We start from the raw sequence: 57,079 nt of genomic DNA on the forward strand, positions 1-57,079 counted from the left end.
GTGCGGGTGGAAGAGGCCACGAACCAGGGCCGCCTTGACATGGCGGTGCTTTTTGAGGGCAGGTGTTATCTTTTCGAATTCAAGGTAGTGGATGATAAACCTGAGGGCAACGCGCTTAAACAACTAAAAGAGAAGCGCTACTTTGAGAAGTATCAGGGGAAGTGCGAGAAGATCTGGCTCATCGGGGTTGAGTTCAGCAAGCGCGAGCGGAACATTGTTTCTTTTGAGGTGGAAGAGATTTCCTGAGATCGCCACGGCGACTACGTCGCCTAGCGATAGGTAAAAGGCAAAAGGCCAAGGGCTATAGGAAAAAGGCTATAGGCTAAGAGCTAAGGGCTAAAGGGGCTTCCAGTTTTGTCTTTCTGAGTCACCCTTCTTTGTCATTCTGAGCCAAGGCCCTGAGCAACAGGCGAAGGGCCGGTGAAGAATCCACCAACCGATTTGTGGATGCTTCGGTCGCTTCGCTCCCTCAGCATGACAGGGTAGAGGGAGGATGCTTTGTGTTCCTTCAAAGTGATGGTGGAAGATAGATACTCTGAGCACTTGGTGCCTTCAAACGATAGCTTAAAAAGCTTCTCGCGAAACGGGTAAAAAGGCGCTGACCATGGGCCAGCTCCTGAGATCTACTTCTTTACCCCCAGAATGATTTTAGACCCCCCGGTGGGAGTTAGTTCTTTGGTTACGTCGCTAAAAAAACGCCTGAAAAAAGGCACTTCATCCCGGGCAAAGGAGCGGTTTTCCGGGGAGCCCATGCTGGCCAGCCGGATATAATAAAGCATCTTGATAAAGGGGTGTTTGGGTTCACAGTGTTCCATCATAACGAAGACGCCTCCTGGCTTAAGCACCCTTTTTATCTCGGCAAAACAGGCCTCTCTTGTTTGGGGTTGGAGTTCATACATAGCGTGTGAGCACGTTACGGCGTCGAAACTTGCGGCGACAAAGGGAAGCCTTGCCACATCAGCCAGGACAAAATGCACGTTTGAAAGCTTCTTTCTCTGGGCTTTTTCTCGGGCCTTGTTAAGCATGCCCTGAGAAAAATCTACCCCCACCACCAGGCTCTCTGGCCCAAGCATTTCTCCAGCACAAAGGGCCACGGCGCCGGTGCCCGTACACAGGTCAAGGAGTCTTCCGCCTCTGGGGGCCTTTGACCTTTCTACGATAAGACGTCTTAAAAAGGCCCTTTTGTCCTGGCTGTGAAGGGCAATGATACGATCGTAAAAGTGAGAGAAAATATCGTAATACTTGCGCCTGAAGCGTCTCATGCTGTCCTCCCAAATAGGTTCCTTTGTTTTAGATAACCCTGTGCCGGCCTTGAAGTAACTTCCCACGGGGCACAATACTCAAAGGGAAGGTCTGGATTCTTGCACCCACAAACCCGCACGCTTATGCCATAGGCCTTGCCTATTTCACGAAAGAGCTTATATCCCTTTTTCCTTATTTCAAGGCGGGCAAGTCTGGTGCGTGCCGAGGTAATACAATTGGTGTAGGGCTCCCCCTTAAAGGCCAGGTGGATTGGTCGCCAGATATCTGGCGGAAGCCTTTTGGGCATCTGTCGGGCAAGACCTGGACGCAGGACAAGATAACTCACCGAGACTTCAGCTACCCCGGCCCCAGCCAGATGCCGCATAAGGGACTCTATGGTCTCAGGGCTATCCGTTATCCCAGGAATCACCGGATCAACCCGCACCTGAGGGGATAGCCCCAGGCGAGCGGCCTTTTCTACCTGGCGCAGGCGCAAGAAAGGAGAGGCGGTGTGTGGCTCAAACAACTTGTGGTAGGAAAGATCAAGGCTTACCAGGCCAAAACGCGCTTTAACCAGTCCCTGATACTCGGCAAACAAGCTCCAGCACTCTTTGGGGATACGCCCCTTGGTGAGAAAAGAGACCATCACGCCGTATTTCAACAAAAGCTCCATGGCCTTGAGGGTGGTTTTTAAGATTGCACCATGGGGCTGAAAGGCATCGCTTGCTGTCGAGAAGGCAGCGGCTTTGGGTAAACGAGCCCTAAGCTTGCCCCTTGCAAGCTCCTGCCGTAAAAGCTCAGGCAGATTGGCATAAAGGTGTACTTCTTTTTGTGGGGTCTCTGGAAAGGTGCGTGCGTAGCAATAAACACACTGGTGCAGGCAGTTTCTGGTTACGTTGACCGCAGGGATCCCCTTTAGGCAACCAAAGGCCGGGGCTTTAAGCACTGCTGACTTTCGGTTAACTGCCACCACCTGCACCAAAACAAATTTACCGCTCAAGAAGTAAAACACAAAATTATGGTTGGGATCCGTTCCCATTTTTCAATCCGAAAAATGGGAACGGATCATGTTGATTAAAAAATGCTCCCTGTCATAGAAATCAGCAGACAAAGTATCCTGCTGCCTTTTTAGTTTAGCTCACAGGGCCGCGGTTGGTGTAATTGGTGTGCAGTAATTCGTGGGCCAATTCACTGCCTGGTTCTCCTAAAAAATCCTCATAAAGAAGCTTCACTTCTTCGTTTAAGTATGAACAGCGTTTTTGGGCGGCTTCGTCACTAGTATATAGGCTGGCAATACGAGCTTTAAGGAGCTCTTCTGTGGGAGGGACTTCTGTTCTTGGTTGCCCGCCACCTCCAATACAACCACCATAGCAGGCCATAAATTCCACAAAATGCCAGTTACGAGGATTTCCTTCTAAAATCAGTTCACACACAATACGACAATTTTTAAGGCCGTTGGCAACGGCAACGTTAAGAGTTTTGCCATCTATCTCCAAAGTTGCTTCTTTAATTCCCTCAAGGCCCCGAACAGGAGCAAATTCTAAAAGGGTTTCTGGTGGGTCTTCATTGGTGATCAAATAATAAGCGGTGCGCACCGCAGATTCCATGACACCCCCGCTTGCTCCGAAGATACGGGCAGCTCCAGTATCTTCTCCCATGAAAGAATCATAGTCTTCTTCGGGTAGGCTGACAAAATCAATGTTTTTTGTTCTCAACATCTTTGCCAACTCACGAGTGGTCAAAACTAAATCTACATCAGGGCCAATAGCTATATTTTGCCAGTATTCTGCAGCCGCACGCATTTCAGATCGTTGGGCTTCGAACTTTTTGGCAGTGCAAGGCATCACGGCTACCGAAATAACTTTAGCAGGATCTAGCCCCCGTTTTTCTGCATAGTAAGTTTTCACCATGGCTCCTACCATCTGTTGAGGTGATTTACATGAAGAAAGATGAGGAATTAGATCTGGATAAAAATATTCAACAAACTTAACCCATCCAGGGCAGCAAGAAGTGAACATTGGCAAAGGATGTTTTCCATAAAGGAGCCTATCGAGAAATTCTGTCGCTTCTTCCATAATCGTAAGGTCTGCTCCGAAATTGGTATCAAAAATCGTATCAAAATTAAGCCGACGCAATGCCGCCACGAGCTGGCCTTCGGTCCACTCTCCAGGTGTTAAGCCGAATTCTTCTCCTAGAGAAACCCTTACTGCAGGAGCTGTTTGAACTACTACGTGATATTCGTCACTATCAAGATATGAAAAAGCTTTATCTGTTTCGTCCTTTTCTTGTTTGGCAGGGGTTCCGTCTTTACCCGGGCAATAAAGGGTACACTGCCCACAATTCACGCACACTATTTCTCGGGCTATTCGTGGATCCCAATATCCCCATACTGCTTGCTTTTCAAGACACACGTCGCGACAGATACCGCATTGTCCATGTTTGCAATAAGAATCAATATGTACAATAGAGGGATTGTCTTCTGCCACAGGGACGATTGATCCCAGGTATCCTAAAAGTTGGCCGTTTCTTTTAGCATAAGCCTTATTTGCTCCATTTAGTCCGAAAATAGAAGTTCCAGCAATAGTTGCTAAGGTGATACCACTTGCGCCTTTTAAAAAACTTCTACGAGAAAATCCTTTCTTTTTTGCCATAATTACCTCCTCATGTTTTTTCTAAGTTAGGGAATGGCACCTCTGCAGAAATTGTGCCAGAGAGTATTAATAGGAGCATTTTTTAGTGAACATTTCTTTCGGGATCCGCTCCTATTTTTCGTTTCGAAAAAGAGGAACGGATCCATAGCGACATCTGGCATTAAATGCCTTCATTAATAGAAGACTTTTCAAGTTAGAAATGTAAACGACTGATATATTAAGAGAGAGATTTGGAAGCCTTATACGGTTGTTCATTCCCACTGATCGCGGAAATTTTCCAAAGGCTTTATGAGTTGAAGAATATGATAAAAAATGTCGAGGACAACAACTTTGTCGAAAGTTTAAGATTATTAGCCAGGGCATTAAACACCTGGCATCGATGAGCCGTTCCCGTTTTTTGATCGAAAATAGGAACGGATCCTTAACGACGTTGGGCTTTTAAAGTCTTAATTAATAGGAACGGATCCCTGCGTTTGGGCTTACGATATTGATCGCGGCAACTTTGCTAAGATTCTAATAGTCTGGGAAATTGTAAAGCAAAGGTGGAACGATTTTTTGGCTCTCATGAATAAGAGAAGGACGACCTAAAAGAAATCCTTGAAGATAGTGTACCCCCAACTTTTTTAATAGTTCAGCTTGTTCGTTTGTTTCAATATGTTCTGCTACTATTTTGAAGTTTTTCATTTCAGCAATTTCTATTAAAAAATGAAGTAGTTTTTTGTTAAAATTATTAGTTGTGATATGTTTAATGAATGTGCCATCTACTTTGACTATGTCCCAAGGAAATTCTTTTAAGAGACTAAAGTTAGAGTGATATAGTCCAAAATCATCTAAAGCAATTTTGAATCCTTGGCTTTTTAGTTTATCTAGAAATTTATATAATTTTTTTCTGCTAAATTTTTGTTGAGATGGGTGTTCGATTAGTTCAAAGATAACTTTATTTTTGTCAATTGAAAATTCTTTAAGGTATTGTTTTAGATCCAACAATAAGCGTTCGAAGAGATAATCAATCGATATGTTTATAGAGGTTGCTGATAGTTCTTTATGTTCTGATAAATAATAAAGAGCTTTGTATAAGATTACTCTATCAAGATCTGTTCTAAAGCCAAGGCGTTCAATTATTTTCATAAAATGGCTGGGGGTTAGTATACCTTTTTTGCTTGCTAATCTTGCTAATACTTCATAAAAAATTGGAAAAAGCCGCTTTGAATAATAAATAGGCTGTAAAGCGAAGCTGATTTCTCCTATTGTTATTTTTCTTGAGATTTTTAAGTATGTAGCTAAAATTTGTTTTGTTTCATTTTCTTTACGGAGTTCTTCTGTTAAGTATTTTTCTTCGATATTGTTATTTTCAATATTATAAATTGATGTGTCTAAAACCTCTTCTATATCGGTATTGTGAAATATTCTACTGACAAATATTGAAACTTTAACTGGTAAGCAGCTCCCTTTTATGGGAAGTGGTCCGTGTAGTGTGTTATATATTTTTTCGGCGAGTTTTTTGCAGGTCACTTTCGTTATTTAATATAGCTACAAATAAATCTGGACATAAAAATGAAATAAATCGAGCATTTTTTAAAATAAGATCTATCTTTTTTGCAACTCTCTGAAGATAAAAATCTGATATTTTTAGGCCATAGTTTTTGCGAATGTCTAAGTAGTTTTTTATTTTAATGACAATTATAACTACAGGTAATTCTTGTGAGGTAATTATCTTTTTTAAGTTCTTTTTGATTTTTAAAGAAGAATTTATGTAAAGACGGTTGCCCATCTTAGCCATATTCGCTGATATTTTCGTTGGAAAACTCCTCTCTTTATCCTTCCTTTTCGGCAAAAAGAGAAAGTTACTCTATTTGCACTCCTTTCCTGAATGTCACGTTCATGTTAATTTTGCTACCATGAGTTTTTATCCGTTTTCAGCCATAGTGGGCCAGGAAGAGGTAAAGCTTGCCCTCAAGCTTGCTGCGGTCTCCAAGGATGTCCGCGGGGTCTTACTTTGTGGCGAAAAGGGCACAGGCAAGACCACCGCGGCCAGGGCCCTGGCGGCCCTTCTTCCGCCTTTATCTTCTGGAAAAAAGGCGCCCTTTGTGAATTTGCCGTTAAACGCCACCGAAGAATCCCTTTTTGGTACGATTGATCTCGAAAAGACCTTGGCGCAGGGGAGGCCCTTTTTTCAGCCTGGGCTTATTTCTCGGGCCCAAGGTGGGGTGGTTTATATCGATGAGGTAAATCTCCTTGCTGATCACCTGGTAGCCGCGCTCCTTGACGTGGCTGAGTCTGGAGAAATAATCGTGGAAAGAGAGGGGTTTTCTTTGCGCGAGAGCGCATCATTTGTCCTCATTGGTTCCATGAACCCGGAAGAGGGCTCCCTGCGCCCGCAGTTTCTCGACCGCTTTGGTCTTTGTGTCCTGGTTACCCACGAAGAAGACCCTCTTCTGCGGGCCGAAATAATCAAACGGCGCCTGGCTTATGAAAAAGACCCCAAGGCCTTTTGCGCCTCCTACGAAGACCAGGAAAAGGCCGTCAGGGAAGAAATAATTCAGGCCAAAGAACTCTATCCCCAGGTAGCCCTCCCAGGGAAAATTAAGGTACTGATTGCCGAACTGGTAAAAGAGGCCAATGTAGCGGGCCACCGGGCAGAGCTTGTGCTTGCCGCGGCAGCGCGCGCCCATGCCGCGCTCTCAAATCGCAGAGAGGTAGCTGTGGAAGACCTTGAGGTCGTGGCCGAGATGGTGTTACGCCATCGCCGGCGGGAAGTCCCTAAAAAGGCCAAGCCCAAGGAAAAAGAACCTAAGGACCAACCTCAGACCCAACCAAAAAAGCAAAATAAGCCTGAAAGGCAAGGAAATCACAAGCATTCTGAACCGCCCAGGCCGCAAAAAGAGCCAGAAGACCTACGCGGAGACCAGACGAAAGAAGAAAAAGGCCCTCCGCAGGAGCTAACCCCTCAGGACGGAAAAGATGAGGTCCACGAGATCGGGGAGATCTTTGCCGTAAGACCCCTTGAAGAGAAAATACGTACTCGGTCAAAAAACATTGTTTCAGGCAAGAGAACAAAGGGTTTGGGTCAGCGGGGGCGTTTTGTGCGGGCGGTTGTCCCCAAAGGCCCGGTAAAGGACATAGCCCTTTTGGCCACCCTTAAGGCCGCAGCACCTTTTCAGGCCCTGCGAGGGGTAGGGGCTGGCGAGCGGCTTGTGATCAAGACCGATGATCTGCGTGAAAAACTGCGCAAGGCCCCCAGGGGGCGGCTCCTTGTCTTTTGTGTTGATGCCTCGGGTTCTATGGCTGCTGAGGCCCGCATGCGGGAGACCAAAGGCGCTATCATGAGTCTTCTTCTTAACGCCTACCAGAAACGAGACCGGGTGGCCATGATTGTCTTTCGCGGAAAAGAGGCAAGGCTTGTGCTTCCGCCCACAGGCTCTGTGGAGCTTGCGGGAAAGCTTTTGCGGGATCTCCCTGTCGGGGGTTCAACCCCCTTGCCTCATGCCCTGTACTTTACCGCTAACTTTTTGCAGAACACCCTGCGCAGGGATCCTGCGCTTGCGGTGAGCGTTCTTTTCATCACAGATGGGCGCGGAAACGTCTCTTTTGGGCACGGAAAGCCTCAGGAAGAGATAAACGCTTTCGCCCGGAGGCTTAAGGAGTTGTTCCCTGAAGTTAATTTTATCATGGTGGATACAGAGACAGGCCTTGTGCGCCTCGAGATGGCCAAGGAACTTGCCCGAATTTTGGGGGCGAGATACTTCACTCCAGAGGCCTTAAGGGCTGAACGCTTAGTCGAAATTGCCCGTAGCCACACTATTGCTGGAGCACAAGACAGGTGACCTTTATCTTTAATTTGTTGTGATCTATAAGTTGGAGAGGTTGTAGAGGGGCCGAAAGGTAAAAGGCGAAGGGCTAAGGCTAAAGGTGAAAGGCTAAAGGTGAAAGCGAAGGGCTAAGGGTGGTCAGCTATCAGTGAGCAGTGATCGGTGATCGGTAAGAGGTAGAGGTTCTAGAGGTTGTAGAAGTTCTAGAGGGTTCCTGAGATCGCCACGGCGACTACGCCACCTCATGATGACGGGTGTGGGGCGAGATCGCGCGGGCATACAACGCCAGACATCGTTGGGGATCCGTTCCTATTTTTCGTTTCGAAAAAATAGGAACGAATCCCAGAAAGCATTATCGACTAAAACATGCTCCCATTAATAATCAAGGAGGTTTTAGATGAAACGCTTTGTATATCCCTTTGCCGCTATTGTGGGGCAGGATGAGATGAAACTTGCCCTCATCTTGAATATCATCGATCCCTCGCTTGGGGGAGTACTTATTCGTGGTGAAAAGGGGACAGGCAAATCAACCATCGTGCGCTCCCTGGCGGACATCCTCCCTGAAATAGAAGTGGTTGAGGGGTGTCCTTTTTCCTGCGATCCTTCCCAACCTGAGGAATGGTGTCCTGAGTGCCAGAGACGCTTTAAAGAAGAAGGCAGCCTTCCCAAAATTCGTCGCAAGGTGCGGGTGGTGGACCTTCCCCTTTCCGCTACCGAAGACCGCTTGGTAGGCACCATCGACATTGAACGAGCCTTGAAAACCGGGGAAAAACACTTTGAGCCCGGCATCCTGGCGGCTGCCCACCGCGGTATCCTTTACGTGGACGAAGTAAATCTCCTTGAGGACCACCTGGTGGACCTCCTGTTAGACGTTGCCGCCATGGGGGTAAACTATGTGGAGCGCGAGGGCATAAGCTTTACGCACCCGGCTCGCTTTGTGCTGGTGGGTACTATGAACCCTGAAGAGGGCGAACTTCGCCCTCAGCTCCTTGACCGCTTTGGCCTTTGCGTACAGGTAGAGGGTTTGAAAGACCCGAAAGAGCGCGTGCGCATTATAGAGCGTCGCATGGCCTTTGAAAATGATCCCGAGGCCTTTCAGCGTGAATTTGCCGCGGAAAACCAGGCCCTTGCCGAGCGTATAGTTAAGGCCAAAGAGCGCTTAAAAGACATATCCCTTCCCGATGAAATGCTTTATGAAGTGGCCAAACGCCTCATTACGCTAGGTATTGATGGCCATCGCGGGGACCTGACCGTTATCAAAGCAGCCCGGGCCCACGCTGCCTTTTGTGGGCGCGATGAGGTAACCGAAGAAGACCTGAAAGTGGCTGAGGCTATTGCGCTTCCTCACCGCCTGCGCCGTCGTCCCTTTGAAGACGTGGGGTTTTAAACAGGATATTTTTTTAGAAATAATTACGGGGCAGGCAAGGAAGTGTCAGACAGGGGTAAGTTGTCATCCTGAGCCTAAGGCGAAGGATCCGTATCATCGACCTGTGGATGCTCCGGTACGCTGTCTTCTTGATAGAGCTATACTGAGACCAAGGGATCCGTTCCCTTTTTTCGAAACGAAAAATAGGAACGGATCCAAGCGTTTGTGTTTTGCAATACTGATTTCGGCAATTTGGCAAAGGTTTATACTGGTGGGATGGGATAGAACATTTTAATTGGGAGTTCCATAGCCACCGTGGTCCCCCTTCCAGGAGAACTGAAAAGATGTAATTGGCCTCCGTGGGCTTCGACTACTTTTTGGGCATAAAAAAGCCCGAACCCAGTTCCTCCTGGTTTGGTAGTAAAGAAAGGAAGAGTGGCTTTTTCAAGGATATCCTTTGGCATTCCAACGCCTTCATCTCTAATTACCACGGCAATAGTGTCATAACATAGCTTTGTCTCTAAATAAATTTTTCCTTCTTTTTCTTTCATTGCTTCTTTTGCATTTTCAAGGACTTCTTTAATCGCTTGCTTGAGTAATTCTTCATCAAGAAACATTTCCGGTATATCAGGTTCTAAGTTGACTACTAACGAAATGTTATCAGGGAGATGTCTTTCAAATTCTTCAGCTATTTCTTTAATCAATTTATTGATATTACATAATTTTAGTTTTAATTGTAATGGTTTGCAAACAAATGTAAGCCTTGCCATGAATTTTTCCAGTCTTTCTACTTCATGGATAATGGCATTTAAATATGTATGTACTTTAGGTGGTAAGTTTTCAATTTTTCCAATTTTGCGGCATAGTCCTCCAATAACAAGAAGAGGATTTCTGATTTCGTGGGCTAAATGTGCGATAATATCAATGTTTAGTTTTATTCCTTCTAGTTGTTGTAATCTTCTTTCATATAAGTTTTTTTCTCTAAGTATTGTTATAACTTCCCAGAATAGTTTAGCGCCTAAATGATCTATTACTTTGGTGTTTTTAGGTTTGGTGCGGTATATTTCTTCTAAAACTTCATCAGAGCCCGTAAGTTCAATTATGAGATCAATGTGGGGAAATTTTTTAAAAAATTCTTTGTAATCAGTGGTTACAAAATAGCCTTTTCTTTTAGCGTATAAAAATCCAGGAGCTTTGGGATTTATATCGGCAACTCCCAATATGTTGAGGTGCAAGTGCTTGGGTTCATATTCTTCCAACAAGGATAATAGTTCTCGGCAACCCTTCCCACCGCCAACTATAACTACATCTACTTCGTAAGGTTCATGCAAAGGGGTTACCCCTCAAAGCAATTTATTAACAGGAGCATTTTTTAGTCAACATTCCTTCCTGCATCCGTTCCCATTTGTTAGTTTCGAAAAAAAGGGAACAGGGATCGGTCGGGCTTTTAATGCCCGTTAATAAATATCTTTTATCATAAAATGAAAATTTGGTGGAAGATTTTTTAAGGTCAAGGGGCTCCGTTCCTATTTTTCGTTCTAAAAAATAGGAACGGAGCCTGTAACGAGTTTTTGCAAAGCTCTCGAAATATGTACGAATCTGCTTAAAGTTTGAATTTTTTAAGAGATGCCTCAAGTGTAGCTGCCACTTTTTTCAAAGAATGTGATGTCTGCTGGACTTCATGGGCGTTATTGGCAGTTTTTTCTGAGATTTTATGCATTTTTTCTGCTAAGTTAGCAATTTCGTCTGTTTCTTCTCTGGTGCGCTGGGCTTGATCACTTATTTCCGCAACTGTTGCGGTTTGCTCTTCAATACTTGCGGCCACTGAGGCTGCCGCTTCTACTATCTGGTCCATGGTTTCTCTGGTGTTTTCAATGGCCTCAGAGACCATTTTGACGTGGTTTTGTAATTCATATACAATGCGGTCTATTTCTTCTACTGAATCTCCTGTCTGTTTGGCCAATTCTTTGACCTCATTTGCTACTACGGCGAAGCCTTTGCCTGCTTCTCCTGCTCTAGCAGCCTCTATAGATGCGTTTAATGCTAGTAGATTCGTCTGATCTGCAATAGTGCCTATCAATTTGCTAACTTCTCCAATTTTTTCTGAGGCCTCTACTAAATGTTTTGAAATACTAGAGGCATGTTCTAGTTTTTCTCGTGCTTCTTGAGCTATTTGGGTGGAATTTGATGTGTTTTTAGAAATTTCATTTATAGCTGTAGTAATTTCTTCTATAGAAATAGCCATTTGCTTGACAAATTCTTTAGCCTGTTCGGCAAGCTTGTATATTTTTGTCGAGCTTGTTTCTGCTTCACCTGCAGAAGATGCCATTTCGTCTGCTACCTTTTCCATTTTACTGGCGTTTTTCATGAGTTTTTCTGATGCTTCTTTTGTCTTTAAAATCATGTCATTTACTTTGGTAATGGCTTCTCTAAGTAGGTTTTGAATTTGACTTATTTCGTCTTTATCATTGGTTTGTGAGATGTTGTCAATAGATAAGTTTCCTTTAGCAATGTTTTCAATACTTTTGTTTAGTGTAAGAAATTTCTCTTTTATGAAGTGGTTGAGGAATCGGCAGGTTGATAAGCTAAAAACAAAGCATATGGCTATTATGCTTATTATAATATTTAGGTAGGAATTCATTTTTTCTTCTAAGGATTTTGCCTGATGGTTGATTTTTTTGTTCATCTGGCTTAATATGTTCTGTATTTCAGATTCCAATAGTTTTTCTGACGTTTTTAGGTTTTTTGAGGCTAAATTTTTTGCCTTTTTAAGCTCAATAATTTTTCTTTTTGTTTCTATTGTTTTCTTGGTTTCTCTTACCAGTTTTTTGCTGTTTTCTTTGATTTGATTTATTGTTGCGATGTCTTCCCTGGATAGTTTTATAAGTATCTTGTTTATTTTTTGTTCTAAGGCATTTACCTGGCTTATCCTTGGTGTCAGGTAGTCTTTATCTTCTATTGTGGTAATTTGGGGGATGATTGTCATCAGCGTTGCACAGGCGTTTTGTAATTCTTTTAAATTGGAAATAGTCGGATAGTCTTCGTTTAGTATTTTTTGTATGGCTATTGTTGTTTGGTTTTGGTTTCTGTTGTTTATCACTTTTTGGTTTTCTATTAACATTTTTGTTTCGATGTCATCTATTGTTTCTAGGAGGGCTTTCCTTAATTTTGCAAAAATAAGAGTTGTTTTTCTGTTTTGATCTTTCCAGTTGTTTTGTTCTTTTATGAGTTCTGTTTTAAGACGGGCTAGATTAATAAGTCTTTGTTTTGTTGCTTGTATAGCTTCCTTTGGTAATAAGTTTTCTAAGTCTTTTAATAATTTTTCGGCTTTTTGTAAATTGATATTTATTTGTTGTTCGCTTTTAGCATTTGCTATTTGTTCAGAGATTGCTTTTAATGCTTGAATCTTTTGAGCAGTATAGATTGGCGATGTTTTTTCGTCTTCATCGCTAATTAGTGTCGCAACAGAATGAAATCCTGTTATGCCTAGCTTCATTCCTTTGTAAGATACTAGACCAACTATGGTAAATGATAAAATTGTAATTAAGAAAAATATGCAAAGAGTTTTTAAAATTCCTAATTTACCTATAATGCTTTTCATTTTTACTACCTCCTATAAACTAACAGGTTTGAATTTTCCGTTTTTGATTTCTGTAATATAGACCTTTTCAAATCCCTGATGATCAGTAGGCGAAAATGTTATTTTGTCATTAAGCCCTGGATCAAAACCTTTTAAGCTTTCTGCGGCGCGAATTATACTTTCACGAGTAAGAGGGCCTTCTTCGCTTGCTTTTTTGAGTATTGCTACCAAGGTCTTTGCTGCTAAAAATCCTTCAAGACTTACGAAGCCCGGTTCAAAGTCTGGATGATAACGTTCCATGATGCGTTGATATTCCGCTACCGCGGGGATAGAAGCATCCCATGGGAAAGGAACAACCTGCGTAATCAGGACACCATCTCCTTCCTTTCCTAGTTCTCTGGCAAGGGCTTTACTTCCTACAAAGGAAATATTGATGAATTTAGCATTTTTTAATCCGAATTTTTTGGCAGCCTTTATAAAAGCAGCACACGGTTTGTAAGCTCCAATCAAAACAATGGCTTCTGGTTTTAGGAGACTCATTTGGTATGCTGCTTTTTTAACAGCGAGAGTGTTGCGGGGGTAGGTAGCCTCTCCGAAAATGGAAAGGCCCCGTTTTTCCATAGCAATCTTTAGGCCTGCAAGGCCAGCCCTTCCAAAGGAGTCGTCCTGGTAAAAAATGGCTATTTTTTTGAGCCCAAGTTTGTCAACTAAATAATGGACCATGGCTTCTGTTTCCATGTAGTAAGAGGCACGAAGGTTAAATACATGGCGCTTTACGGGATTTCTTAAAAATTCAGCGCCTGTAAAAGGGAAAAAGAAGGGAATTTTTTCCCTTTCGATAATAGGGACTACTGCCTTTGAGGTGGGAGTGCCTACGTATCCAGCAAGAAATAAAACCTTGTCCTGGTTTATTAAAAGTTTGGTATTGGTTATGGCGGCGTCTGGCTCATAGCCGTCGTCACGCACCAAAAATTTTATTTTTTGGCCGCCTATTCCTCCGTTTTCGTTTACATACTGAAAATAAGTTTGGAATCCTTTGCTGTATTCCTTTCCCAAGAACTTGGCCGGCCCGCTTTGGGCGTTTGACGCCCCGATCAAGATTTCACCCCAGGCATTTCCGGAAAAACACACTAAAAGCCCCAGCCATAACCAAACAAGCTTTCTCATAAAAATCCTCCTGAATTACTATTCTTTATTTCTTTTCGTCTCAGAGGGATTAAATGTTAAAAAGGCCAGGAAAAGTTCCTTGGAGTCTCAGCGCAAGGCATTATAATGAGCAGAAGAATTTTCAGGAGGTTTTTTTATGCCTATAGCCACCATCGAAGAGGCATTAGAAGATATCCGTGCCGGAAAAATGATAATTGTTACCGATGACGAGGATCGCGAAAACGAAGGTGATCTCGTCATGGCTGCGGAAAAAATTACTCCTGAGGCCATAAACTTTATGGCCAAGTATGGCCGCGGGCTAATTTGCTTAACCCTTACCCAAGAAGATGCCGAAAGGCTTAAGTTGCAACTTCAGCCGCGTCGTCATGGCACAAAATTCGATACCGCTTTTACAGTGTCTATCGAAGCCCGTTACGGCGTAACCACAGGGATTTCGGCTTATGATCGCGCTCATACCATAAAAGTCGCAATTGATCCTAAAAGTGGCCCAGAAGACATCGTAACCCCCGGGCACATTTTTCCCATTATTGCCCGGGAAGGGGGCGTTCTAGTAAGGGCAGGGCATACCGAGGCTTCGGTGGATTTAGCACGCCTTGCGGGCCTGCGCCCTGCAGGGGTGATTTGCGAGATCATGAATGACGACGGAAGCATGGCCCGTATGCCTGACCTTGAAAAGTTTTCCGAAGAGCATGGTTTAAAAATCGTCACGATCAAAGATTTAATTGCCTATCGCTTGCGTAACGAGTGCCTAGTCAAGCGGGAGGTAGAAACAAGGCTTCCTACCCCGTGGGGCGAGTTCAGGCTCATTGCTTATACGAATCTTATTGACCCCTTTACCCACGTGGCGCTGGTGATGGGAGAGGTTACAGATGAGCCTTTGCTAGTGCGGGTTCACTCAGAGTGTCTTACAGGAGACGTTTTTGGTTCCTTGCGTTGTGATTGTGGCCCCCAGTTAGTACGGGCACTTGAAATGATTTCAGAAGAAGGGAAGGGCGTTTTGCTTTACCTTCGTCAGGAAGGAAGAGGCATAGGGCTTCTTAACAAACTCAAGGCGTATGTGCTCCAGGACCAAGGAAAAGACACTGTTGAGGCTAATGAGGCCTTGGGATTTAAACCAGATTTAAGGGATTATGGCATTGGGGCTCAGATTTTGAGGGATCTTGGGGTGAAAAAAATGCGCCTCATGACTAATAACCCCAAAAAAATAGTCGGTCTTGCAGGCTATGGCCTTGAAATCGTGGAAAGAGTGCCTATAGAAATAAAACCCCATGATGAAAACTATCGTTACCTTAAGTGTAAATGTGAAAAAATGGGACATCTATTGACGATCTTTCAAACTAACAAAGCATAACGGAGGCAATATGGAATATCGCGTTCTAGAGGGTGAATTCAAAGGGGAAGGCTTAAAATTTGGGATTATCGTAGGACGTTTCAATAGTCTTATCAGTAAAAAGTTGCTTGAAGGGGCTTTAGATGCCCTTTCTCGTCATGGAGTTTCTAAAGAAGGTGTTGATGTGGTCTGGGTGCCAGGTTCTTTTGAAATTCCGTTAGTGGCCAAAAAGCTTGCTTCTTCGCGCAAGTATGACGCCATCATTTGTTTGGGAGTTATTATTCGGGGGGCAACGCCTCATTTTGATTATGTGGCAGCAGAAGCCAGCAAAGGTATAGCCCAGGTTATGCTTGAAACCGAGACTCCTATTGCCTTTGGTGTGTTAACCACGGACAATATCGAACAGGCCATTGAGAGAGCCGGGACCAAAGCCGGAAACAAGGGCTTTGATGCCGCTATGGTGGCTCTTGAGATGGCTAATCTTTTGCGCAAACTCTAATGGGTGTACGAAGAAAAGCACGCGAAATAGCGGTTCAGATTCTTTATCAGGCCGATGTAGCCGGAGTGCCCTTTAAAGAGGCTTTTGCAACCTATGAAGGCTATTTTAATCCTTCGCGCAAAGTCCTTGAGTTTGCAAGAGAATTAGTCGATGGGGTAGCCCAGCATCAAAAACAAATAGACCAAACCATCGAAGAATTTTCCAAACACTGGAAGCTATCACGTATGTCCGCTATTGATAGGAATATTCTCCGTTTGGCCACCTATGAATTACTCTTCAGAGAGGATATCCCGCCTAAAGTGTCAATAAACGAAGCCATCGAACTTGCAAAGGCCTTTGGCACAGACGAATCCGCAGCTTTTGTAAATGGTATCTTAGATGCTATTTATAAGAAAAAACTTAAAGAAAGCTAGCTTTATTGGCAAAATCCTTTTTGAAACTCTTGCCAATTTTTATTGTGTGGATTTTTCTGTATCATATGAGAGATAATGCTACAGGCTTTTCTATAGTTTTTGAGGTTTAAATAGCACACAACTAAATTTTTAGCGATAATATCATCGTTTTTAATTCTAGATGCTTCTTCTAAAACTTTGCAAGCTTTTTTATAGTTGCTATTGATTAAATATATAGCCCCTACGTTATTCAATATGTCAGCCTTTATTTCATGAGGTAGGTTTGGTTCTGATAAAGCTTTTTGGTAGAAATATAAGGCTTCTTTAAATTGTTTATCTTTCCTTTTTTCTTCTGCTAAAGCTAATAAAGTCTTATAGTTTTCCGTATGAACTTCTTTTGCCGGTTTAATATAATGCAGATTGTCTTGATTGTGATGATCATATACTTCCTCTCTGTAGTCCTTCATTAGTGGTGCTTGTGCTGTATTATGGTTTGAATTTTGTAATAATGTTTTATTAGTTTTGTTTTTTGTGGTTAATTTCTTGTTGTTTTTAATGGTATCCTTTTTCTTTCTTGTTTTAGTTTCTTTGACTTTACTTGTATTTATGTTGTTTTTTGAGGCTGTCTTTTTCTTTTTTGCCGTACTAGCGATATCTTTCTTTATTATTTTTTTATGGCTTTCTGTCTTTGATTTTTCTTTTGCTAATAGGTTTGTTTTTTCTGTGGTTCTCTGGTGTTGAGTTCTGGTTATGGTTGAGTTTTTCTGATTATATGCTTTGTTTGCTAATAAAATACTTATAATTCCAAGCATTATAGATATGCATGTTATTACTGGATAAATTTTTTTTCTTCTTTGTTCTTTTCTTTTATTTATATTGCTTTCTATTTTTTTATTATTGTTCTCCAATTTTTTGATGGCTTCAAATAATTTGCTCATTTTACTATTTTATTATTGACGCTTTCATCAAGATAACAAGTTCTACTTTTGATCTGGACTCTTCTTTTGCTTTAAATAGATCCCCGATAAGTGGTATTTTTGATATGCCAGGCACGTATGTTTTTTGATCGCTGTTCTTGTCCATTATGAGTCCACTTATAACGATCATGTCATTATCTTTTGCATTTATGACCGTACTTGTTTCTCTTAAGTTAACGTCTGGTAATGTTATTTCATAATTATCGATTTTTGATGTTTTTAGTTTTATGACGTCACTTTTTATTGGGACAATGTTTAATGTTATTTCGTTATTATCACTAATATGTGGAGTTACTTTAAATAGTAATCCATCAAATACTGCGCTTGTATCCACTGTTGTTTCTACTGTAGTTACACCGTCATAAGCTGTTGTTTGTCTATCTATTTCCTTAATATATGAAATTGATTTTCCTATTCCAATTATTGCTGGTTGTCCATTTAAGATTCTGATTCGAGGATTAGAAACAATTTTAATTGTTCCGTATTGGGCAATAGCTTGGATTATAGAATCAAAATAAGGTGTTCCTCTTAAATTTAAGACTAAACTTTTGCTGTCTTGCCACAAAAAGCTTGTGCTACTTGTTAGATGTAGAGTGTCTTTTAAATTATTGTTTAAAATGACTTGCCAGTTAATGCCATATTGAAATGTCTTTTCAAGATTTACCTCAATAATTTTAGCTTCTATCAGAACTTGTTTGTTATATTTTTGTTTTATTTTGTTTATTAACTTTGTAATTCGGCGAATATTTTGTACTTTATCTCTTACATATATTGTTCCAGTATACCTATTTATAGTAAAAATTCCTTTGTCTGATAATAGTTTTTTGATATTTTCTTCTATTGTTGTGTAAATATCTGTATTTTTCGCATTTAAATCACCTTTTATTTCTATTTTGCCTTTTAGTGGACTTATTATATTATTTTCTTTCCCTTGATTGTTTCCTCCGGTATTGCCAAGTACGTCTCCTCCCAATTCAAAGCTTGCTCCCCTCAAACCTGTCAAAAAATTTAAATCAAATATTTTTTCTTCATATAGTGAAATGAAGATTATTCCGTTTTTTATATAATATGCTACTCCTAGTAAGTCGGTTATTATGTTTAGTGCTTGTCTTAGTGTTATATTTTGAAGTTCTACTGTTATATTTTTTCTTTCAGGTGGTAGTTCTTTTACAACATCATCTGTTATTATTAAGTTTAATCCTGCAATTTTGGCTATCGCTAATAAAAGTTTTTTGTAATTTTCGTTTTCTACTGATATATTAATTTTTTCTGTATCTAAAGGAGAAAGATTCTTGAAGGAAATTTGTGGAATTTCTGTTTTATTATTCCTTTTTGTTGTCTTTTGTTTATTAATTTTCCTGTCAGGAATTAAGATGTAATTGTTGTGAATTTTTTCTTCCACTTTAGGCTGGTGGGTTGATCCGCATGAAGTGATAAAGCCTATAATTATGATTAAAAGGATTATTTTGCTAAATTTTAATTGTTTCACCGAGTTTTACCTCTATATATTTATTTTTTACTTTTAAGATTACACTTTTGTTTTTTATTTTAAAAATTTTTATGTTGTTTGTTAATTTGTATCCTTCATAGTAAATTTTTCCGTTTATTATGCATGCTTTCTGTTTTTTTACTGATATTATAGTAGTTAGAGTAAATGTTTTTTCTAATTGTGGTCCCTTTTTTTCTTCTATTTCTTTCTTTAGAAAAGAGATATTACCCGCTTTCTGGTATTTTTTCTGTCTACTTTCTTTTTTCCATTTAAGGTAGATGAATTCTTCGTTACGAATTTTTGGAATAAAAGGGCTTTTTTGTAAAATTTTTATCAAGTATGAGCTTATTAGTATCGTTGTAATTATATATGGTAGCCATATGATAATTATTTCTTTTCTATCTTTAAAAAACAATTTTTCTGCCCTTTATATTTATTTTTTTATTTTTTTTAAGTTCAAAGCTTTTTACAAACGTAAATGTTTTTTCATTGTATAGGTAAGATAGTTGTTCATTTAAATCTTGTGTCGTTATGTTTATTTTAAAATCGATTTCTTTTGGTCTTTTTATATTCATCTCTTTTATTTTTTTAAGCGATTTTAATTCTTTTGTTAAGTGTTTCTCTTCTTCTATTAATGTTGAATGGTATTGTGTTGTATTAAAATTTTTATAAATATTATTGATAACTAAGTATGTACTCAATAGTAATACCAGGCAACTAATAACTATTCCTGCTATTTCTCTTTTATGGATTATTATTTTTTTCATACTACCTATTTATTTCCGCTTTGTTCTCGATATTGTTCCTTGTGTCCTTCTTTATGGTGTCCATGTTGTTTATACTGTCTTTGCTTCTACAGTGTTCCGCACACAGCACCTTTCAGAGTTTCTAATTTCCAATATTCTACAATGTCGTCGTATTCTTCTTGTCTTTGTGGATCTTTATATGCATAATCTGGATTGTTGCATTCATAATTGTCTACTTGACATTGCTGATATTGGGGATAAATTTTGACTATATTTGCATCTAACCCTGTCTGAATATTGTAGTTTGGTCCCCCACTTACTAACAAAAAAGCAATATTTGCTTTTTCTTCATAATTTAAGCATTGGCAGTCTTTGCAAAAATATATTTTTAGATTAGTAGTTGTAGAGTTGCATATTTCATTTCCGTCTAAAGTTGCTTTTAGATACCTTATTTCTTTTCTCCATGAATCTTTTGTTTTTCCAAATATATTTTTGGGCATAATTGATGCATCACAAATCGTAACAGGACTAGGTAAAGTTCCCGTGGTTAAAGCATAGCCCCTTATGGTATAGACTATTTCTTCCATAATTTTTTTCGTTTCACGTATTTTGCTCGTTTTAATTAACGGCCCTATTAGAGTTACCCCTATGCCTAGTAATAAGCCAAGCACTACTAGTACGATCGCTAATTCCACCATGGTGAAACCATTTTTACTAAGGTTTAAATTCTCCATAGATTTTTAGAATCCCTTTTTTATTTTTATCATCGTAAGAGAATAAATTTTTTTTAATTGAAATTTTCTCTTGTAGTCCTTCCAAAAAAATATCGAAGCTTTTTTGAACTTTTTTTAAACTTCCTAGACTTTCCACTTCAAGGAAAATAGGAAAGGGGCTTTCTTGAGCGTATTCTTTCGTGGTTTTTTCAGATAATTTTTTGTTTACAGCTTCTCCTCCTGCTAGGTCTCTGATAATGAGATCAGGAGGTGTTATTTCATTTAGCCAATACAAAAAAACATCTAAACGAAATGTCTTGTCAAACTTGGATTTAGTCTCAATGTAAGTTTTTACAATTTGTTTTTCTTCTGGAGTCAATATATTATTTAATTGCGTTGTCAATTCTTCTGATTTTTTCTGTAAATAGGATATTTCTCTTTCTAATTCTTTATTTTTAGGGGAAAGAAAAAACCATATTCCATAATTTATTAATGAAATAAACAAAAAAATAAAACCTAATTTCCTTGCTGCATTTAAATGCCATAAAAATTTTCGATAATCTCTTGGTAGAAGACTAAAATCTTCAGGAACAAATAAAGCTCCAAATAATTCTGGTTCATCGAGAATTTGGTCTTTTTCTATGCCTTTTATAAAAGAAAAAGAAGGAACTATTGCTGTTAAACTTGTATTTGGTAACAGTTCACGTTTGGGACCATAAGAAATAATTCCTTTTATATTTATATTGAGAAGTCGTTCCCCAAAGTCGATAGCTGCTAATAATGCTTCTTCTATTTGGGAGGAAGTCGGACCAAATAAAGGATTAACTTCTAAGGTACGTAAAAAGTATAACCTGTTTCCCCCTGTTAAGGAAATATAGATCTTATCTTGAGATATGTAAACACTCAATGTATTTTCATCTGTTTCTTTTAGAGTTAAAAAAGCAATAGCGAGTTGCTCAGGATAAAGCCCTTGTAAACGAGCTTCAATATCGCTAACTTCTCTTATTAATTGTTTAATTGAACTATAATTTACCGCGCAAAAACTTACTTCTATCTGTGGGCCAAGTCCTTCTTCTATTCGAAATGAAATAGCTGGTGTAGTTTCAAAAAGTCCAAGTTCTCTAGGTTTCTCTCTTAGCTGTAGTTCAATTATTTCTTCTGGAGACTTAACAATATTTTCGGTAGAGAAGTGAAGCTCTGGAAATTCAGAAACTAATATGAATCTTTTGCTTTTTAGTTCTTGTTTGCGAAAAAATCGTGGTGGCTCTTGCACATTAAAAATAGTTCTTGCCTTTTTAAAAGTTATTCCTTTTATTGTCTCTTTGTCTTTCTTTATGACTAAAATTTTTCTCATCTGAGCCACCAAAATATTCCAAGAATTATTAGTAGTGTAGAAAAAATAAGAGGTAAAAATAAGTGATATTTAGTGTAAAAATCTCCTATTTTTAGACTTTCTAAAGCGTCAACTACAATTTCTTTGTCTATTTTGTTAGTATTTTTTGCGGCAGCGAAAAGTATCGCTCTGTCCATAATTTTATTAATTGAGCGTGGAATTCCTTTACTATGTTGATAAAGAAGTTTTCGTGCGGTATATGAAATCTCAAGGTTTGAGCCTCCGGCCTTTTCCCATCGAAAAAGTATGTAATCTAGAGTCTCTTCCCGCGAAAGAGAGGATAAACATTCGTTAATCGTTATGCGTTGAAGTAGTTGTGACAATTCGGGTCTTTTAAGCTTTTCTTCAAGTAAAGGCTGACCTACTAGTAGTATTTGAACCAATTTTTTCTTTTCAGTTTCCAGGTTGGAAAGCAAACGTAACTCTTCTAGACTTTCTGATGGTAAGTTTTGGGCTTCGTCTATTACTAGTATAAGGGTTTTTCCTTCATGGCTTATATTAATGAGATAATCCCTGAAACGTCTTAATAGCTGTTCCTTACTGTCTACGGTTGAAAAAGGGATTTCTAAGTCTTCAAGAATGGCTCTTAGCAAATCTATAGGAGAAAGCGTCGGGGATAGAATGATTGCGATTTCTTTTTCTTTGGGTAATTCATTTAAAAGAAGACGGAGCAAAAGTGTTTTTCCGGTTCCTGGTTCTCCGGTTAAGCTTATGAAGCCTTCTCCTCGTAAAAGACCATATTTAATTATTTCAAACGTTTTAACATGTGTTTCTGAAGGAAAAAAATAATCGGTATCAGGGGTGAGGCGGAAAGGATGGTCTTTTAGGCCAAAAATTTCCAGATAATCAGGTACTTTTGTCATTTATCCCGCCCCTATTTGTGATACCAGATCATAAATCGGCCCTATAAGTGCTAGGGCTATAATTAGGAACATAAGCCCTGCTATAATTATGAGCATTGGTTCTATTATTTTTGAAAGGGCTGTTACCAAGTGCTCAAGCCCTTGGTAATAGTAATCGGCAAGGTAGCGCAATTGTTCAACCAAGTTGCCTGTTTCTTCCCCCACTTTTATCATGCGAAGCTCTAGGTGAGAGAAAAATGACGAAACCTCACAAGCCCGAGTAAATGAATATCCTTCCTCAATACGTTTTTTGATCAGTTCAAGGATTTGGAAAAAATAAGGGCTTTTAAAGCTCTTTTGCATAATTTCAAGGGAACGCATCAGGCTTATCCCGGAATACAATAAGAGAGCGATGTATTCAAAAAAGAAAGCAAGTAAAGAGTAGCGTTTAATCTTTTTTAAAAGGGGAATTTTTAGCGAAAATTTTTCCCAAAAAAATTTACATTTCTCGTTTTTGATTACAAGAATGGTCCCCAAAGCTATTAATAAGGGAGGTAAGGAAAAATAGGGCCAGTTAGCCGCAGAAAATGACACAATTTTTATAAGTACCTTGGTAGCCAGAGGTAATTCGGTATTCATTTCTTGGAAAAGGCTAAGGATGCGGGGCAAAACAAAAAATATCCAAAAAGCAAGCGCGGCTGTCATAGAAATAAAGACAAAAGTCGGATAAATTAAAGCTCGTTTGGTATTTGAAATAATCTCGTCAACCCGCAGAAGATGCTCCGATGCTGCTTCAAGTGTTTCAGGAAGTTTGCCACTTTCTTCTCCCACAAGGGTTAACGCTTTCACTATGGGGCTAAACACATTTTCTGTTGTTTCTAAGCCTTCTGAAAAACTCCGCCCTTCTTCCACGTATGATCTAAGTTTGCGAATAGCTTTTGCTAGGGATTTGTTTTCAGTAGCTTTTTCTAGGTCTGCTAAGGCGTGTAAAATCGGAACTCCGCCCCGCAACATAAAAGCAAGATTACGGCAGAACTCTGCAAGTTCACGTCTGCTAACTCTTGAAAAGGATAAACCCCGTAAGCCCCAGCTTCTTTTTTGTTTATACTTAATGAGGATTATTCCTCTGTCCTGGAGACGTTGAAAAAGTTCTAAAACAGATGAAAACTCAGCGCTTTCTTTTATGTGTTTTCCTGTTCTGGGATCAAAGGCCTCGTATGTAAATTCAGGCATTAGCCAAGCACCCTTATGGCTTCTTCTAAAGCAACTTCGCCAGCAAGTATGCGCTTGCGGGCTGAGTCCCAAAGCGTTTTAAAACCCTTTTTTCTGGCAAAAGTTGCGATCTCAGTAGCAGGTTTTCCTTGGGCAATCATTTCTCTAACTTCATCGGAAAGTATGAGGATTTCGGTTACTGCCGTACGTCCGAGAAATCCTGTATCACGGCAGTTTTCACACCCTATGCCGCGCAGGTAAACTGCATCTGCAGGAAGTTGGTAACGCTCGAGAATCTCGTGTTCAGGTTTGTATTCTTCGAGACAATAAGGACAATTTTTGCGCAAAAGCCTTTGGGCTGTAATGCCAATTAGTGCTCCTGCAATGAGAGAATCAGAAAGTTTAAGATCCCTTAAGCGTTCAATAGCTGAGATCGTATCATTAGTATGTAAGGTGGACAGAAAAAGATGCCCTGTTAAAGCAGCGCGAACCGCCATAGTGGCGGTTTCTTCATCGCGTATCTCTCCGATAAGGATTACGTCTGGATCCTGGCGCAAAAAATGCCTTATGGCTGCTGCAAAAGTGTAGCCAATGTCTTCGTTGATTTGGGTTTGCCTGATAAGGGGAAAGCTATATTCCACCGGGTCTTCGGCAGTTACCACGTTTTTATGAAGGACATCTATGAGGCGGAGAGCCGCATATAGGGTGGTGGTTTTTCCGCTTCCTGTGGGGCCGGTTACTAAGATCATGCCATAGGGTTTTTTAAAAAGTTCTTCAAGGGCATTTACTTCTTCCTGGTCAAATCCAAGGCTTGTGAGATGACGCACTGAGGCTTTTACTGGGAGCAGACGGATGACCATATTTTCGCCAAAAACGCCGCGCACCGTAGAAATTCTCAGGTCAAATTCTTCACCCAGAAATTCAAAACGCATTTTGCCATCTTGAGGCAGGCGTTGTTCGGCAATATCCATTTCGGCCTTTACTTTTATCGCACTGATTAACCGGGGGTGAACTTGGTTTGGGAAGACAAACATGAGTTCGAGAATTCCATCTAATCGAAAATACACACGTGAGGATTTCTCTGAGGGAACAAGGTGGATATCAGCAGCTTTGTAACTTATGGCTGATACCATTATGTTACGAAAAAGTTGTTCTACATCGAAATTAAACCCGGGATTTCTTTTTAATTTTTGGAGAAGTTCTGCAATTTCTTTTTCTGGTGGGTGTTGCAGGAGATAATAAAAACGTTCAACTGTTTCTTGGATTTGGCTTTTGGGGGCTACATATAGTTCGTAAGGTATTTTTACCACTTTGTTGAGCGCTTCTAGGGTACGGGCGTTGAACGGATCTGCTATGGCGATGTGTAACTTTTCAGAAATTTTATATGGTAAAACCAGGGCCTCTCTGGCAAAGTTGGCGGGGATTTGAAGCAAGGCCTTTTTTTCCGGCAAGAGATTTTCTAGTTCCATGAAGGGAAGACCGCTTTGTTCGGCAAGTACGACGGCTACTTCAAAATCCGTAACAATTCCAAGGCGAACCAGGATCTCGCCTAACCTTTCTTTGGTGGCTTCCTGTTCCTTTAGAGCGAACTTGATGTGGTCATCTGAGATATAGCCTTTTTCTTTTAAAAGCTGGCCAATGGGTTTTTGTTTCATACCAACTCCAGGGAAAACTCTTGTCTTTTATTCGGTATTTTGGAGCAGACCTTAAAGTTTTTTCTCAAGAAACCGAAATAGTTGAAAAAATTGCAAGGAGGATTGTTTGTCATGGACCGTTTGGCAACAAGAGGCTTTACCCTGGTAGAGTTGGCTATTGTCTTGGTAATCATTGGTATTATTTTGGGTGGAATTTTAAAGGGCCAGGAAATTATTACGAACGCGAAAGTAAAACGTCTGGTAAACGACTACAAAGGCTATGTAGCGGCTATTTACACTTATCAGGAAAGATACGGAGTGCTTCCTGGAGACGATCCCGAGGCAACTACCAGGTTCCCCGATTGTGATACCCGCAACGGCGATGGTGATGGCCGCATGGATGATGAAGACGGTACCGACTGGGGAAGATATTGGACACATTTAAGATGCGCTGGAATTATTTCAGGCTCTGGTAATAAGCATCCTACTCATCCCTTTGGCGGTAGGGTTTATATCAATTACAACGATTACAACCTCTCTGGACATACGATTTGTTTCACAAATGTTCCCGGAGATATTGCCGCTATTATTGATTCCTCAAACGATGACGGAAATCCGAGTAAGGGAACTATCCAGGGAGATGGTTCGGCTACTACCTATGATCCTGCAAGGTCTTACAACCTTTGTTTCCGTTTGTAGTTCTTTGAAAGACCGAGGAGAGTGGGCCTGCGCCCATTCTCCTTTATTTTAGTACTTCAGGATTTAAGAGTTCCAGATAATCCCCACCCATGCGCACCAGGAGCACTTTGCGACGATTGGCAATGGAGATAAGATCCTCTGGGATCTGAAAAGCAGCAAGAACGGGAATAATCTTTCCTTCGTAAAAAGGTTCATAAATGGGAAGATTTTCCAGTTTTCTTTTAAATTCGTCGAAGTGCTCAGGTCTTAGCTGACTTTTTACTTCAGCCACAAAAACGGCTTCTTCGCCATTTTCAGCTACCACGATAGCGTCGTACTGGTTATAAAGGTGTTCTTTTTTGTATTCCACGTTGAGCATGCGTTTTTTTATTTTATAACCAAGACTTTTAACGAGATATGGGATGCCTGGGGCGAATATGTCTTCAGTAAGGGTGCCAAGGCGATTAGCAAGCTCTCCCCACTTTTTGTTGATTTCATCTTTGAATTCCTTCATTTCATCTTTGAATTCCTTCATTTCATCTTTGAAGGCCTTAAATTCCCGGGTGAGGAATTCCTGGCCTTTGCGGAGCTCAAGAACAGCCATAAGGTTATCGGTAGAAATCTGCTTTAGAAGTTCAAGCTCTCTTATGTTTCTGTCAATTTTATTTTCGTGTGTTTGTAATATTTCTTTGATTTCCTGAAGTTCCATATAATTACTCCACTAAAGTATTTAGCGAGTGATCAATTTTTCTTTCTTATATGAAAGATAGCACATAAAGAACCAGGAGTGAAGGAATGAAAGAAGGAGGGAAGGAATGAAGGGAGTTGTTACGGAATTTCAAATGTTAGCTTTAAGAATAACCGGAAAAAGCCGAAAAAAATTTAAGGATGGCAACGATTCTCATTGTTGATGACGACAAGAGTTTACAGGAATTCCTTGAAATTTTCCTGACCAAAGAGGGCTTTCAGGTTGCCGTGGCAGGAGACGGCGAGGAAGCCCTTTCTTTTCTTGATAAAAAGCAAGTTGATCTTATCCTGGCAGACATTCGCATGCCTCGCATGGATGGTATTTCCTTTCTTAAGGCCCTACGTGAAAAAGGGCTTTATCTTCCCGTCATTATGATTACGGCCTATGCTTCCCTTGATACAGCGGTGGCTGCCAAACAAGAAGGTGCCTTTGATTATGTGGCCAAACCGTTCAAATTAGACGAATTGCGTAAACTTATTCTCAAGGCCCTTGAAAAAGATAGTGCCAGGCACAGCCGCGAAGATGTTTCCCGTTTCATGGGTATAATTGGCAAAAGCCCTGCCATGCAGCGTATTTTCGACCTCCTGCCCCGGGTGGCCAAAGCGCCTTCAAATGTTTTGATTATGGGAGAATCAGGCACCGGGAAAGAACTCGTGGCGCGGGCTATCCATGAGCTTTCTCCCAGGAGGGAAAAATCCTTTGTAGTGGTAAATTGTGGCGGTATTCCTCCGAATCTCCTTGAAAGTGAGCTCTTTGGTTACAAGGCAGGGGCCTTTACTGGAGCCACCAAAGACAAAGAAGGTCTTTTTCTTAAGGCTCATCAGGGGACGATTTTTCTCGACGAGATAGGGGAGCTGCCTCTTGAGATGCAGGTGAAACTCCTGCGCGTGGTCCAGGAAAAATCCATCATGCCCCTTGGTGCCACCAAAGAAATAAAAATAGACGTGCGCATCATTTCTGCCACCAATCGCGATTTAGAAAAAGAAGTCTTGGCAGGAAATTTCCGCGAAGATCTTTTTTACCGTTTGAATGTGATAACCTTGACCCTTCCCCCTCTTCGAGAACGCAAAGAAGACATCCCGCTTTTAGTGGAGCATTTCCTTAAAAAATATTCCGAAAAAATGGGTAAAAAAATTGAAGGAATCTCTGATTTCGCCTTAAAGGCCCTTATGGAATATGATTTTCCAGGGAATGTGCGCGAGCTTGAAAATATTATCGAACGTTCTGTTGCCCTTGAGTCAGGGCCTTTAATTCTTCCAGAAAGCCTTATCCTCTCACGCAAAAAAATAGAAAAAAGCACAAAAGACCCTGCTGAGATTGAGCTGCCCCCTGAAGGTCTTGATCTCGAAGACCTTCTGGCACGCATTGAGTCTTCCCTTCTTAAGCAGGCCCTTGAACGCACTAGAGGCAATAAAACCGAAGCCGCCAAGCTCCTTGGCTTAAATTTCCGTTCTTTTCGTTACAGGCTTGCTAAATATGGACTATCTTGAGCTTGAAAAACCCTCAAAGACCTTTGATTTTCTGCGTATCCTTCTGATCCTAGCCGGCACTGTAGCAAGTTTTTTTTCTGTCCTGGGCTATGGTGAAATATTTCCCAGATATTCCTTACTTATTTTTCTAGGTTTCTGGGGCAATACCTTTTTTTACTTTTTGGCGAAAAAGAAAATTTCTCAACAAAAAGTCCTCTGGAGTTCGCTTTTAATTGATCTTTTATTGATCGATATTCTTATAGAGACTACAGGTGGCCGCGAAAGCCCTTTTATTTTTCTTTATCCTCTCCTTATTTTTGTGGCGGGATTTCATTTAGGGCGTCGAGGGGCAGATACCTTTACCTTTATTTCTTTGCTCAGTTATTCTTTTATCTACTGGCATCCTGAAAGACCTCCTCTAAACCCCCAGACTATCTTACAGTTTTTTGTACCCCTTGGAGCCATGGGACTTTCCGGGTTGCTAGCCCTGCGTTACGTAGAGGAGCGCGAGCGCACACGAAAAAAAATAGCAGAAACCCACCAAGCACTTTTTCGTGCTGAGGAGCTTCACAGACTCATACTGCAATCTTTGGCTTCAGGTTTAATCGTTACGGATCTTTCTAAAAAGATTATTTCCGCCAATCAGGCTGCCAAAGCTATTCTCCAAAGAAACGATCTTGAAGGACTTAGCCTCAAAGAAGCATTTGATGGCTTTGATTTTGTGCCGGAGAGTTCGCGCTGTGAGCTTTTGCTCAAAAAAAACGGCCAGCCGATATACATTGGTTATAGCTTTTTTCCTCTCAAAGATGAGAAAAAAGAAATATTTGGCTATAGCTTAATCTTTCAGGATATTACCCCCATCAAAGAAAAAGAAGAGCGTTTGCGACGTGCAGAGCACTTAGCAGCCCTTGGAACCCTTGCTTCAGGGCTTGCGCATGAAATAAAAAATCCCCTGGCATCGATTTGCGGAGCCGTGGAGTTTTTGAAAGAACAGGACCTGGTAAAACCAGGAGGCGAGAGACTTTTTGAGATTATAGCCCGTGAAGCCCAAAGGCTTGATGTTTTGGTCTCGGACTTCTTGCTTTTTGCTAAGCCCACTGCCGGAGCACCTGAAAAGACCAATCTTTTAAAGATTATTGGCGAGATTCAGGATGAATTGGCTTTAAAATTTAAAGAAAAAGACATACACTGGGAAATAGATATCCCTCCAGGGATCAATCTCAGGGTAGATGCCGGGCGTTTTAAGCAAATCTTATTAAACCTTTGCTCAAATGCCATTGAGGCATATGACGGCCGAGAAGCAACCGTACGTTTGGTTTGTCAAGAACAAGATGATCACCTTGAAATAAAAGTTATCGATTATGTCGGAGGGATCTCTCAAGAAATAGCTCCCAGGATTTTTGAGCCATTTTTTACCACCAAACCCCACGGCACTGGTCTTGGGCTCGCGGTGGTCTATAGCCTGGTAAAAGGGCTCAAAGGCCAAATAAACGTAAAGTCTTCTGCTTCAGAGACCTGCTTTAGCCTTAGCTTCCCCAAAGAGATTCTTTTTAAGAGCTAATTTTTTTTGGCCTAACCTTTCCTTTTAACGTTAGAGCTTCCCACTTTTTACCACCAAAAAATTTTAGTTAGTACGCAATGTGCCACATTATCTTGGATAATTTTTGTTTTTACTGCCCTATATTTTGTAGCTTAAGTTTTTCTTGACATATCCGATGAATTTTTACTAGCTTGAAGTGGTATAAAGTGGAATAAAGTGGTCGGAGGTGGTTTTTGAGATTTCGAGGGCGTTCCGCCCATAATCTCGACAACAAAGGGCGCTTGAGTATTCCGGCCCGTTTTCGCGAGGTGCTCAAGCACCGTTATGGAAATGCCACCCTGATCATGACTAATACGCCGGAGTGTTTGCATGTTTATCCCTGGTCTGAATGGCAAGCATTAGAAGAAAAATTATCAAATTCTCCTTTTGATCCGCCAGAGTTGCGTTTATTCAAGCGCTATTTTTTAGGCTCTGCTGAGGAATGTCAACCTGACCGCCAGGGACGTATTTTGATTCCGGCCCACCTCCGTGAAGAAGTCGGTATTGAAAGAGAGGTGGTTTTGCTTGGTATGCTTAACTACTTTGAGATATGGAGCCCAGAGCGTCTTGAAAAAGAATTCAAACGCGTGCGCGAAAATTTTGGCGAACTCAGCGCCTCTGTCGCCAACATCCTCAACCCAGGAGTCCAAGCATAAAAGTGTATTGCTTGCGGAGGCGCTTTATTGGCTTGGGGTAAGGCCTGGGGGCCTTTATGTTGACGGAACCGTAGGCCTTGGGGGCCACAGTTACGCCATACTTGAAAAATCAAGCCCAAATGGATTTCTCATTGGTTTTGAGTGGAATGAGTCCTCTTTAAAACTTGCTAAGGAACGCCTGAAGGTATTTGAAGGCAGGTATCAGATAGTGCGTGAGAACTTTGCCCGTATAAAAGAAGTTTTAAATGAACTTGGCAAGGGCCCTGTGGATGGTGTCCTGGTAGATCTCGGGCTTTCTTCTTTTTTGCTTGAGGAAAGTGGTGAAGGCTTCAGCTTCCTGAAAGACGAACCCCTTGACATGCGCATGGACAAGCGCCTGAGTAGAACCGCAAAAGACTTGGTGAATCAACTCTCTCGTTTGCAGCTTGAAGACTTGCTTAAGTCTTTTGGGGAAGAACGCTTTGCAGCGCGCATTGCGGCGGCTATTTGTGAGGCCAGGCGCAAGGCCCCTATCCGCACCACTAAAGAGCTGGCTGACCTGGTTTATCGGGCGTATCCTGCGCGGGCTAGAAGGGCTAAGATTCATCCAGCCACCAAGACCTTTCAGGCCCTGCGCATCGCGGTAAACAAAGAACTGGACAACCTAGCCAGGTTTTTAAAAGATGCCCCAGACGTATTGAAGCCCGGGGGACGCCTGGTGGTGATTTCTTTCCATTCTCTGGAAGACCGTTTGGTAAAACGTGCTTTCAAAGAAGACAGCCGCCTCAGGGCGCTTACCAAAAAGCCCGTGGTGCCCAAAGAAGAAGAAATCAGGGAAAACCCACGGGCAAGGAGTGCCAAGTTGCGTGCTGCTGAACGCATTTAGGAGGACAAAATGAGTGTTAGAGAAATGCCTTATGCCTTTAGTCCCAAAAGAACAAGAAAAGCAACTAAGGCCGAGGGGCTTTCTTTTGAGCGTTTGGTCAAATACGTGAGCGCTGCGGCCTTGCTTGTTGTCTTTATACTTGCGGCCTTTTTTATAGGGCGTGAGTACCTGACCTACAGCCGGCTTAAAAAAGATGTGAGCATCCTCGAACATCAGGTAGTTTCCCTTGAAAAGGAATATCAAGAACTCACTGCCAAAGACGTAGTACTTGAAAAAGCAAACAAATTAGGACTTCATCCCCCTAAAAAAGAGCAAATAGTTCGTTTAACCAGGCCATGAAAAAATATGTGTTGTTTCCGATTTTGGGGATAATTTTGCTTGGCCTTGCCGGCCTTGGGAGTACTCTTTTTTCTTCGCCTGAACCGTTTTATTTTGAGAATGAAAAGTCCCTTCACCTCGGGCCTATTTACGACGTGGAAAAGCGCCTTTTGGCGGAATCTGTAAAAAAAACAGGCATACTTTTAGTGCCAGAGGCCTTTCCGGTATCCAAAAAAAATCTCATGCTACTTGCCTCCCTTCTTAAAAAAGATGAAAGCGAAATCACTTATCTCTTGTCTTCCCAAAAAGGTCCGGTCTTTTTCCCTGAGGTGAAAAAAGTCCCTGAGCTACAAGGGGTTTATCCCAAGAGTTATTTTGAAAGGAGTTATCCTTTTAAGGAATATTGCTCTTCATTCCTGGCAGGGGAGGGGTATTACGGGCTTGAGGCCTATTACCAGCGGCTCCTTTTCCAGGAAGGAGCAGCCCTTCGTACCTCTATCAAGATTGAAAGGCAAAAAGTCCTTTATCAGGATCTTTTGCGCAGCATGAAAATGCTAAGGGCCAAAGAAGGTGCCGCTGCTGTTGTTGATATTTCTTCAGGGCGCATCCTGGCCTATGTGACCAAGGGTAAAAAAGACCTGCTTCTTAGGCCAAACATTAATCTGGCGGTGCTCTCTAAGGTGTTTGAAAAAGCTTATCAGGAGAGCCACTACGAAAATCTTTCTGATTTTCTGCGCGCCCTTGGTTTTGGAGAGATTACTGGCGTTGACCTGGCTGGAGAAGAACCAGGGATTTTGCCCACCGAAATAGAAGATTTTTCCGAGGTCCAGGCCTCTGGCATGCAGATTTTACGTGCGATGGTGGCGCTTGCCACTGGCACTTTGGTTTCTCCTAAGATCGCCTTAGAAGTAAGCTTAAACGGCGAAAAAAAGCCCATTTTGGTTGAAAGAAAAAAATTAAAAGACCTTACGCCGCTTTCCAGAGGCGGAGTTTGGTGGTGGGGTGGCAGCTTTAGAGAGAAGGCCTTTTTAATGGCAGGACTTTGGCCAAGAAAACATCCCAAGGTGGCCTTTATGACTTATCTTGAGGGGGTTAAGGCCTACGGGCTACCATGTTATTACACCCGCTTTATTCCGCAGGCCGTAAAAAAAGAAACTTATAAAACCTTGGCTCAACCTAAAAAGACCAAAGCCCCCACAGGCAGGATGCCAGATGTGCGTGGCTTAACCCTTAAAGAAGCCCTTGAGAGGCTTGCCCCTCTGGGTCTCAAAGTGGAATTTTCGGGTTTTGGTGTCACCGTGAAACAGTGGCCAGCCCCTGGCACACCACTTGCTAGAATTGAAAATTGTAAGCTGGTTCTTAGATGAAAAAAGTTAAAGACTTGCTCAAAAATTTAGAAGTTTTGTACGTGCGCGGTGAAGAAACCGCTCTCGGCGGGATTTCTGACGACTCGCGCGAAGTAAAACCAGGCTTTGCCTTTGTGGCCTGCCGCGGCGGAAAGACTGATGGACACCGCTTTATCTCCGAGGCTATAAAGGCAGGCGCTACAGCCATTTTTGCCGAAGAAAAAATCGATTTGCCTGAAGACGTAGCCCTGGTGGTGCTGCCTGATACCAAAAAAGCTCTTCCTGAGCTTGCGCGGGCCCATTTCGGTGCCCCTGAGGAAAAACTTACTCTGATAGGGGTTACGGGGACCAACGGCAAGACTTCGGTTACCTTTTTTATCCACCAGTTGCTTGGCTTATTAGGTCAGCCTTCTGGGCTAATAGGGACGATTTTTTACGATACCGGCATCAGGAAAGAAAAGGCCTCACACACCACGCCCGGGCCAATTAAGCTAAGAAGACTTTTGCGTGAGATGCTAGATGCCGGGCTATCTCACGTGGTCATGGAGGTTTCTTCTCATGCTCTTGCCCAGGGACGCGTAGCAGGTCTTTCTTTTGATGTAGCTGCTTTTACCAATCTTAGCCGGGATCACCTTGATTATCATCGCGATATGGAGGCCTATTTTCAGGCCAAAAAAAAGCTTTTCACCACGCATCTTAAAGCTTCGGGCCAGGCGGTAGTGAACGTGGCCAGCACCTGGGGAAGGAGACTTGCGCAAGAATTATCTGCGCCCGTCATTAAGATAGGGGAGGATTTAGGGGGGATGGTGACGCAGAGATCCCGCGCGGGGTACTCCTTTCTCCTGGTGTATGGCCAGAAGCAACAATCCTTGGCGACGACCCTTTACGGAGATTTTCAGCTTGAAAATCTCCTCATGGCTACAGGATGTGGCCTGGCCCTCGGCTTTTCTTTTGAAGAAATAGTACCTTTGCTTCCTAAACTTAAGGCCCCTCCTGGGCGCCTTGAACTTATAGGTGAAAAAAATGGTGCCTTATTTTTTGTTGATTATGCCCATACGCCAGATGCCTTAAAAGGTGCCCTTATGAGTCTTAGGCCCGTTGCCAAAAGGCTTTTGGTGCTTTTTGGTTGCGGAGGCGACCGAGATCAGGGAAAACGCCCCCTTATGGGCCAGATTGCAGAGGCCCATGCTGATCAAGTGATTCTCACTTCTGATAATCCCAGAAGCGAAGATCCTCAAAAAATTATCAATGACATCCTTAAGGGGATGAAAAGTAAGCCGGTGCTTGTTGAGCCTGATCGTCGCGAGGCCATCTGGGCTGCTCTTTCTCTTCTAAGAGAGGGTGATATACTGCTCATCGCGGGAAAAGGGCATGAAGACTATCAAGAGATAGCCGGAAAACGCTATCCCTTTTCTGATGCCCAACTTGTGCGCGAATTCCTCACAAGGGAGGCGGCATGATTTCCACTGAAGAGATAGTGCGCGCCACAGGCGGGGTGCTGTTAAACGGTGACATGGGCATTTGTTTTTCAGGAGTAACTCAGGACTCACGGCGCGTAACTCCTGGGAATCTTTTCGTGGCTTTAGCTGGCCCTCGCTTTGACGGACACGATTATGTTTTGCAAGCCATAGAAGCTGGTGCCAGAGGGGCCCTTGTTTCATATTGGCCGGAGAATATCAACATCTTTGAGCTTCACAGGGCAATTTCTGTGATCAAAGTACCTGACACTTTGAAGGCCCTGGGAGACCTTGCAGCTTATTATCGTCGCAAAAAGAACGCCAGGGTGCTTGCCCTAACAGGCTCCTGCGGCAAAACCTCCACCAAAGAATTTTTGGCAACACTTCTTGGAGTGCGAAATAAAGTCTATAAAAATCCAGGCAACTGGAATAATTTGATTGGTCTTCCCCTAAGCATTCTAAACGTTGCCGATGAAGATACTTGGGTGCTTGAGCTTGGTACAAGTTTTCCTGGTGAGATAGCACGCCTTACTGAGATCGCTTCTCCTGAGATAGCTCTTCTTCTTGGGGTTAAGCCTGCCCATCTTGAGGGGCTCGAAACCATGGAAAAGCTCCTTCAGGAAAAACTTGCGCTATTTGAAGAGGCCCCTCGTGCATACTGGGTTTATCCAGCGGACCAAGAAGAAATAAAAAACTGGGTTTTGGCACAAAACAAAGACGAAAAGATTTCTTTTGGTTTTTGCAAAGACGCAGACGTAAGGGGCGAAGTTTTAGAAATTACCCCACAGGGTACAAAGTTTAAGCTTGAGGTCTTTGGCAAAAGCTATGAGGCCTTTATCCCCCTTTTAGGTAAGCACTTTGTGTTTGACGTGCTGGGGGCTTTGGCTGCTTGCCTTGCCGCTGGAGAAGAAATTGAAACCGTACTTCCGCGTTTAAAAGACCTAAAAACCATAGACCACCGCCTTCAACTAAGGAAAATAGGCCCTTTTTACGTAATCGATGACGCTTATAACGCAAACCCCGGCTCTTTTGCCGCGGCTTGTGAGGTGCTTTCTGCCATAGGGCCAAAATTTAGCAAAGTCATAGCGGCCGTGGGAGATATGAAAGAACTGGGAGACCAGACCGAAGCCTTCCACGAAGAGGTGGGAAGGCGTCTTGCCTCGGTGTGTGATGAAGTCTATGCCGTTGGTAAATCTGCCCTTTGGTACCAAAAAGGTGGAGGAGATAAGGTAAAAACTTTTGCAGAAAAAGAGGCTTTGTATGCGGCACTTAAGAAGAATTTAGTAGCAAATTCTTTGCTTCTGGTTAAGGGCTCACGCGCAGCGGCCATGGAAGAAATCATTGCCAAACTTGAAAAGGAAGAAGCGTAATGCTTTATCACGTACTTTATTCGTTACATGATGTGAGCATTATCTTTAATGTTTTTCGCTACATTACGTTTCGGACTTTTTGTGCCATCATTACCTCTGCATTAATCGTCTTTGTTCTCATGCCAAGATTCATCGCGTATATGCGTAAACGCCAGTTTGGCCAGGTGATCAGGGAAATAGGCCCAGACCATCAACACAAAGCTGGCACCCCCACCATGGGCGGAGTGGTGATTATTTTTGCGGTAACTTTGGCTTCCCTTTTGTGGGGTAATTTAAACAATATCTACCTCTGGATTACTTTGGGGCTTTTTTTAATCTTCGGCTTAATTGGTTTTCTTGATGATTGGCGCAAGGTCTCACGCGGCAAAAGCCTTGGCCTTACCGGCAAAGAAAAGTTAGTGCTTCAGGCCCTAACTGCGGGGATTTTTCTTTTCCTGGCCCTTAAATACGGCACCTTTGACACCAAGCTTTCCGTGCCGTTTTTTAAAGAATTTCGCCCGGACCTTGGCTTCTTGTATTTCCCCTTTACCATGCTGGTGGTGGTGGGGGCGTCTAACGCCGTGAACCTAACAGACGGTCTTGACGGCCTTGCCACCGGACCTTTTGTGATTGTAGCTGGGGTTTATCTTCTTTTTGTTTACCTGGCCGGGCACGCAAAGTTGGCATCTTATTTGCAAATTCCTTATGTGCCAGGGGCTGGAGAGCTTTGCATTTTTTGTGGGGCCCTGATAGGAGGAGCCTTGGCTTTTCTCTGGTATAATGCCTATCCAGCAGAAATTTTTATGGGTGATGTGGGTTCCCTTTCTTTGGGGGCCTCTTTAGGGGCACTAGCGGTGATCTCCAAGCAGGAACTTCTTTTGGTGCTGGCTGGTGGCATTTTTGTGGCAGAAGCCCTCTCGGTAATGCTTCAGGTGGCTTATTTCCGTTTAACAGGTGGCAAGCGTATCTTTTTGATGGCGCCCTTACATCACCACTTTGAAAAACTAGGCTGGCCAGAGCCCAAAATAATCGTCCGTTTCTGGATTGTGGCCATCTTTATGGGGCTTCTGGCCGTAAGTACTTTGAAACTCAGGTAGAGCCATGGTTGAAGGAAGGCTTAAAGGGAAAACAGTAGTGGTTGTAGGCTTTGGCCGTTCAGGCCAGGCAGCCACCCGTCTTCTTTTGGTGGCTGGCGCAAGGGTTATTGTCTCTGAGGCAAGGCCCAGGGAGAAACTTTCCGCTGCGGTTTTACGTTCTTTTGAGGAACAGGGAGTGCTCTTTGATACCGGAGGCCATCGTCCTGAGACCTTTGAGCGGGCAGATTTGGTAGTCCTGAGCCCGGGGGTGCCTCCAGAGGCTGCGGCCCGTGCTTATGCCAGAGATATTCCGGTTATTGGTGAGCTTGAGCTTGCCTGGCGATTTCTTTCTCCTGAAAAACGCGTGATAGCCATTACAGGGACTAATGGAAAAACCACCACCACTGCTATGGTCACTGATATCTTGCGTCTTTCTGGGAAAAAGGTCTTTGTGGGTGGGAACTTTGGCACCCCGCTTTCTGAGTTTTTACTCACGGGAGAGAGGGCTGATTACGTGGTGCTTGAAGTGTCAAGCTTTCAGTTAGAAACAATTGAAACCTTCCGCCCCAAGGTAGCGGTTATTTTGAACATCACCCCTGACCACCTGGAAAGATATGCTGATTTTCAGGATTACGCCCTGGCAAAGGCCCGTATTTACGAAAACCAAAAAGAAGGAGATTATCTCATTTTGCCTGAGGAACTCTCTTGCCCCCTTCCTTTTCCGCGTTCACAGGTGCTCTTTTTTGGCAAAAGTCCGCAAAGGGGCGCAAGGCTTAAGCCAGGTGGTTTTGTGCTCCTGTTGCCTGAAGGAGAAGAAACTTACTCTTTTGCCGGTTTTAAACCTCTGGGGGAACACAATAGGCTCAACTTTGCCGTGGCCGCCCTTGCCGCACGACTTGTAGGGGCTAGCTGCGAAGGGGTGCGTAAGGCCATTTTGAGTTTTGTTGGCTTCCCTCACAGGCTTGAATTCGTGGGGGCTTATGGCGGGGTTTATTTTGTAAATGATTCCAAGGCCACCAATGTGGATGCTACCTGTAAGGCTTTAGAAGGGCTTCCTGGTCCGATAATTTTAATCCTTGGTGGCAAGCACAAAGGGGCCTCTTATAGGCCTCTTATACCCTTGCTTAAAGAAAAAGTACGCCTGTTGATTTTAATGGGAGAGTCCCGCTACGTGATGGCTGAAGACCTACGGGAAGTGATAGAGACCAAAATTGTCGAAAACCTGGAAGAAGCTGTCGCCGTGGCTATCTCTGAAGCCACCCCCGGGGACACCGTGCTTCTTTCTCCAGCAGCGGCAAGCTTTGATCAGTTTGAGAACTATCAAGAGCGGGGAGACATTTTCCGCGAGCTAGTCAAAGGCTATGCCCCGCAATTTCTGGGGGAAGATAACCGCGCTTCTATGGTGACGTATCACTGATGAAAATGGTGATTGCAGGAGGAGGCACAGGAGGGCATCTTTTTCCAGCTTTGGCCCTGGCCGAAGAGGTAACAGGCCGAGGAGGAGAAGTTTTGCTTATGGGAAGCGGACGCAAGATTGAACAAATCGCCCTTGAAAAGACCCCTTATCAGGTAAAACCCTTGCCTGTGGAAGGGGTTTTTGGGCGAAGCATCCCTGGCAAGTTTAGGGCCCTTGGCAAAATGATTTGGGCGACTTTTGTTTCCACCAGGGCCATAAAGCGCTTTGCCCCTCAATTAGTTTTTGGCGTGGGGGGCTACGCTTCAGTGCCCACCCTCCTTGCGGCGAAACTCCTTGGCATAAAAAGCGCGCTTCACGAGCAAAACACGATTCCCGGAAGGGCCAATCTCTTCCTGGCCAGACTTGTTGACAGGATATTTGTCACGTTTCCTGAAACCAGGCGCTATTTTCCAAAAGAAAAAACAATTGTTTCCGGGATGCCCATCCGTAAGGGGTTGCGCAGAGGCAGGCGGGAACACGAAGGAATCGGCCTTCTGGTGACCGGAGGCTCTCAGGGTGCACGCACAATAAACGAGGCCATGTTGGAGATTGCTCCTGCGCTTTTTCAGGCTGTGCCCAATCTTTTTTTGGTGCACCAAACAGGTAGTGCTGATTACGAACGCGTTAAAAAGGCTTATCAGGAAAGGAGCTTAAAAGCGATAGTTTTGCCTTTTATCAAAGATATGGCCTGGGCTTATGCCCAGGCTGACGTAGTGCTGGCACGCGCAGGTGCTGCTACGGTGGCAGAGCTTTGTTATTTGAAAAAGCCCGCTATTCTCATTCCTTATCCTTATGCGGTGGCAGACCACCAGCGGGAAAATGCAAGGTTTTTGGTAAAGGCAAAAGGGGCGCTCATGTTTTTGGAAAATGAGCTAACACCAGCAAAATTGCTCAAAGCCCTTACGGAGCTGCTTACTGATGCGGATAGACGGCGCGCAATGTCCCAGAAGCTTTCCGGACTTTTACCTGAAAATGCTTTGTCAATTATCTACAAAGAAATGGAGGCCTTAGCGGCTTATGCGTGAATATCGAAAGGTTCATTTTATAGGGATTGGTGGCATTGGCATGAGTGGTCTTGCCAGGCTGCTTTTAAAGCTAGGTTTTGAAGTTACCGGCTCAGACCTCAGACCCTCTGAAATTACGAAGATGCTTGAAAAAGAGGGCGCGCTTATTTACTACGGCCACAAGCCCCGTCAGGTAGAGGGGGCAGACCTTGTGGTTTATTCCACGGCCATCCCCCAGGGTAATCCCGAGTTGGTAAGGGCCAAGGAACTAGGGTTAAAGATTATTCCCCGGGCCCAGATGCTGGTAGAAATTATGGAACTTCACCGCTTTAACATCGTAGTGGCTGGAGCCCACGGTAAGACCACCACTTCTTCTATGCTGGCTACGGTACTTACCAGGGGTGGCCTTAGCCCCACGGTGGCTGTTGGCGGGCGGGTAAATGGCTTTGACGGAAACGCCTGGCTTGGCGAAGAAAGGGCTTATCTCGTGGCAGAGGCTGATGAAAGTGATGGCTCGTTTTTACGCATGAGCCCAGATCTTGCCATTATCACCAATATCGACGCAGAGCACCTTGATTATTACCAAGACCTTTCGCAAATTAAAAAGGCCTTTTTGGATTTTGCGAAAAAAGTAAAGCAGAAACTGGTAATATGTGCTGACGACAAAGAGCTTCTGGCACTTTGTAAATCCCTTGACTCGAAAGACATAATCACCTATGGCCTTGCCTCCCAGGCCGACTACGTAGGCCATATCGTAAGCGAAGGGGCCCAGTCTCTTTTTGTGGTTTATGAAAAAGAAAAACTCCTTGGGGAGATACTTTTGCCAGTCCCAGGGAGACACAACATCTTAAATGCCTTAGGGGTAGTGGCGGCAGCGCGAGCCTTAGGGCTTTCTTTTGAAGCCATCAGAAAGGGATTTTCTTCTTTTTCTGGAGTGAAACGGCGGTTTGAACTAAAGGGCCAGGCAGGGGGAATCAAAGTTTTTGACGACTATGCTCATCATCCTACGGAAATTAGAGCAACCCTTAACGCCTTTCGCAAGGCGTTTCCCGACAACCGCCTAGTGGTGCTTTTTCAACCCCATCGCTATACCAGGACCAAGGCCCTTTTTGGGGACTTTGTTTCGAGTTTTGATGAAGTTGATGTCTTGTTGCTAACTGAGATTTACCCTGCTTCAGAAGAACCAATCCCAGGGGTAACAGGAGAAGCCCTTTTCAATGCGCTTGCCCGGAGAAGATGTAAAGAGACCTATTTTGCCCCTGAGCTGTCTTTGCTTTTGGCCCGTGCCCTTGATGTAATTAAGCCTGGTGATGTGCTTATCACCATGGGGGCCGGGGACATCTACCGCACCGGAGAAGCTATTTTGGAAGAAATTGGCGTAAGGGAAAAAGAAGTAGCATGAACATTGCGGCTATTTTTCGCAAAGAAGGTCTTAGTTTAAGGGAAAAGGTTTCCCTTAGGCCTTTTACCACGTTTAAAGTGGGGGGGCCTGCGGATTATTATTTTGAACCTCAAAACTTTTTAGAACTCGCCCGCGGGATTGAAATACTCAAGAATGAAAACATACCGATTTTCCTGCGCGGGGCAGGGAGCAATCTTCTGGTGCGAGATGGCGGCATTCGGGGTGCGGTAATTTCCCTTGACGCTTTTGACTCTTTAGCGTTTGAAGGAGAATTCGTCCGTGCAGAGGCAGGGGTGCCCATTGCGCGACTGCTAGCGACTTGTGCTGAAAAAGGGCTTTCTGGGCTTGAGTTCCTGGCTGGGGTTCCAGCTACAGTAGGCGGTGCAGTGCGGATGAATGCCGGGGCTTTTGGTAAAGAAATAGGCGACTTTGTCCAGGAGCTAAACATCTATCATCACGGGCAATTTTACACTATCCCCCGAACAAGTCTTAAGTGTGGTTATCGTTACCTTGATTTGCCTGAAGAAGCTATAATCGTAGCGGTAACTTTGAGACTTTATCCTGTTTCGCCTACGGAAGTAAAAGAAAAGTTACTTTTCTTTCTTTCCCAGCGGAAAAACAAGCAACCTCTCAACATGCCCTCTGCAGGGTGCATTTTTAAGAATCCGGCAGCGGCTTCCGCCGGAGCATTGATAGACCACGCGGGGCTTAAGGGTTTTCGTTGTGGAGGAGCAGAAATTTCCCGCAAACACGCCAATTTTATCGTGAATTGCGCAGGTGCCCGGGCAAGCCATATTCTTGCCCTTATCGAATTAGCCAAAGAAAGGGTCTTGAGCCTTTTTGGGATAGAACTTGAGGAGGAAATCCGTGTGGTGGGCGAGGGTTAAAGGCTATCTCCGTGTTATAAGTATAGTTTTACTTTTCATTGGTGCGATTTATAGTTTTTTTTACGTAAAGCGCAGCTCTCAATTTCAGGTACGTGAAATCAGCATAGCCATCGAAGGTCAGGGCCGGCTCACTAAAGAAGAAGTCTTAAAGTTAAGCGATATCATGCTTGGCACCAATATTTTTGACATAAACCTCGCAAAGGTCTGTCAGCGACTTGAGCTTCATCCGTGGATTGCCAAGGCCTTTGTTTCGCGCAACCTACCAGACAAGATTTTTATCAAAGTACAGGAAGAAGACCCCATTGCCATGGTGGCGGGCAAAGGAGGGGTCTTTTTAGTGAACCAAGAAGGCAGACTTTTTGCCAAGGCTCCCCAGGATCTCATGAAGGAACTTCCCGCGCTTTACGGGGTTTCTAAGAAAGAGTTCCAGGAAAGAAGCCTTTCCCCGCGCAAGGTGCAGGTGCTTAAGCTTCTTTCTTACCTTAAGAAGAACGATTCTATGGTGCCACCCTATGCCAATATCTCCCAGATCAAGTTTTTGCCAGATGGCTTTGTGCTTTTGACGAAAGACGCCCTAGCGGTGCAGTTTGCCGGCACTTACTGGAAAGAATATCTGGCGGCTTATCGCAAATTAGATCGCATTTTTGTTTATCTCTATGATACAAAACAATATGACCAGGTGAAAACAGTGCGTCTTGATTATCCTGAAAACCGGGCAGCATTAATTTTCAAAAATAGAAGCTAAGGTGTCATAAATGATAGTAGGGCTTGATGTAGGAACAACTAAAGTCTGTTGCTTGGCCGCCGAAGAAATAGACGGCGAGTTACGGGCGGTTGGCTTTGGTATGGCAAGTGCCACCGGGCTTCGCCGCGGTGTGGTAGTTAACATTGAAACCACTGTGAGTTCCATTATTGAGGCGGTGAGGCAGGCTGAAGAGGCCTGTGGCGAAGAAATAACTAACGTAATCATAGGCATAGCTGGAAGCCACATTAAGAGCCAGCAGAGCCATGGTGTCATTGCCCTTAAGTCTGGAGAAGTTACCGAAGAAGACGTAAACCGGGTAATTGAAGCCGCGCGAGCCATCAATCTTCCCAACGACAGGCTTATTCTTCATGCCATCCCCCAAGAGTTTATCGTTGATGAGCAAGGAGGTATTGAGCAACCGGTTGGTATGAGCGGGGTGCGTCTTGAAGCTAAGGTACATATTGTTACCGCGGCTTCATCTGCAGTGCATAACCTGGTCAAATGTGTTGAAAAAGCCGGCTTAAATGTCGATGCGGTGGTGCTTCAGCCCTTGGCTTCAGCGCAGGCAGTCTTAACCGAAGAAGAAAAGCAATTAGGGGTGGCGTTGATTGATTTTGGAGGCGGCACTACAGACGTAGCCATTTTTCTTGAGGGAAACATGCGCTATACCAGCGCCGTGGGGGTAGGGGGGCAAATCTTAACTAGCGACCTTACCGTTGGTTTACGCACCACCATGGCCGCTGCGGAAAAGCTTAAGGTGCACTACGGGAGCTGTCTGGCCCCGCTGGTGCCACGGGAGGAATATATCGAAGTCCCTGGCCTTGGAAACAGGCCTTCCCGTAAACTCTCACGGCAGGTATTGGCAGAAATCCTTGAGCCACGCGTTGAAGAGCTTCTCGAAATAATCAATACCGAGCTTGAGCACTCAGGGCTTAAGCCGCGCCTTGGCTCTGGAGCCGTTATCACTGGTGGTTCGGCTCTTTTAAACGGGCTCATTGAGCTTGCAGACCAGATTTTTGAACTACCTACGCGTATTGGTTATCCCAAGAAACTTCCAGGTTTGGCAGAGGAGATTTATCACCCCAGGTTGGCTACGGTGGTGGGGTTGGTGCTTTTTGGGCGTGAAATGGGGATGGAGCGTCTTAAGTCACAACCCAAAAATCCCTTTAAAAAAATTTTTGAAATCTTTGGGAGGGGGCTATGAGCTTTGAGTTTTTAGAAAGCGAATACCAGGCCAAGATCAAAGTCATTGGGGTAGGTGGTGCCGGCGGAAACGCCGTGAATAATATGATCAGCAAAGGTCTTAGGGGGGTAGAATTCATTGTTGCCAATACCGACTACCGGGTGCTTGATCTGTCCCCGGCACCTGTAAAGATCCAGCTCGGAAAAGAGCTAACCAAAGGTCTTGGGGCTGGCGGAAATCCAGAAGTCGGGAAAGAAGCTGCTATTGAGGCTGAAGACGAAATCCGCGAGGCCCTGGCTGGTGCTGACATGGTTTTTGTTACCGCCGGGCTTGGCGGTGGCACAGGCACAGGGGCAGCTCCAATTGTGGCCCGCATTAGCAAAGAGCTTGGAGCTTTGACAGTTGCGGTGGTAACTAAGCCTTTTTCCTTTGAGGGTAAGCCCAGGGCCAAGATCGCTCAAAAAGGCTTTGAGGAATTGCGCCGCGAGGTAGATACCATTATCACCATCCCCAATGACCGTTTGCGTGCGCTCGCCTCTCCCAAAGCAAAACTTCTTGATATGTTTCGTCAGGCAGACGACGTGCTTTACTATGCGGTGCGTGGTATCTCTGACCTTATTCTCTTCCCTGGTTACGTAAACCTTGACTTTGCAGATGTGCGCGCGGTGATGAGTGAAATGGGTATGGCACTAATGGGCACCGGGGTAGCCAGCGGGGAAAACCGGGCTGAAGAGGCTGCGCAGCTTGCTATTTCAAGCCCCTTGCTTGATGATGTCTCCATTGCAGGAGCCCGTGGAGTGCTTCTAAATATCACGGCTTCGCCGGAAACCCTCACCATGGAAGAAACCGAGTTCATTTCCGAGCTCGTTTCTAAAGAGGCCCATGAAGAAGCCAAGATCTTCTGGGGAGTTGTTTTTGATGATGAAGCTGGAGAGGAGCTTAGGGTTACCGTGGTGGCTACGGGCATAGGGGCTGAGGAGTCGCTCGAAGAGCCCATGGCAGAGGTGGCCAATCTGGATGTGCGTCCAGCTCCTGAGATAAGGCCAGAAAAGCCTGTTGAAACCCCCAAAATTACCACTTTAACCGGACGGCGCCGTAAAAAACATATCCTTGATAAACTTCCTTCAGAGGAAGAACTCGAGGTGCCGGCCTTTTTACGACGCAAGGCAGATTAGTTGAGCCCATTCTGGGATCCGTTGCCGTTTTTTTCGGAACAAAAAAATGGCAACGGATCTGTGCAGTATTTTGTAAAGATCTCTAGTTTTTCTTCCCTGGGAAAGGGATAATTTGGGCCTTTTTAGGTGTTTGAGAAGGAGCTTTTTTTAGATTTACGCTTCGGCCGTATTTTAGGTCTGCGGCAATACGTTCAAGCATCTTGATAGAGTCAAGAAAGCCGCCTTCACCATAGACCATTTCAAGGAGCATGTCGTAGATGCGGATACAAGCCCCTAGCGGGGTCTTGGCGCGCTTGCGTTCCATGTCAATACGCCACTGAAGTTTACGAAGTTTTTCCTGGCAAGACGGAGTGGCTTGGTTTATGGTTTGCTCGATAAGTTCCTGGCGCATTTTTTCAAAATCTTTCGGGGACTCTTGGGCAAGGGCGGCCATTTCATCAAACCATTCATCAAAATCCCTAGGGGAAGTGTCCATGTTCTTCTCCTAAAATGGTTTCATTTTTTTGTCTTTAGGTAGTTCTTTTTTAATGGGGATTAGATTTTCGCCATAAAGAACGGTTTTTAACCATTTAAAGCCAAATTGCAAAAGAGAAAGATCGTCTTCTTTGATGCGTTCTATAGTTTCTTTATCAACTTCGTAGATTTGGAGAAACTTGCTCTCAAAAACAAAACGCCTGAATCTTTCTGGATTGGTGCTTACCATGAAAAATAATTCTAAGCTTTTTTGCGGCACATCAATAGGGCCAAGGGATTCCTTTTTCATGATGATTTCAGCCCATTCAAGCACAGGCTCTTCGAATTCGGGGATGCCTTGGGACTTACGGTATTCTTCAACGGTTATTTCTTCTCCTGAATCAAGTCCCTGGCAAAAACCTTCTTTTACCAGATAGTAAAAGTCTTCGTTTCGGCCTTCGTCTTTGTTGCGAAAAATGCCAAGCCCTAAAGGATAGTAGCGGCAGGCAAGTGGTCTATCTTCATAAACTTGGCAACCTTCTTCTGAGACAAACGGGCATGTTTTGTGCTCATCGTCTCGCATTTTGAGTCTTGCTACTGGGAGCTTGGATTTGGGTAAAATAAATGGCTCAGTATAGGCCAAGAGAAACTGATCAGTAGTGAGTTTGAGCCTGTTACGCAGGCGTATAATGTCATAAGGGGTAAGTGGGAGATAAAGTTCAGAGCAACATAACTTGAAGCAAGGAACACCCGGGCCACAGGTAAATTTGAATTTAGACTGTGGCTCAAGCTTTATCGGAACGATGATACGGTCTGTGCCGCGCAACTCGGTTATGGCCTCACCCATTAAAGCCTCCTGAAAGGTTTATTTTTATGTTAGCCCAATCCCCCTTTTTAGGCAAACAAAACTCTTTAACAGGATCTTTCAAAACACTAGCAACCGTTTTTTTCGGAACGAAAAATGTTAATGGAAGCATGTTTTAAAATCTCTCAAACTTACCGTTCACAGATCACAGATCACTGATAAGCCCTTGCCCATAGCCCATAGTCAAAGTTTAAATATTTCGGAAGTTTTAATGTTTATTTTAAAAAAATCTTGCCAAAAATAGCTTTTTATCCTAAAAAATTGGTAATAATTGCCTTTATTAGGCAAAATTAAAAAAAACATTTAAAGGAGGAGCTTTATGGGTAAATGGCGATGGTCGGTCTGGTTTTTAGGGGTTTTATTTTTAATCTCGATAAGTTTCCCGGTTTCAGCGGCTACCAAAGGAAAAGACACCTGCATTTCCTGTCATGAAAAGATTAGCCCGGGTCAGGTTAAGGATTGGCGCGTTAGCAAACATGCAGCGGAAGATATTGGGTGTGCTGATTGCCACGGCAGTGATCATCAGAGCAAAGATGACGTAGCTAAGGCCAAGTTACCAGACGAAAGAGTGTGTGCAGAGTGTCATCAGGAGCAGTTTGATCAATTTGTACGCGGAAAACACAATCTTGGCTGGCACGCATTGAATGCTCTTCCTGTTACGCATCTTGAGCCAGATGAATTAATGGAAGGAGGCAAGGGTTGTGGTGGTTGTCACAACATGGGAGTTAAATCCGAAAAGGAAAAGGCCGAACTTAGGGCCAAAGGTTATCGCTATCAAAACAATTCTTGTGATGAGTGTCACACACGCCATGCCTTCTCGAAAAAAGAAGCCTTAGATCCACACGCTTGCCAGCAGTGTCACATGGGTTATGACCATCCCCAATGGGAAATGTGGTCAAGCTCTAAACATGGAACCCGCTATTTTGCCAAACTTGCTGGGAACCTTCCTAAAGGCGCTGCGGCTCCCAAATGTCAGGACTGTCACATGCCGAACGGGGACCACGAGAACCGTACCGCCTGGGGATTCCTTGGCGTAAGGCTTCCTCTCCCTGAGGACAAAGATTGGGCAGCTGCTCAGGTGACCATTTTAAAGGCCCTTGGAGTTCTTGATCCTATGACTGGGAAGCCTACCGCTCGTCTTGAAGTGGTTAAGAAACTTGACCTTGCCCGCCTTACCAAAGAAGACTTTGATCGCGAAAGAAACAAGATGAAAAAAGTTTGTTATGGGTGCCACTCTAAAGATTACGTAGATTTTCAGTTTAAACAGGCAGACCAGTATTACAAACAGATTGACATGCTATTGGCTGAGGCCATCAACATCGTGGCTGATCTCTATAAAGACGGTATTTTGAAAAAGCGTGGCAACCAGGCTTATCCCTATCCTGATTTCCTTTACTTCATGAGGACTGACTATGGTGCAGGATTTGATAAGCTCGAGTATATCGAGCAGGTTCTTTTTGAAATGTATATGAAACATCGGATGCGGGCTTACCAGTCCTTCTTCCACATCAACCCCGATTATGCTTACTGGTACGGTTGGGCTATGATGGTAAAAGACTTAGGAGAGATAAAAGAACTTGCTAAACAGATGCGTGCTACCCATGGTAAGTAAATGAAACTGTTAGAAAGGGACGGCTTTAAGGCCGTCCCTCTCCTGTTTTTAAGCCCTTTTCTTTTTAAAGCGTTCTATCAGAATCTTGGTGCTAATCCGTAAACGTTCAAGGGCAATGGCTACCTGAGAAAGTTCATCTTTAACTTCGCTTTCATCAAGCCCTTTTACACCCAGATCTATATCAAGTTTGCCAATGCTTATTTGTCTGGCAGCATCGCGAAGTTTCTTAATACGATTTATCATCCAGTAAACCACAACAAAACTGCCAAGGGTAACAAAAATGACTTCAAGAAAGATGACCAGAAGGAAAAAGTTCCCAGGAGTTGGTTTCAAAAAGTGTGCTGCAACAGCTTTGACATCAGGAAAGATAGTGACACTTATAACACCCCTTACGTCTCCTTCTTTGTAATTCATCCCGATTTGGGCTCTTTTTCCGTATTTAGCTATGATAGCTTCCCGAAGCTTTGGATTTTGTTTGTCGGGAGTGCCGTGACATTTAAGGCACCCTTTCCTTACTCTGATTACTTTTACAAAACGGTAACGATAACTTTGAAAATCAAAAATGCCTTTTCGGTACAGTTGGCCGAGTTCTTCTTGTTTTGATTGCTTAAGTTTTATTATGGCCTCTTTTTCAAAATTGTCTGGTTTCCCCTCGGGACTAATGGGTCGATCTGAGACAACACGGAAAGACCAGCCATATTTACCAAAAAAACGTTCTGAGATTTTGGATAATTCTCGAGTAGCCAGGGCTGGGTTATGCAAATAAAAATTGTTGTTTTGTTCATTAGCGATTAGTGAATCCTTGGTGCTATAAAGCGTAGTCTCAGGAGAATTGGCCCGTAACAAATAACCAAATTTGGGATCGTATTTATCCTTGGTCCATATACCTCCGTAAGATGCTGTCCACTGTCTGAAAATAATAACCTGTTCTGCTACCTTTTTTGCTTGTTGGTATAATGTGTGGGTATAAAGTTGATATATCGTTACTATGGTGCATCCTATTAATCCAACTCCAAGTATGATCCAGAAGATAATATATTTGGTTAAAATTGAAAATTTGTTATGCATAAAACCTCCGTTAAGTGCTTATTATTTCGTTAAATTTTCTTAAAAGAGCCTCTTGGCATGAAAGCTCTTTGTAGCTACATCCTTCTGGAATCTTTTCTAGTAAATTTTTGATGAATTCAGACGATAATTTTTCTGGTAGTTCATAATTATCGCAGTGTAAATCTTCGAGCGTTTCTAGTATAAGCAATTCAGCTACAGGCCCAACTAATTTTGCTAAGTATATTTCAAATTCTTTGAATTTTTCCTTTTTGATAATGCGTTCTTTGTCAGCAGCTTTTTTTATCTTATTGTCTATTTTTACTTCTATTAAATTTGCTTTAAATAGTTTGTTTAATGATCTTAAAATTTCTTTGAGAGGTATATTAGCGAACAATAATTCTTTTATTGGTTTTTGTTTGATAATTTCTCCATATAGCCAGAGATCTAAACTCGAAAAATTTTCTTCTTTTATATCGCCTTTTGGCTCTAGCTTTATGGGATTTTCAATTAGTTTTTTTATTATTCCTTGGATTTCATCTTTTTCTGTTGAAAATTCTAATAAAAAACTTGAAATAGGTGTGCTATTTTGTTCCTTTTTTATTAAAGTTTCTTGGAATTTAAAAGTAAAAGTTTTCCAAAAAATATTAATAAAGTGCAAATAGCTTTTCCAGGTGTCTTTATAGTCTTCTTTCACTTTGAGTTTTTCTAGTTGTTTTATGTTTGCTGATATTTTTTCTAGGTTTCCTTTTTTAATATAAAATGTTAGAATGCTTTTTCCTGAAAAGTTATTTTCTATGGTTAGGATTCCTTCTTTTTGTTGGTTCTCCAGTATTTGTAATATGTCAAAAAGTTCTTCTAGGTTTTTTGCTTTGCCTGTAAAGGGCATTATTCTATCCTTTCAAGCACTTTAAGAAGAATTTTTTTAGTTAATTTTTTGTTTATTATTTCTTTAGCCTTTTCATAAACTTCGTCTATTGTTTCTTTTACTGTTTCTACTAATTCTTCGTCATTTATCTTTTGTTTTTCAATCTCTTTTTTGATTATGGAGATAGGAAGCAATTTTTTGTCTTCTTTTTCTTTGTTTTCTATGTTTGCTGGTTTTGTTCGTTTTTCTTCTAGTATATTGTCCATATCTCCAAAGATTTCTTCGATTATATTTGTTGTTCTATTTTCTTTGTTTTTCGCTTCAATCATTTTTTCCCTCCTTATTTTAATTTTTTGATTAAATTTCTTGTCTCTGGATCAGTAGTGTCGAACTTGTTAATAATAAAGGCTTTAAGAGCTTTTTTAAAAGCTGGTAAAAATTTTTCTATTTCGTTTACATCATAAATTTTTAATTTGCCATTGGTTATTTCGTATCCGCCAATAAAGGGATCAATAATAGGGTATTTGTCAGCTAAAGTTTGGTGTATGAAAAATAATAAGTCTTCTTGAAAATCTTTTTTGAATTTGTTTTGGTATATTGTTTCTATTTCATTTAATGCTTCTTCTATTTTTTTTATTTCAATTTTGTAGTTAGTTGTGTCATTTCCATAATAAAATCTCGCTTTCACTTTTTCGTTTTTTATGAAAAGTTCTTTGTCTGCTAGATTCCAAATTATTTTTCCGTCCCATATATATATTGCCTGTTTTTTTCTTTCCCTTTCTATTTCAACTACCGCTTTTTCTTTTTTATTTTTAAGTTCGACTATTTTCTGCCCTACCGTAATGCTTTCCATTATTATATTGTCTGTTAATTTCTTTAATAAGATGTTTTTTAGAATATAAACTTCGTCTGGATACGTTTCATAAGCTGACATTACTCCTTGCTTTTCCCATATTTTTTTGAGCTCGTTTATGTTTGTCTTTGTTCGTTTATAATTTTCTTCTTTTATGATGTCTGTTGCACTACCTTCTTCAAAAAAGATTATTGTTTCTTGGTGTTCTTCAAAAATGGCGTGAATAAAACCTGTGAACGAATCCTTTTGAAAAGAATTAATAAGCACTTCCGGAGTGGTTATATACGTAGAAAGATTTTTAAATTTTTCTTTGAAGGCTGGAAGTATCATTTACATCTCCCCGCTACTTTTTATTTATTTTCGGATTGAAATTTATTTGACTAAAAAATAGAAATTTTTTCTCTGATTTTTTCTCGTTTACAAAAGGCAGGCTTTGGCATATTTTCTTGGAAAACCTTTTAAGCGAGGAGGCCCATGGAGCCACAGAAACTGCTTAGCTCTATTCCTGCGGTTAACGACATAATTCACTATCTGGCTGCGAATTATCCCAAGACACCCGACTCGCTTTTATCTCTAGTGGCCCGTGAAGCTGCCCAAAAAATAAGAGAAGAGGTCCTTGCCGGTGAGCGTTTATCGTTAAAACGTGAAGACGTTTTTGAACTTGCCTCAGCAATATTAGAACGCAAATTACAACCAAGCCTGAGACGCGTAGTAAACGCCACGGGCGTAGTTATTCACACGAATTTAGGTCGCTCTCCCTTAGCGCGTGAGGTAATGGAAGCCATTTCTGAAATCTCCGTTTACTATTCCAACTTGGAATACGATCTGGCTTCGGGCAAGCGAGGGAGCCGCTACGTACACGTGGAAGAAATCGTACGAGAACTCACCGGGGCTGAAGGCGCCTTAGTGGTTAACAATAACGCTTCGGCGGTGCTCATCACTTTAAACACTTTGGCCCTGGGCAAAGAAGTTATTGTTTCTCGCGGAGAACTGGTTGAAATCGGGGGCTCTTTCCGTATTCCAGATGTCATGGCAAGATCTGGAGCTATTTTAAGGGAAGTTGGCGCCACTAACCGCACCCATCTTAGGGATTATGAAGCCGCTATTAACGAGAACACGGCTCTTCTTCTAAAAGTCCACAAAAGTAACTATGCCATGCTCGGCTTTACTAAAGAGGTCTCAGGTAAAGAACTCGTCAGCCTGGGGCAAAAATATGGCCTTCCAGTAGCCGAAGACCTTGGAAGCGGCTGCTTTGTTGACTTGTCTCAATATGGTCTTCCCAAGGAACCAACGGTCCAGGAAGTTTTGCTGGCAGGCCTTGATATCGTTACGTTTTCAGGGGATAAACTCCTTGGTGGGCCCCAGGCGGGCATAATCGTAGGCAAAAAAGAACTGGTAGCAGAGATCCGCAAAAATCCCTTAAACCGTGCAGTAAGAATTGACAAGATGACCATAGCAGGGCTTGAGGCCACCTTGAGGCTTTATCGGGACAAAAAAGAGGCCCTTGAGAAGATACCTACGCTACACTTTTTAACCATCCCGCCAGAAGAAATTAAGAAAAAGGCCAGAAGATTGAAACGGGCCCTTCTCAGGGTTTGCCCTGAAGGGGTTGAAATAAAAATAGTAAAAACTATTTCACGGGTTGGGGGAGGGGCCATGCCCCTTTCAAATCCAGCTTCATACGCTATTGCCGTTAATATCCCCAAGGTTTCTGCTTCACGCCTTGAGAAAAAGTTTCGTGATAATACCCCGCCTATTATCGGTCGTATTGAAGATGAAATGTTTCTCCTTGATATGCGCACGGTCTTCCCTGAGGAAATCCCGATTATGGTAGAGGCATTTCAACGCGTTTTAGGGGATGTCTATGGATAACCCGTCTTCATGGGCCCTTGAAAAGATTTTTCCTTTGTTGGAGGAGACCGTCTCTCCTCTTCTTCCCGTTGAGTTTTCGGTGTCACAGGCAAAAAGTCCTTATCCGTTAAGAGTGAAGGGAAAAACCGTTGCCTATTTCAATTTTGAGGAAGCTTTTCTCCCCGGAGAGTGGAAAAGATTTAAGCCCCTTGTCCTGGCGTACCTTGAACAGACTTTTAATTTGCTCTTGGAGAAAAAGCTTGTAAACGGCCTTCCAGGGCCTGAAATTCTGGTGCGCGACCTTGAAAAAGGCCCTTTATACGGTGTTTTGTTGGCTACTAAACAAAAAGTTTCGCTTGAAAAAGCATACGCACTTTCAAAAAAGGTGTTTTTTATCCCGTCTGATTTTTTTTCAAAGGGCTTTTTGAAAGCCCTCTGGCAAAAGGGAAGAGATTTTTACGCGCTCAAATGTGTGCTTGAAAACAAAAAAGACCTGGAAAATGCCAAAGAGGCCCTAAAAATTGTAGCAACTTTTGGTTTTTCTTATTTCACTGAAACTGCTGCTGAAAATTTCCCCTTGGAGGTTTTCTGGCAGCAAAGCAAAAAAATTAAACGCCTGACCAAAGAATCCTGCACAAAGACTTTAGCATGGGTAAAAGGGCCTAAGGTTTCACTTATCTGTTTGCGTAAAAAAGCTTTGATTGAACTTTTTGTGGCAGAAGATGAAGCGCTTTTTTTGCTTGACGGAGAAAAAGAAGAAATCTTTGATTTGCTTAGGTCCTTATCTTTGGTAGCAGGAGTGCGTTTGGCAGGTCCTTCTGCATTTCCCCTTAAAGAACTTTGGGCTGCCTTTGAGCATGCCAAACGCCTTGGGGGAGAAGAGCCGGTTCTCTTTGAGCCTTATAGTCTCCATGTTTTGGGCGATGTTTTTGTGGACTTAAAAGACCCTTTTGCGGCACTTAACTGTTATAAGGCCGCAGAGAAAGAGACTCCCCAGCCAGTTGAACTTAAAAATTCCCTAGCCTACGTGTTTTTTTCTCTTGGTTCGCTGGATGAATGCGAAAAGGCCTTAAAAGAGGCCGTAGGGCTTGCTCCTGAAGATCCCATGTTGCACTACAACCTTGGTGTCTTTCGCAAACAACTTGGCAAGGAATATGTGTCTTATTTTAAAAAAGCTTATGAGCTTGATGGTGATAATCCCTTTTTTGCGGAGGCTTACGCCGAAGCCCTTTCTGAAGGGGAAAACTGGTCCGAGGTGAAAAAAGTTCTCTCGGGCCTTGAGCTAACTAATAAGGGCAAGTTTCTTTTGGCCAAAGCCTTGTATGAAACAGGGGCCTTAACTGAAGCCCTTGGCCTTTTTAGAAGCTTGGCAACCGAGGATCCCGAAAATCTTGAAGCAATGGCCTATTTGGCGTTACTTTACGTGCAACTGAAGGGCGAATATGACGTTGCCGAGGCCCTTTTGCCACGTCTTGAAAAAGAAAAAAGCTTAAATAGCCTTGCTGAAAGTCTTAAAACCCTTTTGGCGGGAAAGGTATGAAGCTTACGATTTTAGGATCAGGTACAGGTTGGCCGCGTCTTGAGCGCGGAGCCCCGGCATACCTCCTTGAGATCGCATCAGAAAAGATCCTCCTTGATATTGGCCCTGGGACCATTCCCAGGTTGCTTAAGCTTGGATTTTTAATTGAAGATATCGACGCCATTTTCTTGAGCCATTTCCATCCGGATCATGTTACCGATTTGATCCCTTTTCTTTTTGCTACCAGGTATTCCCTTGGCTATTTTCGGCAAAAGCCCTTTCGGCTGGTGGCAGGGGAGGGGTTTTCTGTTTTTTACCAGGGCTTAAAAAGCGCCTTTGGCCACTGGGTAGAACCCAAAGAAGGGTTCATGTTGTTGGAGGAGCTTTCCACCAGTTGCGAATCAGCCTTTTTGAGTCCGCCTTACACTGTGAGGGCAATGCCAGTTGCGCACAAGCCAGAAAGCTTGGCGTATCGCTTTGAGCATGAGGGCAAAAGTCTTGTTTATTCCGGGGACACCGATTTTTGTAAAAACATTATTGAGCTTGCCAAAGAGGCTGAGGTGTTGATTCTTGAGTGTTCTTTTCCTGAGGGGATGAAAGTCAAAGGTCACCTAACCCCTTCACTTTGCGGCCAGATTGCAGGCAGTGCCAGGGTAAAAAAACTCGTACTATCCCATCTTTATCCGCCGTGTGATGAGGCCGATCTCTTAACCCCCTGTCAAAAATACTTTTCAGGCGAAATTATCGTGGCAAAAGACTTCTTAAGCCTTGAAATTTAGCCAAGTGTTAACGGACCTTCCTGGTCTCCTTCGCGCCATTCGATCTCTACTTCCAAAGAATATTTTGTCTTGTGCCCCTTTATTTTTTGTTCGGCTTTTATTTCAAGGACAACGTTTGCCGGGATGGTAAGGGCTATTTCTTCGCTCCCTTTGCGCAAAATAACTTTGCCTTCGGTTAGTTTGTCAGCAAGGGCCCGCAAAAAATCAGCTACTTCAGCAAGCGATTTGGGTTCTTCAGTTTTGAAAAGAATTTTTTCTTCAGCCATGACATCCTCTTTTTTTATTTTGGATCCGTTTTTTTCGAAACGAAAAATAGGATCGGATCCTAGGTTTCATCGCGAGGCGACTTGTACCCCCGCGCGTTCTCATGGGATTGCTTCTCTTCGCTCGCAATGACTATGTTCAAGATGTCATCTGTCTTGTGCTACTGGTAATATACCAAGAAGACTTAACGTTATCATCAATGAAATTTAGCTTTCCGATTTTCGTTTCGAAAAATGGAACGAATCCCCTTTTAACGCGTATATCGACATTTTTTGTTGACAAAAAAGTTTTTTTTTCGTTTAAAGGGGCCTAAAAACCTAAAAGGAGGAGCTATGAGGTTACGGGAGGGTGCATTAGCTTTTTTCTTGTTACTGGCGTTTGCGGCCACGGGTTTTGCTGCGGGCTTTCAGCTTTTTAACGAAGGCTCTGCAAGGGTTATGGGGTTAGGGGCTGCGGTTACCGCCCGCACTGATATGGTTGAGTCTGCCTGGTATAATCCCTCAGCAGCGGCTTTTTTCAAATCTCCTGAAGTTCTTGTGGGGTCTGCTCTCGTTAAGCCTTCTATTTCATACAAGGCCGACTCCGGCGCAGAGTATGACATGAAAAAAAGAGTTCATCCTTTGCCGTTTTTTTATGCTATTTACCCGGTTGATGAGCGCCTTTCTTTTAGTTTTTCTTTCAATCTTCCCTATGGGCTTACTACTGACTGGGATGATGATTGGCCGGGAAGGTATGATGCGGATTATACCAGCCTTAAAACCTTCTTTTTTGTGCCGTCAGTTGCCATCAAAATAAACGATAAGATGTCTCTTTCAGTTGGCCCTCAGATCGTTTATGCCGATGCTGAAATGGAAAGGGCCATACTTACCCCTCTTGGAGACGTACGCATGAATATGTCTGGGGATGATTTATCAGGTGGCTGGCTGGTTTCTTTCACTTTTAAGCCCTGGGAACACACCACCTTTGCCGTGATTTATCGTTCTGAAATAGAACTAGACCTTGAGGGAAATGTAAAGTATTCAAATGTTCCGTCTCTTTTGGCTTCTCGTTTCAAAAATGGAGATGGTGCTGTTTATTTAACGCTTCCTGACACTATTTCCTTTGGAGTAGCTACGACTATTTTCCCAAAATGGACCTTGAGCGCAGACATCCTGTGGAGTGGGTGGTCTGCCTATGATGAATTGAAATTTACTTTTGAGTATGCCCCAGGGACAGGAACCCCAGGAGAGCAAATCCAGCCCAAAAATTGGCATGATAAGCTTGCGCTGCGTTTAGGGGCAGAGTACGAACTTGCGCCCAAATGGCGCCTTCGTCTGGGCTATGTGTATGATCCTTCGCCCATTGACTACTATACCCGTGGGCCAGAGCTTCCCACTGATGACCGGCAGCTTTTCAACATTGGCCTTGGCTATCAAAAAGAAAACCTGAGCATCAACTTTACCTATACTTACCTGATTATGGAAGACGCCCCGGTGCCCCCTGCAGGATCTCCTGGTAACGAATACGGAAACTTGTCAGGTCACTACGAAGGTGATACCCACATCTTTGGGTTTGACGTAAGCTATCGTTTCTAAACTTAAAAGGCCTGTCGCACGGCAGGCCTTTATTTTAGCTATTCCTTCTTTGTCATTCTGAACCGCAGGCGAATAATCCACCAATCGATTTGTGGATGCTTCGGGCTCTTTGTGCCCTCAGCATAACAAAATAGGTGTCATCCTGAGCTGTTAGCGAAGGATTCAATTTTTAAATGCCAGGCGCCAAGTCCCTTGCTATAATAGAAAAAATCCACGGAAGTGTCCCCTCACTTCCAGAAATCAGGGAGACTTTATGGCCAAAAAGATTTTGGTAACCGGTGGGGCAGGCTATATCGGCTCACACGTGGTTAAGCTCCTTGATGAAAAGGGCTTTGAGCCAGTTATTGTTGACAATCTTTCGGCAGGGCATCGTGACGCGGTTCTTGCGGGAGACCTCTTTGTAGAGGACCTACGCGATAAAGAGATAATAGACAAGCTTTTTGATGCAGAGGAACCACTCGCTGTGATGCATTTTGCCGCTTACATCGTGGTGCCAGAAAGTGTTTCAGACCCGCTTAAATACTATGAAAACAATCTTTCTGCCACCATTAATCTCCTTCAAATAGCAGCGAAACATAAAGTCTCAGCCTTTATTTTTTCTTCAAGCGCCGCGGTATATGGCATTCCCCAGGAAGTCCCCATTCCTGAAGATCATCCCGTCTTACCCATTAACCCTTACGGGCAAAGTAAGGCGGTGGTGGAACAAATGCTTTCGGATTGTGCTAAAGCTTACGGTCTTCCCTACGTGTCCCTGCGGTATTTCAATGCTGCGGGAGCAGATCCCTCTGGAATGATTGGCGAGGCCCATGATCCTGAAACCCATCTCATCCCCCTTCTTTTGCAAACCGCCCTTGGTAAGCGTTTGAAGTTTTTCCTTTACGGTACTGATTACGACACCCCAGACGGCACCTGTATCAGGGACTTTATCCACGTGAACGACCTTGCGCAGGTTCACCTCCTTG

The 57,079-nt window shown here is 43.0% G+C and carries 54 protein-coding genes (1 of these 54 cut by a window edge); 29 read left to right on the forward strand and 25 right to left on the reverse strand.

Translation table 11 applies throughout. The features are described 5' to 3' along the window. The coding region (locus H528_RS0105690) for a PD-(D/E)XK nuclease domain-containing protein (protein WP_028845807.1) at positions 1-246 on the forward strand (246 nt) is incomplete at its 5' end. A 377-nt stretch (positions 247-623) separates the two neighbouring features. On the opposite strand, the gene H528_RS0105695 is transcribed toward H528_RS0105690, so the two are convergent. The 5 genes from H528_RS0105695 to H528_RS0105715 all read right to left on the reverse strand — a co-directional run bounded on the left by H528_RS0105695 (position 624) and on the right by H528_RS0105715 (position 5,673). After that, positions 624-1,262: a class I SAM-dependent methyltransferase gene (locus H528_RS0105695; protein ID WP_022853373.1), complete on the reverse strand. Its 639-nt coding sequence runs from the start codon at positions 1,260-1,262 to the stop codon at positions 624-626. Then, positions 1,259-2,254, reverse strand: coding sequence for an SPL family radical SAM protein (locus H528_RS0105700; RefSeq protein ID WP_218969823.1), 996 nt, complete (start codon positions 2,252-2,254; stop codon positions 1,259-1,261). The genes H528_RS0105695 and H528_RS0105700 overlap by 4 nt, the downstream gene beginning before the upstream one ends. Before the next feature lie 121 nt (positions 2,255-2,375). After that, positions 2,376-3,893 carry a [FeFe] hydrogenase, group A gene (locus H528_RS0105705; protein ID WP_022853375.1) on the reverse strand — a complete coding sequence of 506 codons (1,518 nt, stop codon included), beginning with the start codon at positions 3,891-3,893 and terminating at the stop codon, positions 2,376-2,378. A 513-nt stretch (positions 3,894-4,406) separates the two neighbouring features. After that, positions 4,407-5,405 (reverse strand): EAL domain-containing protein, encoded by a 999-nt coding sequence (locus H528_RS0105710; protein ID WP_022853376.1) that lies wholly within the window; start codon positions 5,403-5,405, stop codon positions 4,407-4,409. Beyond that, on the reverse strand, positions 5,371-5,673 hold the full coding sequence (locus H528_RS0105715) for a diguanylate cyclase domain-containing protein (RefSeq protein ID WP_084677658.1): 303 nt from the start codon (positions 5,671-5,673) through the stop codon (positions 5,371-5,373). Before H528_RS0105715 ends, H528_RS0105710 begins: the two co-directional genes overlap by 35 nt. 118 nt (positions 5,674-5,791) lie before the next feature. Between H528_RS0105715 and H528_RS0105720 the strand changes: the two genes are divergently transcribed. Together H528_RS0105720 and bchI are read left to right on the forward strand one after the other, a co-directional pair. Next, positions 5,792-7,717, forward strand: a complete 1,926-nt coding sequence (locus H528_RS0105720; protein WP_028845809.1) for an ATP-binding protein — start codon at positions 5,792-5,794, stop codon at positions 7,715-7,717. A 382-nt stretch (positions 7,718-8,099) separates the two neighbouring features. Then, on the forward strand, positions 8,100-9,089 hold the full coding sequence (gene bchI / locus H528_RS0105725) for a magnesium chelatase ATPase subunit I (RefSeq protein WP_022853379.1): 990 nt from the start codon (positions 8,100-8,102) through the stop codon (positions 9,087-9,089). 242 nt (positions 9,090-9,331) lie between these two features. Here the strand turns inward: bchI and H528_RS0105730 are convergent, their stop codons facing one another. The 3 genes from H528_RS0105730 to H528_RS12880 all read right to left on the reverse strand — a co-directional run bounded on the left by H528_RS0105730 (position 9,332) and on the right by H528_RS12880 (position 13,815). Beyond that, entirely contained in the window at positions 9,332-10,399 is a 1,068-nt protein-coding gene (locus H528_RS0105730; RefSeq protein WP_157608148.1) for a two-component system sensor histidine kinase NtrB, read from the reverse strand. 272 nt (positions 10,400-10,671) lie between these two features. Continuing rightward, positions 10,672-12,669 carry a methyl-accepting chemotaxis protein gene (locus H528_RS0105740; protein WP_022853382.1) on the reverse strand — a complete coding sequence of 666 codons (1,998 nt, stop codon included), beginning with the start codon at positions 12,667-12,669 and terminating at the stop codon, positions 10,672-10,674. 12 nt (positions 12,670-12,681) lie between these two features. Beyond that, the gene (locus tag H528_RS12880; protein ID WP_022853383.1) at positions 12,682-13,815 is read right to left on the reverse strand and encodes an ABC transporter substrate-binding protein; all 1,134 of its coding nucleotides are present in this window, start codon (positions 13,813-13,815) and stop codon (positions 12,682-12,684) included. Between the two features lie 136 nt (positions 13,816-13,951). Here H528_RS12880 and H528_RS0105750 point away from each other — a divergent pair, with 136 nt between their 5' ends. The 3 genes from H528_RS0105750 to nusB are packed head-to-tail and all read left to right on the forward strand — an operon-like array spanning position 13,952 to position 16,057. Further along, complete coding sequence (locus tag H528_RS0105750) at positions 13,952-15,166, forward strand: bifunctional 3,4-dihydroxy-2-butanone-4-phosphate synthase/GTP cyclohydrolase II (RefSeq protein WP_022853384.1); 1,215 nt, start codon at positions 13,952-13,954, stop codon at positions 15,164-15,166. A 10-nt stretch (positions 15,167-15,176) separates the two neighbouring features. Further along, positions 15,177-15,644, forward strand: a complete 468-nt coding sequence (gene ribH / locus H528_RS0105755; RefSeq protein ID WP_022853385.1) for a 6,7-dimethyl-8-ribityllumazine synthase — start codon at positions 15,177-15,179, stop codon at positions 15,642-15,644. Further along, complete coding sequence (nusB, locus tag H528_RS0105760) at positions 15,644-16,057, forward strand: transcription antitermination factor NusB (protein WP_022853386.1); 414 nt, start codon at positions 15,644-15,646, stop codon at positions 16,055-16,057. The genes ribH and nusB overlap by 1 nt, the downstream gene beginning before the upstream one ends. A 2-nt stretch (positions 16,058-16,059) precedes the next feature. Here the strand turns inward: nusB and H528_RS0105765 are convergent, their stop codons facing one another. From H528_RS0105765 to H528_RS0105805, 9 genes are all read right to left on the reverse strand, one after another. Then, entirely contained in the window at positions 16,060-16,974 is a 915-nt protein-coding gene (locus tag H528_RS0105765) for a tetratricopeptide repeat protein (protein WP_022853387.1), read from the reverse strand. A 4-nt stretch (positions 16,975-16,978) separates the two neighbouring features. Continuing rightward, positions 16,979-18,502 (reverse strand): hypothetical protein, encoded by a 1,524-nt coding sequence (locus H528_RS0105770; RefSeq protein WP_022853388.1) that lies wholly within the window; start codon positions 18,500-18,502, stop codon positions 16,979-16,981. After that, positions 18,483-18,839, reverse strand: coding sequence for a GspB domain-containing protein (locus tag H528_RS0105775; RefSeq protein ID WP_022853389.1), 357 nt, complete (start codon positions 18,837-18,839; stop codon positions 18,483-18,485). The genes H528_RS0105770 and H528_RS0105775 overlap by 20 nt, the downstream gene beginning before the upstream one ends. 67 nt (positions 18,840-18,906) lie before the next feature. Next, positions 18,907-19,269 (reverse strand): hypothetical protein, encoded by a 363-nt coding sequence (locus tag H528_RS0105780; protein ID WP_022853390.1) that lies wholly within the window; start codon positions 19,267-19,269, stop codon positions 18,907-18,909. An 86-nt stretch (positions 19,270-19,355) separates the two neighbouring features. Then, positions 19,356-19,982, reverse strand: a complete 627-nt coding sequence (locus H528_RS0105785; protein ID WP_022853391.1) for a prepilin-type N-terminal cleavage/methylation domain-containing protein — start codon at positions 19,980-19,982, stop codon at positions 19,356-19,358. After that, positions 19,963-21,315, reverse strand: a complete 1,353-nt coding sequence (locus H528_RS0105790) for a hypothetical protein (RefSeq protein ID WP_022853392.1) — start codon at positions 21,313-21,315, stop codon at positions 19,963-19,965. The genes H528_RS0105785 and H528_RS0105790 overlap by 20 nt, the downstream gene beginning before the upstream one ends. Continuing rightward, entirely contained in the window at positions 21,312-22,217 is a 906-nt protein-coding gene (locus tag H528_RS0105795; protein WP_022853393.1) for an ExeA family protein, read from the reverse strand. The genes H528_RS0105790 and H528_RS0105795 overlap by 4 nt, the downstream gene beginning before the upstream one ends. Then, positions 22,218-23,429, reverse strand: a complete 1,212-nt coding sequence (locus H528_RS0105800; protein WP_022853394.1) for a type II secretion system F family protein — start codon at positions 23,427-23,429, stop codon at positions 22,218-22,220. Then, entirely contained in the window at positions 23,429-25,063 is a 1,635-nt protein-coding gene (locus H528_RS0105805) for a GspE/PulE family protein (RefSeq protein ID WP_022853395.1), read from the reverse strand. Before H528_RS0105805 ends, H528_RS0105800 begins: the two co-directional genes overlap by 1 nt. Before the next feature lie 111 nt (positions 25,064-25,174). Here H528_RS0105805 and H528_RS12885 point away from each other — a divergent pair, with 111 nt between their 5' ends. Continuing rightward, entirely contained in the window at positions 25,175-25,741 is a 567-nt protein-coding gene (locus H528_RS12885) for a prepilin-type N-terminal cleavage/methylation domain-containing protein (protein WP_022853396.1), read from the forward strand. A 43-nt stretch (positions 25,742-25,784) separates the two neighbouring features. On the opposite strand, the gene H528_RS0105815 is transcribed toward H528_RS12885, so the two are convergent. After that, positions 25,785-26,429, reverse strand: coding sequence for a DUF8196 domain-containing protein (locus tag H528_RS0105815; RefSeq protein WP_022853397.1), 645 nt, complete (start codon positions 26,427-26,429; stop codon positions 25,785-25,787). A gap of 179 nt (positions 26,430-26,608) precedes the next feature. Here H528_RS0105815 and H528_RS0105820 point away from each other — a divergent pair, with 179 nt between their 5' ends. The 16 genes from H528_RS0105820 (at position 26,609) to ftsZ (ending at position 44,435) form a co-directional block, all read left to right on the forward strand. Further along, positions 26,609-27,958, forward strand: coding sequence for a sigma-54-dependent transcriptional regulator (locus tag H528_RS0105820; protein ID WP_022853398.1), 1,350 nt, complete (start codon positions 26,609-26,611; stop codon positions 27,956-27,958). Further along, entirely contained in the window at positions 27,945-29,498 is a 1,554-nt protein-coding gene (locus H528_RS0105825; RefSeq protein WP_022853399.1) for a two-component system sensor histidine kinase NtrB, read from the forward strand. Before H528_RS0105820 ends, H528_RS0105825 begins: the two co-directional genes overlap by 14 nt. 212 nt (positions 29,499-29,710) lie before the next feature. After that, the gene (gene mraZ / locus H528_RS12890; protein ID WP_022853400.1) at positions 29,711-30,172 is read left to right on the forward strand and encodes a division/cell wall cluster transcriptional repressor MraZ; all 462 of its coding nucleotides are present in this window, start codon (positions 29,711-29,713) and stop codon (positions 30,170-30,172) included. A gap of 7 nt (positions 30,173-30,179) precedes the next feature. Beyond that, positions 30,180-31,037 (forward strand): 16S rRNA (cytosine(1402)-N(4))-methyltransferase RsmH, encoded by an 858-nt coding sequence (rsmH, locus tag H528_RS0105835; RefSeq protein WP_028845811.1) that lies wholly within the window; start codon positions 30,180-30,182, stop codon positions 31,035-31,037. Positions 31,038-31,046: 9 nt separating this feature from the next. Then, a complete protein-coding gene (locus H528_RS0105840; RefSeq protein ID WP_022853402.1) occupies positions 31,047-31,376 on the forward strand; it encodes an FtsL-like putative cell division protein in 330 nt (109 codons plus the stop codon). After that, entirely contained in the window at positions 31,373-32,722 is a 1,350-nt protein-coding gene (locus H528_RS14620) for a PASTA domain-containing protein (protein WP_022853403.1), read from the forward strand. The genes H528_RS0105840 and H528_RS14620 overlap by 4 nt, the downstream gene beginning before the upstream one ends. Next, positions 32,719-34,161 (forward strand): UDP-N-acetylmuramoyl-L-alanyl-D-glutamate--2,6-diaminopimelate ligase, encoded by a 1,443-nt coding sequence (locus H528_RS0105850; protein ID WP_022853404.1) that lies wholly within the window; start codon positions 32,719-32,721, stop codon positions 34,159-34,161. The genes H528_RS14620 and H528_RS0105850 overlap by 4 nt, the downstream gene beginning before the upstream one ends. After that, positions 34,158-35,528: a UDP-N-acetylmuramoyl-tripeptide--D-alanyl-D-alanine ligase gene (locus H528_RS0105855; protein ID WP_022853405.1), complete on the forward strand. Its 1,371-nt coding sequence runs from the start codon at positions 34,158-34,160 to the stop codon at positions 35,526-35,528. The genes H528_RS0105850 and H528_RS0105855 overlap by 4 nt, the downstream gene beginning before the upstream one ends. Next, on the forward strand, positions 35,528-36,604 hold the full coding sequence (mraY, locus tag H528_RS0105860; protein ID WP_022853406.1) for a phospho-N-acetylmuramoyl-pentapeptide-transferase: 1,077 nt from the start codon (positions 35,528-35,530) through the stop codon (positions 36,602-36,604). The genes H528_RS0105855 and mraY overlap by 1 nt, the downstream gene beginning before the upstream one ends. Before the next feature lie 4 nt (positions 36,605-36,608). Then, positions 36,609-38,000, forward strand: coding sequence for a UDP-N-acetylmuramoyl-L-alanine--D-glutamate ligase (gene murD, locus H528_RS0105865; protein WP_022853407.1), 1,392 nt, complete (start codon positions 36,609-36,611; stop codon positions 37,998-38,000). Next, complete coding sequence (gene murG, locus H528_RS0105870) at positions 38,000-39,064, forward strand: undecaprenyldiphospho-muramoylpentapeptide beta-N-acetylglucosaminyltransferase (protein WP_022853408.1); 1,065 nt, start codon at positions 38,000-38,002, stop codon at positions 39,062-39,064. The genes murD and murG overlap by 1 nt, the downstream gene beginning before the upstream one ends. Further along, positions 39,057-40,445 carry a UDP-N-acetylmuramate--L-alanine ligase gene (murC, locus tag H528_RS0105875; protein WP_022853409.1) on the forward strand — a complete coding sequence of 463 codons (1,389 nt, stop codon included), beginning with the start codon at positions 39,057-39,059 and terminating at the stop codon, positions 40,443-40,445. The genes murG and murC overlap by 8 nt, the downstream gene beginning before the upstream one ends. Beyond that, entirely contained in the window at positions 40,442-41,332 is an 891-nt protein-coding gene (gene murB / locus H528_RS0105880; RefSeq protein WP_022853410.1) for a UDP-N-acetylmuramate dehydrogenase, read from the forward strand. Before murC ends, murB begins: the two co-directional genes overlap by 4 nt. Next, positions 41,313-42,077, forward strand: a complete 765-nt coding sequence (locus H528_RS14010; protein WP_022853411.1) for a cell division protein FtsQ/DivIB — start codon at positions 41,313-41,315, stop codon at positions 42,075-42,077. The genes murB and H528_RS14010 overlap by 20 nt, the downstream gene beginning before the upstream one ends. 10 nt (positions 42,078-42,087) lie before the next feature. Next, positions 42,088-43,281, forward strand: a complete 1,194-nt coding sequence (ftsA, locus tag H528_RS0105890; protein WP_022853412.1) for a cell division protein FtsA — start codon at positions 42,088-42,090, stop codon at positions 43,279-43,281. After that, positions 43,278-44,435: a cell division protein FtsZ gene (gene ftsZ / locus H528_RS0105895; RefSeq protein WP_022853413.1), complete on the forward strand. Its 1,158-nt coding sequence runs from the start codon at positions 43,278-43,280 to the stop codon at positions 44,433-44,435. The genes ftsA and ftsZ overlap by 4 nt, the downstream gene beginning before the upstream one ends. A gap of 82 nt (positions 44,436-44,517) precedes the next feature. Here ftsZ and H528_RS14015 read toward each other — a convergent pair whose 3' ends face one another. Together H528_RS14015 and H528_RS0105905 are read right to left on the reverse strand one after the other, a co-directional pair. Next, positions 44,518-44,910 carry a DUF3135 domain-containing protein gene (locus tag H528_RS14015; RefSeq protein ID WP_022853414.1) on the reverse strand — a complete coding sequence of 131 codons (393 nt, stop codon included), beginning with the start codon at positions 44,908-44,910 and terminating at the stop codon, positions 44,518-44,520. Positions 44,911-44,919: 9 nt separating this feature from the next. Further along, positions 44,920-45,735: a YkgJ family cysteine cluster protein gene (locus tag H528_RS0105905; RefSeq protein ID WP_022853415.1), complete on the reverse strand. Its 816-nt coding sequence runs from the start codon at positions 45,733-45,735 to the stop codon at positions 44,920-44,922. Positions 45,736-46,072: 337 nt separating this feature from the next. On the opposite strand from H528_RS0105905, the gene H528_RS0105920 reads away from it, so the two are divergent. Next, complete coding sequence (locus H528_RS0105920; RefSeq protein WP_022853418.1) at positions 46,073-47,365, forward strand: multiheme c-type cytochrome; 1,293 nt, start codon at positions 46,073-46,075, stop codon at positions 47,363-47,365. A 48-nt stretch (positions 47,366-47,413) separates the two neighbouring features. Here H528_RS0105920 and H528_RS14020 read toward each other — a convergent pair whose 3' ends face one another. From H528_RS14020 to H528_RS0105940, 4 genes are read right to left on the reverse strand one after another with little or no spacing between them, the layout of a single operon-like run. After that, entirely contained in the window at positions 47,414-48,433 is a 1,020-nt protein-coding gene (locus tag H528_RS14020; RefSeq protein ID WP_022853419.1) for a c-type heme family protein, read from the reverse strand. Positions 48,434-48,443: 10 nt separating this feature from the next. Next, positions 48,444-49,298, reverse strand: coding sequence for a DUF8082 domain-containing protein (locus H528_RS0105930; protein WP_022853420.1), 855 nt, complete (start codon positions 49,296-49,298; stop codon positions 48,444-48,446). After that, positions 49,298-49,606, reverse strand: a complete 309-nt coding sequence (locus tag H528_RS0105935; protein WP_022853421.1) for a hypothetical protein — start codon at positions 49,604-49,606, stop codon at positions 49,298-49,300. The genes H528_RS0105930 and H528_RS0105935 overlap by 1 nt, the downstream gene beginning before the upstream one ends. Before the next feature lie 11 nt (positions 49,607-49,617). Continuing rightward, positions 49,618-50,460, reverse strand: a complete 843-nt coding sequence (locus H528_RS0105940; protein WP_022853422.1) for a hypothetical protein — start codon at positions 50,458-50,460, stop codon at positions 49,618-49,620. A 144-nt stretch (positions 50,461-50,604) separates the two neighbouring features. Here H528_RS0105940 and selA point away from each other — a divergent pair, with 144 nt between their 5' ends. The 3 genes from selA to H528_RS0105955 are packed head-to-tail and all read left to right on the forward strand — an operon-like array spanning position 50,605 to position 54,279. After that, complete coding sequence (gene selA / locus H528_RS0105945) at positions 50,605-52,002, forward strand: L-seryl-tRNA(Sec) selenium transferase (RefSeq protein ID WP_022853423.1); 1,398 nt, start codon at positions 50,605-50,607, stop codon at positions 52,000-52,002. Beyond that, the gene (locus H528_RS0105950) at positions 51,995-53,521 is read left to right on the forward strand and encodes a tetratricopeptide repeat protein (RefSeq protein ID WP_022853424.1); all 1,527 of its coding nucleotides are present in this window, start codon (positions 51,995-51,997) and stop codon (positions 53,519-53,521) included. The genes selA and H528_RS0105950 overlap by 8 nt, the downstream gene beginning before the upstream one ends. Further along, complete coding sequence (locus H528_RS0105955; protein WP_022853425.1) at positions 53,518-54,279, forward strand: MBL fold metallo-hydrolase; 762 nt, start codon at positions 53,518-53,520, stop codon at positions 54,277-54,279. Before H528_RS0105950 ends, H528_RS0105955 begins: the two co-directional genes overlap by 4 nt. On the opposite strand, the gene H528_RS0105960 is transcribed toward H528_RS0105955, so the two are convergent. After that, a complete protein-coding gene (locus tag H528_RS0105960) occupies positions 54,276-54,545 on the reverse strand; it encodes an amphi-Trp domain-containing protein (protein WP_022853426.1) in 270 nt (89 codons plus the stop codon). The genes H528_RS0105955 and H528_RS0105960 overlap by 4 nt on opposite strands. A 330-nt stretch (positions 54,546-54,875) precedes the next feature. On the opposite strand from H528_RS0105960, the gene H528_RS0105965 reads away from it, so the two are divergent. Next, the gene (locus tag H528_RS0105965) at positions 54,876-56,117 is read left to right on the forward strand and encodes an OmpP1/FadL family transporter (protein WP_022853427.1); all 1,242 of its coding nucleotides are present in this window, start codon (positions 54,876-54,878) and stop codon (positions 56,115-56,117) included. Between the two features lie 253 nt (positions 56,118-56,370). Beyond that, positions 56,371-57,079, forward strand: the 5' portion of a protein-coding gene (galE, locus tag H528_RS0105970; RefSeq protein WP_022853428.1) for a UDP-glucose 4-epimerase GalE. The gene runs 272 nt beyond the window's last position; 709 of the gene's 981 nt are visible here — the first part of the coding sequence; its start codon is at positions 56,371-56,373; the stop codon falls past the right edge of the window.

The sequence above is a fragment of the Thermodesulfatator atlanticus DSM 21156 genome, assembly GCF_000421585.1.
Lineage (GTDB): Bacteria > Desulfobacterota > Thermodesulfobacteria > Thermodesulfobacteriales > Thermodesulfatatoraceae > Thermodesulfatator > Thermodesulfatator atlanticus.

Excerpts from the sequence above, each read along its gene's own strand:
- H528_RS0105695 (WP_022853373.1), bottom strand. The coding sequence starts at position 1,262 with ATGAGACGCTTCAGGCGCAAGTATTACGATATTTTCTCTCACTTTTAC.
- H528_RS0105705 (WP_022853375.1), bottom strand. The coding sequence starts at position 3,893 with ATGGCAAAAAAGAAAGGATTTTCTCGTAGAAGTTTTTTAAAAGGCGCA.
- H528_RS0105715 (WP_084677658.1), bottom strand. The coding sequence starts at position 5,673 with ATGGCTAAGATGGGCAACCGTCTTTACATAAATTCTTCTTTAAAAATC.
- H528_RS0105720 (WP_028845809.1), top strand. The coding sequence starts at position 5,792 with ATGAGTTTTTATCCGTTTTCAGCCATAGTGGGCCAGGAAGAGGTAAAG.
- bchI (WP_022853379.1), top strand. The coding sequence starts at position 8,100 with ATGAAACGCTTTGTATATCCCTTTGCCGCTATTGTGGGGCAGGATGAG.
- H528_RS0105740 (WP_022853382.1), bottom strand. The coding sequence starts at position 12,669 with ATGAAAAGCATTATAGGTAAATTAGGAATTTTAAAAACTCTTTGCATA.
- H528_RS12880 (WP_022853383.1), bottom strand. The coding sequence starts at position 13,815 with ATGAGAAAGCTTGTTTGGTTATGGCTGGGGCTTTTAGTGTGTTTTTCC.
- H528_RS0105750 (WP_022853384.1), top strand. The coding sequence starts at position 13,952 with ATGCCTATAGCCACCATCGAAGAGGCATTAGAAGATATCCGTGCCGGA.
- ribH (WP_022853385.1), top strand. The coding sequence starts at position 15,177 with ATGGAATATCGCGTTCTAGAGGGTGAATTCAAAGGGGAAGGCTTAAAA.
- nusB (WP_022853386.1), top strand. The coding sequence starts at position 15,644 with ATGGGTGTACGAAGAAAAGCACGCGAAATAGCGGTTCAGATTCTTTAT.
- H528_RS0105765 (WP_022853387.1), bottom strand. The coding sequence starts at position 16,974 with ATGAGCAAATTATTTGAAGCCATCAAAAAATTGGAGAACAATAATAAA.
- H528_RS0105780 (WP_022853390.1), bottom strand. The coding sequence starts at position 19,269 with ATGAAAAAAATAATAATCCATAAAAGAGAAATAGCAGGAATAGTTATT.
- H528_RS0105785 (WP_022853391.1), bottom strand. The coding sequence starts at position 19,982 with ATGGAGAATTTAAACCTTAGTAAAAATGGTTTCACCATGGTGGAATTA.
- H528_RS0105790 (WP_022853392.1), bottom strand. The coding sequence starts at position 21,315 with ATGAGAAAAATTTTAGTCATAAAGAAAGACAAAGAGACAATAAAAGGA.
- H528_RS0105795 (WP_022853393.1), bottom strand. The coding sequence starts at position 22,217 with ATGACAAAAGTACCTGATTATCTGGAAATTTTTGGCCTAAAAGACCAT.
- H528_RS0105800 (WP_022853394.1), bottom strand. The coding sequence starts at position 23,429 with ATGCCTGAATTTACATACGAGGCCTTTGATCCCAGAACAGGAAAACAC.
- H528_RS0105805 (WP_022853395.1), bottom strand. The coding sequence starts at position 25,063 with ATGAAACAAAAACCCATTGGCCAGCTTTTAAAAGAAAAAGGCTATATC.
- H528_RS12885 (WP_022853396.1), top strand. The coding sequence starts at position 25,175 with ATGGACCGTTTGGCAACAAGAGGCTTTACCCTGGTAGAGTTGGCTATT.
- H528_RS0105815 (WP_022853397.1), bottom strand. The coding sequence starts at position 26,429 with ATGGAACTTCAGGAAATCAAAGAAATATTACAAACACACGAAAATAAA.
- H528_RS0105820 (WP_022853398.1), top strand. The coding sequence starts at position 26,609 with ATGGCAACGATTCTCATTGTTGATGACGACAAGAGTTTACAGGAATTC.
- H528_RS0105825 (WP_022853399.1), top strand. The coding sequence starts at position 27,945 with ATGGACTATCTTGAGCTTGAAAAACCCTCAAAGACCTTTGATTTTCTG.
- H528_RS0105840 (WP_022853402.1), top strand. The coding sequence starts at position 31,047 with ATGAGTGTTAGAGAAATGCCTTATGCCTTTAGTCCCAAAAGAACAAGA.
- H528_RS14620 (WP_022853403.1), top strand. The coding sequence starts at position 31,373 with ATGAAAAAATATGTGTTGTTTCCGATTTTGGGGATAATTTTGCTTGGC.
- H528_RS0105850 (WP_022853404.1), top strand. The coding sequence starts at position 32,719 with ATGAAAAAAGTTAAAGACTTGCTCAAAAATTTAGAAGTTTTGTACGTG.
- H528_RS0105855 (WP_022853405.1), top strand. The coding sequence starts at position 34,158 with ATGATTTCCACTGAAGAGATAGTGCGCGCCACAGGCGGGGTGCTGTTA.
- mraY (WP_022853406.1), top strand. The coding sequence starts at position 35,528 with ATGCTTTATCACGTACTTTATTCGTTACATGATGTGAGCATTATCTTT.
- murD (WP_022853407.1), top strand. The coding sequence starts at position 36,609 with ATGGTTGAAGGAAGGCTTAAAGGGAAAACAGTAGTGGTTGTAGGCTTT.
- murG (WP_022853408.1), top strand. The coding sequence starts at position 38,000 with ATGAAAATGGTGATTGCAGGAGGAGGCACAGGAGGGCATCTTTTTCCA.
- murC (WP_022853409.1), top strand. The coding sequence starts at position 39,057 with ATGCGTGAATATCGAAAGGTTCATTTTATAGGGATTGGTGGCATTGGC.
- murB (WP_022853410.1), top strand. The coding sequence starts at position 40,442 with ATGAACATTGCGGCTATTTTTCGCAAAGAAGGTCTTAGTTTAAGGGAA.
- ftsA (WP_022853412.1), top strand. The coding sequence starts at position 42,088 with ATGATAGTAGGGCTTGATGTAGGAACAACTAAAGTCTGTTGCTTGGCC.
- ftsZ (WP_022853413.1), top strand. The coding sequence starts at position 43,278 with ATGAGCTTTGAGTTTTTAGAAAGCGAATACCAGGCCAAGATCAAAGTC.
- H528_RS14015 (WP_022853414.1), bottom strand. The coding sequence starts at position 44,910 with ATGGACACTTCCCCTAGGGATTTTGATGAATGGTTTGATGAAATGGCC.
- H528_RS0105905 (WP_022853415.1), bottom strand. The coding sequence starts at position 45,735 with ATGGGTGAGGCCATAACCGAGTTGCGCGGCACAGACCGTATCATCGTT.
- H528_RS0105920 (WP_022853418.1), top strand. The coding sequence starts at position 46,073 with ATGGGTAAATGGCGATGGTCGGTCTGGTTTTTAGGGGTTTTATTTTTA.
- H528_RS14020 (WP_022853419.1), bottom strand. The coding sequence starts at position 48,433 with ATGCATAACAAATTTTCAATTTTAACCAAATATATTATCTTCTGGATC.
- H528_RS0105930 (WP_022853420.1), bottom strand. The coding sequence starts at position 49,298 with ATGCCCTTTACAGGCAAAGCAAAAAACCTAGAAGAACTTTTTGACATA.
- H528_RS0105935 (WP_022853421.1), bottom strand. The coding sequence starts at position 49,606 with ATGATTGAAGCGAAAAACAAAGAAAATAGAACAACAAATATAATCGAA.
- H528_RS0105940 (WP_022853422.1), bottom strand. The coding sequence starts at position 50,460 with ATGATACTTCCAGCCTTCAAAGAAAAATTTAAAAATCTTTCTACGTAT.
- selA (WP_022853423.1), top strand. The coding sequence starts at position 50,605 with ATGGAGCCACAGAAACTGCTTAGCTCTATTCCTGCGGTTAACGACATA.
- H528_RS0105950 (WP_022853424.1), top strand. The coding sequence starts at position 51,995 with ATGGATAACCCGTCTTCATGGGCCCTTGAAAAGATTTTTCCTTTGTTG.
- H528_RS0105955 (WP_022853425.1), top strand. The coding sequence starts at position 53,518 with ATGAAGCTTACGATTTTAGGATCAGGTACAGGTTGGCCGCGTCTTGAG.
- H528_RS0105960 (WP_022853426.1), bottom strand. The coding sequence starts at position 54,545 with ATGGCTGAAGAAAAAATTCTTTTCAAAACTGAAGAACCCAAATCGCTT.
- H528_RS0105965 (WP_022853427.1), top strand. The coding sequence starts at position 54,876 with ATGAGGTTACGGGAGGGTGCATTAGCTTTTTTCTTGTTACTGGCGTTT.